The 54680-nt window shown below is 63.7% G+C and carries 54 protein-coding genes, 1 tRNA gene and 2 pseudogenes (2 of these 57 running past the window's edge); 26 read left to right on the top strand and 31 right to left on the bottom strand.

All coding sequences use genetic code 11. From position 1 onward, the window contains the following. Positions 1 to 1926 carry the 3' portion of a heavy metal translocating P-type ATPase gene (locus MUU54_RS11845; protein ID WP_247244216.1) on the top strand. Its footprint begins 258 nt before the window's first position, so the window shows 1926 of its 2184 coding nt (coding positions 259-2184); its start codon lies off the left edge, out of view; it ends in the stop codon at positions 1924 to 1926. A gap of 127 nt (positions 1927 to 2053) precedes the next feature. Here MUU54_RS11845 and MUU54_RS11840 read toward each other — a convergent pair. Beyond that, positions 2054 to 2130 (bottom strand) — tRNA-Arg (locus MUU54_RS11840). A 306-nt stretch (positions 2131 to 2436) separates the two neighbouring features. Here MUU54_RS11840 and MUU54_RS11835 point away from each other — a divergent pair. Beyond that, entirely contained in the window at positions 2437 to 2991 is a 555-nt protein-coding gene (locus tag MUU54_RS11835) for an SDR family NAD(P)-dependent oxidoreductase (protein WP_247244215.1), read from the top strand. Between the two features lie 54 nt (positions 2992 to 3045). Here the strand turns inward: MUU54_RS11835 and MUU54_RS11830 are convergent, their stop codons facing one another. The 3 genes from MUU54_RS11830 to xylF form a co-directional block, all read right to left on the bottom strand. Beyond that, positions 3046 to 3831, bottom strand: a complete 786-nt coding sequence (locus MUU54_RS11830; RefSeq protein WP_247244214.1) for an ATP-binding cassette domain-containing protein — start codon at positions 3829 to 3831, stop codon at positions 3046 to 3048. A gap of 15 nt (positions 3832 to 3846) precedes the next feature. After that, complete coding sequence (locus MUU54_RS11825; RefSeq protein WP_247244213.1) at positions 3847 to 5160, bottom strand: sugar ABC transporter permease; 1314 nt, start codon at positions 5158 to 5160, stop codon at positions 3847 to 3849. Positions 5161 to 5321: 161 nt separating this feature from the next. Beyond that, positions 5322 to 6362, bottom strand: coding sequence for a D-xylose ABC transporter substrate-binding protein (gene xylF, locus MUU54_RS11820; RefSeq protein ID WP_247244212.1), 1041 nt, complete (start codon positions 6360 to 6362; stop codon positions 5322 to 5324). A gap of 201 nt (positions 6363 to 6563) precedes the next feature. Here xylF and MUU54_RS11815 point away from each other — a divergent pair, with 201 nt between their 5' ends. Together MUU54_RS11815 and MUU54_RS11810 are read left to right on the top strand one after the other, a co-directional pair. After that, positions 6564 to 7778 (top strand): ROK family transcriptional regulator, encoded by a 1215-nt coding sequence (locus MUU54_RS11815; protein WP_247244211.1) that lies wholly within the window; start codon positions 6564 to 6566, stop codon positions 7776 to 7778. A gap of 4 nt (positions 7779 to 7782) precedes the next feature. Beyond that, a complete protein-coding gene (locus MUU54_RS11810) occupies positions 7783 to 7998 on the top strand; it encodes a DUF3329 domain-containing protein (RefSeq protein WP_247244210.1) in 216 nt (71 codons plus the stop codon). On the opposite strand, the gene MUU54_RS11805 is transcribed toward MUU54_RS11810, so the two are convergent. Beyond that, entirely contained in the window at positions 7980 to 8456 is a 477-nt protein-coding gene (locus MUU54_RS11805) for a hypothetical protein (protein ID WP_247244209.1), read from the bottom strand. The two genes, MUU54_RS11810 and MUU54_RS11805, sit on opposite strands and share 19 nt — an antisense overlap. A 169-nt stretch (positions 8457 to 8625) precedes the next feature. Here MUU54_RS11805 and MUU54_RS11800 point away from each other — a divergent pair, with 169 nt between their 5' ends. Beyond that, positions 8626 to 8937, top strand: coding sequence for a hypothetical protein (locus MUU54_RS11800; protein WP_247244208.1), 312 nt, complete (start codon positions 8626 to 8628; stop codon positions 8935 to 8937). Positions 8938 to 8961: 24 nt separating this feature from the next. Here MUU54_RS11800 and MUU54_RS11795 read toward each other — a convergent pair whose 3' ends face one another. Genes MUU54_RS11795 through MUU54_RS11785 form a run of 3 tightly spaced genes read right to left on the bottom strand, consistent with a single transcriptional unit; the run spans position 8962 to position 12138 of the window. Further along, a complete protein-coding gene (locus MUU54_RS11795) occupies positions 8962 to 9783 on the bottom strand; it encodes a transglutaminase family protein (protein WP_247244207.1) in 822 nt (273 codons plus the stop codon). 12 nt (positions 9784 to 9795) lie between these two features. Then, positions 9796 to 10740, bottom strand: coding sequence for an alpha-E domain-containing protein (locus MUU54_RS11790; RefSeq protein WP_247244206.1), 945 nt, complete (start codon positions 10738 to 10740; stop codon positions 9796 to 9798). Positions 10741 to 10743: 3 nt separating this feature from the next. Further along, positions 10744 to 12138, bottom strand: coding sequence for a circularly permuted type 2 ATP-grasp protein (locus MUU54_RS11785; RefSeq protein WP_247244254.1), 1395 nt, complete (start codon positions 12136 to 12138; stop codon positions 10744 to 10746). A 308-nt stretch (positions 12139 to 12446) separates the two neighbouring features. Between MUU54_RS11785 and MUU54_RS11780 the strand changes: the two genes are divergently transcribed. Further along, positions 12447 to 13352 (top strand): DMT family transporter, encoded by a 906-nt coding sequence (locus tag MUU54_RS11780; protein WP_247244205.1) that lies wholly within the window; start codon positions 12447 to 12449, stop codon positions 13350 to 13352. 22 nt (positions 13353 to 13374) lie between these two features. Here the strand turns inward: MUU54_RS11780 and MUU54_RS11775 are convergent, their stop codons facing one another. After that, positions 13375 to 14895, bottom strand: a complete 1521-nt coding sequence (locus MUU54_RS11775) for a DEAD/DEAH box helicase (protein ID WP_247244204.1) — start codon at positions 14893 to 14895, stop codon at positions 13375 to 13377. A 342-nt stretch (positions 14896 to 15237) separates the two neighbouring features. Beyond that, positions 15238 to 15567: a hypothetical protein gene (locus tag MUU54_RS11770; RefSeq protein ID WP_376742086.1), complete on the bottom strand. Its 330-nt coding sequence runs from the start codon at positions 15565 to 15567 to the stop codon at positions 15238 to 15240. A gap of 373 nt (positions 15568 to 15940) precedes the next feature. Between MUU54_RS11770 and MUU54_RS11765 the strand changes: the two genes are divergently transcribed. Then, positions 15941 to 19603, top strand: a complete 3663-nt coding sequence (locus MUU54_RS11765; RefSeq protein WP_247244202.1) for a PAS-domain containing protein — start codon at positions 15941 to 15943, stop codon at positions 19601 to 19603. Here the strand turns inward: MUU54_RS11765 and mnmC2 are convergent. Further along, positions 19584 to 20306, bottom strand: a complete 723-nt coding sequence (gene mnmC2, locus MUU54_RS11760) for a tRNA (5-methylaminomethyl-2-thiouridine)(34)-methyltransferase MnmC2 (protein WP_247244201.1) — start codon at positions 20304 to 20306, stop codon at positions 19584 to 19586. The two genes, MUU54_RS11765 and mnmC2, sit on opposite strands and share 20 nt — an antisense overlap. Between mnmC2 and MUU54_RS11755 the strand changes: the two genes are divergently transcribed. From MUU54_RS11755 to MUU54_RS11715, 9 genes are all read left to right on the top strand, one after another. Then, positions 20305 to 21492 carry an NAD(P)/FAD-dependent oxidoreductase gene (locus tag MUU54_RS11755; protein ID WP_247244200.1) on the top strand — a complete coding sequence of 396 codons (1188 nt, stop codon included), beginning with the start codon at positions 20305 to 20307 and terminating at the stop codon, positions 21490 to 21492. The two genes, mnmC2 and MUU54_RS11755, sit on opposite strands and share 2 nt — an antisense overlap. An 82-nt stretch (positions 21493 to 21574) precedes the next feature. After that, a complete protein-coding gene (puuE, locus tag MUU54_RS11750; RefSeq protein WP_247244199.1) occupies positions 21575 to 22501 on the top strand; it encodes an allantoinase PuuE in 927 nt (308 codons plus the stop codon). Beyond that, positions 22498 to 22995, top strand: a complete 498-nt coding sequence (uraD, locus tag MUU54_RS11745) for a 2-oxo-4-hydroxy-4-carboxy-5-ureidoimidazoline decarboxylase (protein WP_247244198.1) — start codon at positions 22498 to 22500, stop codon at positions 22993 to 22995. Before puuE ends, uraD begins: the two co-directional genes overlap by 4 nt. A 64-nt stretch (positions 22996 to 23059) precedes the next feature. Next, complete coding sequence (locus MUU54_RS11740) at positions 23060 to 23350, top strand: nucleotidyltransferase family protein (RefSeq protein WP_247244197.1); 291 nt, start codon at positions 23060 to 23062, stop codon at positions 23348 to 23350. Further along, positions 23347 to 23712, top strand: coding sequence for a HepT-like ribonuclease domain-containing protein (locus tag MUU54_RS11735; RefSeq protein ID WP_247244196.1), 366 nt, complete (start codon positions 23347 to 23349; stop codon positions 23710 to 23712). Before MUU54_RS11740 ends, MUU54_RS11735 begins: the two co-directional genes overlap by 4 nt. 5 nt (positions 23713 to 23717) lie before the next feature. Continuing rightward, a complete protein-coding gene (locus MUU54_RS11730) occupies positions 23718 to 24212 on the top strand; it encodes an ureidoglycolate lyase (protein ID WP_247244195.1) in 495 nt (164 codons plus the stop codon). Further along, positions 24209 to 24565 (top strand): hydroxyisourate hydrolase, encoded by a 357-nt coding sequence (uraH, locus tag MUU54_RS11725; protein ID WP_247244194.1) that lies wholly within the window; start codon positions 24209 to 24211, stop codon positions 24563 to 24565. Before MUU54_RS11730 ends, uraH begins: the two co-directional genes overlap by 4 nt. A gap of 80 nt (positions 24566 to 24645) precedes the next feature. Continuing rightward, on the top strand, positions 24646 to 25452 hold the full coding sequence (locus MUU54_RS11720) for a hypothetical protein (protein ID WP_247244193.1): 807 nt from the start codon (positions 24646 to 24648) through the stop codon (positions 25450 to 25452). Positions 25453 to 25566: 114 nt separating this feature from the next. Continuing rightward, entirely contained in the window at positions 25567 to 25746 is a 180-nt protein-coding gene (locus tag MUU54_RS11715; protein WP_376742085.1) for a DUF3606 domain-containing protein, read from the top strand. A 30-nt stretch (positions 25747 to 25776) separates the two neighbouring features. On the opposite strand, the pseudogene MUU54_RS24990 reads toward MUU54_RS11715, so the two are convergent. From MUU54_RS24990 to puuD, 4 genes and pseudogenes are all read right to left on the bottom strand, one after another. Then, positions 25777 to 26194, bottom strand: a pseudogene (locus MUU54_RS24990) (type II toxin-antitoxin system HicB family antitoxin). A 216-nt stretch (positions 26195 to 26410) separates the two neighbouring features. Continuing rightward, positions 26411 to 27556, bottom strand: coding sequence for an alpha-hydroxy acid oxidase (locus MUU54_RS11705; RefSeq protein WP_247244192.1), 1146 nt, complete (start codon positions 27554 to 27556; stop codon positions 26411 to 26413). Between the two features lie 122 nt (positions 27557 to 27678). Then, positions 27679 to 28992: a guanine deaminase gene (gene guaD / locus MUU54_RS11700; RefSeq protein WP_247244191.1), complete on the bottom strand. Its 1314-nt coding sequence runs from the start codon at positions 28990 to 28992 to the stop codon at positions 27679 to 27681. Next, complete coding sequence (gene puuD / locus MUU54_RS11695) at positions 28989 to 30218, bottom strand: urate hydroxylase PuuD (RefSeq protein WP_247244190.1); 1230 nt, start codon at positions 30216 to 30218, stop codon at positions 28989 to 28991. The genes guaD and puuD overlap by 4 nt, the downstream gene beginning before the upstream one ends. A gap of 299 nt (positions 30219 to 30517) precedes the next feature. Here puuD and MUU54_RS11690 point away from each other — a divergent pair, with 299 nt between their 5' ends. Next, entirely contained in the window at positions 30518 to 30865 is a 348-nt protein-coding gene (locus MUU54_RS11690; RefSeq protein WP_247244189.1) for a hypothetical protein, read from the top strand. Positions 30866 to 30897: 32 nt separating this feature from the next. On the opposite strand, the gene MUU54_RS11685 is transcribed toward MUU54_RS11690, so the two are convergent. Next, positions 30898 to 31794 (bottom strand): LysR substrate-binding domain-containing protein, encoded by an 897-nt coding sequence (locus MUU54_RS11685; RefSeq protein ID WP_247244188.1) that lies wholly within the window; start codon positions 31792 to 31794, stop codon positions 30898 to 30900. A 353-nt stretch (positions 31795 to 32147) separates the two neighbouring features. Then, a complete protein-coding gene (xdhC, locus tag MUU54_RS11680) occupies positions 32148 to 32939 on the bottom strand; it encodes a xanthine dehydrogenase accessory protein XdhC (RefSeq protein WP_247244187.1) in 792 nt (263 codons plus the stop codon). A gap of 160 nt (positions 32940 to 33099) precedes the next feature. Here xdhC and MUU54_RS24590 point away from each other — a divergent pair, with 160 nt between their 5' ends. The 5 genes from MUU54_RS24590 to MUU54_RS11660 all read left to right on the top strand — a co-directional run bounded on the left by MUU54_RS24590 (position 33100) and on the right by MUU54_RS11660 (position 35842). Beyond that, a complete protein-coding gene (locus MUU54_RS24590) occupies positions 33100 to 33225 on the top strand; it encodes a hypothetical protein (protein ID WP_281433300.1) in 126 nt (41 codons plus the stop codon). After that, positions 33197 to 33436: a diguanylate cyclase domain-containing protein gene (locus MUU54_RS11675; RefSeq protein WP_247244186.1), complete on the top strand. Its 240-nt coding sequence runs from the start codon at positions 33197 to 33199 to the stop codon at positions 33434 to 33436. The genes MUU54_RS24590 and MUU54_RS11675 overlap by 29 nt, the downstream gene beginning before the upstream one ends. 180 nt (positions 33437 to 33616) lie before the next feature. After that, entirely contained in the window at positions 33617 to 33859 is a 243-nt protein-coding gene (locus MUU54_RS11670; protein ID WP_247244185.1) for a hypothetical protein, read from the top strand. 24 nt (positions 33860 to 33883) lie between these two features. Further along, a complete protein-coding gene (locus MUU54_RS11665; RefSeq protein ID WP_247244184.1) occupies positions 33884 to 34537 on the top strand; it encodes a hypothetical protein in 654 nt (217 codons plus the stop codon). 135 nt (positions 34538 to 34672) lie between these two features. Next, a complete protein-coding gene (locus MUU54_RS11660) occupies positions 34673 to 35842 on the top strand; it encodes a GAF domain-containing sensor histidine kinase (protein WP_247244252.1) in 1170 nt (389 codons plus the stop codon). A gap of 9 nt (positions 35843 to 35851) precedes the next feature. Here MUU54_RS11660 and MUU54_RS11655 read toward each other — a convergent pair whose 3' ends face one another. The 6 genes from MUU54_RS11655 to MUU54_RS11630 form a co-directional block, all read right to left on the bottom strand. Next, positions 35852 to 36367 carry a GNAT family N-acetyltransferase gene (locus MUU54_RS11655; RefSeq protein WP_247244183.1) on the bottom strand — a complete coding sequence of 172 codons (516 nt, stop codon included), beginning with the start codon at positions 36365 to 36367 and terminating at the stop codon, positions 35852 to 35854. Further along, positions 36367 to 38703 carry a xanthine dehydrogenase molybdopterin binding subunit gene (gene xdhB, locus MUU54_RS11650; protein WP_247244182.1) on the bottom strand — a complete coding sequence of 779 codons (2337 nt, stop codon included), beginning with the start codon at positions 38701 to 38703 and terminating at the stop codon, positions 36367 to 36369. Before xdhB ends, MUU54_RS11655 begins: the two co-directional genes overlap by 1 nt. Positions 38704 to 38705: 2 nt before the next feature. Beyond that, positions 38706 to 40178: a xanthine dehydrogenase small subunit gene (gene xdhA, locus MUU54_RS11645; protein WP_247244181.1), complete on the bottom strand. Its 1473-nt coding sequence runs from the start codon at positions 40176 to 40178 to the stop codon at positions 38706 to 38708. Positions 40179 to 40192: 14 nt separating this feature from the next. Further along, complete coding sequence (locus MUU54_RS11640) at positions 40193 to 40969, bottom strand: 3-hydroxybutyrate dehydrogenase (RefSeq protein WP_247244180.1); 777 nt, start codon at positions 40967 to 40969, stop codon at positions 40193 to 40195. 568 nt (positions 40970 to 41537) lie between these two features. After that, positions 41538 to 42323, bottom strand: a complete 786-nt coding sequence (gene phnF, locus MUU54_RS11635; RefSeq protein WP_247244179.1) for a phosphonate metabolism transcriptional regulator PhnF — start codon at positions 42321 to 42323, stop codon at positions 41538 to 41540. Continuing rightward, positions 42320 to 43483, bottom strand: a complete 1164-nt coding sequence (locus tag MUU54_RS11630; RefSeq protein ID WP_247244178.1) for an alpha-D-ribose 1-methylphosphonate 5-triphosphate diphosphatase — start codon at positions 43481 to 43483, stop codon at positions 42320 to 42322. The genes phnF and MUU54_RS11630 overlap by 4 nt, the downstream gene beginning before the upstream one ends. Before the next feature lie 113 nt (positions 43484 to 43596). On the opposite strand from MUU54_RS11630, the gene MUU54_RS11625 reads away from it, so the two are divergent. The 3 genes from MUU54_RS11625 to phnE all read left to right on the top strand — a co-directional run bounded on the left by MUU54_RS11625 (position 43597) and on the right by phnE (position 46090). Then, positions 43597 to 44457 carry a PhnD/SsuA/transferrin family substrate-binding protein gene (locus tag MUU54_RS11625; RefSeq protein ID WP_247244177.1) on the top strand — a complete coding sequence of 287 codons (861 nt, stop codon included), beginning with the start codon at positions 43597 to 43599 and terminating at the stop codon, positions 44455 to 44457. Positions 44458 to 44547: 90 nt separating this feature from the next. Beyond that, positions 44548 to 45300 (top strand): phosphonate ABC transporter ATP-binding protein, encoded by a 753-nt coding sequence (locus MUU54_RS11620; RefSeq protein ID WP_247244176.1) that lies wholly within the window; start codon positions 44548 to 44550, stop codon positions 45298 to 45300. After that, entirely contained in the window at positions 45293 to 46090 is a 798-nt protein-coding gene (phnE, locus tag MUU54_RS11615; protein ID WP_247244175.1) for a phosphonate ABC transporter, permease protein PhnE, read from the top strand. Before MUU54_RS11620 ends, phnE begins: the two co-directional genes overlap by 8 nt. A gap of 26 nt (positions 46091 to 46116) precedes the next feature. Here phnE and MUU54_RS11610 read toward each other — a convergent pair whose 3' ends face one another. The 5 genes and pseudogenes from MUU54_RS11610 to MUU54_RS11590 all read right to left on the bottom strand — a co-directional run bounded on the left by MUU54_RS11610 (position 46117) and on the right by MUU54_RS11590 (position 51325). Continuing rightward, entirely contained in the window at positions 46117 to 46938 is an 822-nt protein-coding gene (locus MUU54_RS11610; RefSeq protein WP_247244174.1) for a metallophosphoesterase family protein, read from the bottom strand. A 3-nt stretch (positions 46939 to 46941) separates the two neighbouring features. Then, positions 46942 to 47910: a diacylglycerol/lipid kinase family protein gene (locus MUU54_RS11605; RefSeq protein WP_247244251.1), complete on the bottom strand. Its 969-nt coding sequence runs from the start codon at positions 47908 to 47910 to the stop codon at positions 46942 to 46944. A 124-nt stretch (positions 47911 to 48034) separates the two neighbouring features. Beyond that, positions 48035 to 49045: pseudogene (locus MUU54_RS11600) on the bottom strand (2-hydroxyacid dehydrogenase). A 109-nt stretch (positions 49046 to 49154) separates the two neighbouring features. Continuing rightward, complete coding sequence (locus MUU54_RS11595; protein ID WP_247244173.1) at positions 49155 to 50882, bottom strand: PQQ-dependent sugar dehydrogenase; 1728 nt, start codon at positions 50880 to 50882, stop codon at positions 49155 to 49157. Next, on the bottom strand, positions 50879 to 51325 hold the full coding sequence (locus MUU54_RS11590) for a DUF2231 domain-containing protein (RefSeq protein WP_247244172.1): 447 nt from the start codon (positions 51323 to 51325) through the stop codon (positions 50879 to 50881). The genes MUU54_RS11595 and MUU54_RS11590 overlap by 4 nt, the downstream gene beginning before the upstream one ends. A gap of 172 nt (positions 51326 to 51497) precedes the next feature. Here MUU54_RS11590 and glpK point away from each other — a divergent pair, with 172 nt between their 5' ends. Next, a complete protein-coding gene (gene glpK, locus MUU54_RS11585) occupies positions 51498 to 52991 on the top strand; it encodes a glycerol kinase GlpK (protein WP_247244171.1) in 1494 nt (497 codons plus the stop codon). Between the two features lie 25 nt (positions 52992 to 53016). Here glpK and MUU54_RS11580 read toward each other — a convergent pair whose 3' ends face one another. The 3 genes from MUU54_RS11580 to MUU54_RS11570 form a co-directional block, all read right to left on the bottom strand. Beyond that, the gene (locus tag MUU54_RS11580; RefSeq protein ID WP_247244170.1) at positions 53017 to 53565 is read right to left on the bottom strand and encodes an SH3 domain-containing protein; all 549 of its coding nucleotides are present in this window, start codon (positions 53563 to 53565) and stop codon (positions 53017 to 53019) included. Positions 53566 to 53629: 64 nt separating this feature from the next. Beyond that, entirely contained in the window at positions 53630 to 54121 is a 492-nt protein-coding gene (locus tag MUU54_RS11575; protein WP_247244169.1) for an invasion associated locus B family protein, read from the bottom strand. A 229-nt stretch (positions 54122 to 54350) separates the two neighbouring features. After that, positions 54351 to 54680, bottom strand: partial view of a GFA family protein gene (locus tag MUU54_RS11570; protein ID WP_247244168.1) — the 3' portion only. Its footprint extends 123 nt past the window's final position; only the last 330 of its 453 coding nucleotides appear in the window; the start codon falls outside the window, past its right edge; the stop codon is at positions 54351 to 54353.

The following is a 54680-nucleotide window of genomic DNA, read 5'->3' as shown; positions in this document are numbered from 1 at the left end:
CACGGTGTAGGCTCCGGGGTCGAACATCACGCCAACCACCACGACCACGACCACGGCCCGTCCGAAGGACCCTGGTGGAGGAGCGGGAAGGGCCGCCTGACCATCATGGCGGGCGCCGCACTCGTGTTTGCCTACGGCATCGGTCTTCTGTTCCCTGACATTGCGACCTACGCGTTTATCGTCGCAATGCTGGTCGGCCTCGTTCCGATCGCCCGTCGCGCCATCATGGCGGCAATGGCAGGCACTCCGTTCTCGATCGAGATGCTGATGACCATCGCCGCCGTCGGCGCGCTGTTCATCGACGCCACGGAGGAGGCGGCCGCCGTCGTGTTCCTGTTCCTGGTAGGCGAACTGCTCGAGGGCGTGGCTGCGGGCAAGGCGCGCGACAGCATCAGATCGCTGACGGCACTGGTGCCCAAGACGGCGTTGCTGGAGGACGCCGGGAAGATCCGCGAAGTTCCCGCAGAGACGCTTGAAGTGGGTGCGATCATCCTCGTCCGCCCAGGCGACCGGATCTCGGCCGACGGCGTCATCGTCGCGGGCGAGAGTTCGGTCGACGAGGCCCCTGTTACAGGTGAGAGCGTTCCGGTCCGGAAGGCCGTCGAGGACAATGTCTTCGCGGGCACGGTCAATGGCGATGCTGCGCTACGTGTGAGAGTTACGGCCGCCGCCGCCGATAACACCATCGCCCGCGTCGTAAGGCTTGTCGAGGAGGCGCAGGAATCGAAGGCTCCGACCGAACGCTTCATCGATCGCTTCTCCCGCTACTACACGCCGGGGGTCGTCGTCGTGGCCGTGCTGGTCGCCGTCATCCCTCCGCTGCTCGGCGGCGGCGTCTGGAGCGAATGGGTCTACAAGGGGCTCGCAGTTCTTCTGATCGGCTGCCCGTGTGCCCTCGTCATCTCGACGCCGGCCGCCATCGCCGCATCGCTGTCGTCGGGTGCGCGCCGCGGCCTGCTCCTGAAGGGCGGCGCCGTTCTTGAAGGACTTGGCAAGCTTACCGCCATCGCCTTCGACAAGACGGGCACGCTCACGGAAGGTAAGCCCAAGGTGACCGACGTCGTTCCGTTCGGCCGAAAGGTCCACGAGGTCCTGCGCTATGCAGCCGCGCTCGAAATGGGCTCAAGCCATCCGCTCGCTTTGGCGGTGCTCGAAAGGGCCGACGAGGACGGGATCGATGCTCCGGCAGCCACCGACGCCAAGGCGCTCGGCGGAAAGGGCGTGACCGCAGTAATTGACGGGGTCGAGGTGTTCTTCGGCTCGCCAAAGGCCGCCGCCGAACGTGTTTCGATGCCGATGGCGCATTCGAAGACGATTACCTCCCTCAACGACGAAGGGAAGGCCGTCTCCGTTCTCGTCATCGGAAACGTCCTTGCAGGTGCGATCGCCATGAGAGACGAGCCGCGGGCCGACGCAGTAGCCGGGCTGAAGACGCTGACGGATGCGGGCATCAAGATCGTCATGCTGACAGGCGACAACAAGCGGACAGCCACCGCCATCGGAGCTCAGCTCGGCATCGAGGTCCGCGCTGAACTGATGCCCGAAGACAAGCAGCGGATAGTCGGCGAGCTCAAGCGAGAAGGGTTCGTGGTCGGCAAGATCGGCGACGGTATCAACGACGCTCCGGCCCTTGCCGCCGCCGACGTCGGGATCGCCATGGGCGGCGGAACCGACGTAGCGCTGGAGACTGCGGATGCAGCGGTTCTGCATGGGCGGGTGGGCGACGTCGGCCTCATGGTCGATCTCTCGAAGCGCACGATGCGCAACATCTACCAGAACATCACCATCGCGCTCGGCCTCAAGGCGGTCTTTCTGGTCACGACGATCATCGGGATCACCGGGCTGTGGCCGGCCATCCTTGCCGATACCGGAGCAACCGTGCTGGTGACCATGAACGCGCTGCGCCTGCTGCGTCCGATCAGATAGTGATGGCGAGTCCTAGCTTTGATCGATAAGAGAAATAGGCCCGTAGATGAGAAAGTTCGCTCTCACGCCGGGCTGGCTACGCGCTAGTGCCCGGCTGGAACGCGCTCATGGTGAGCGTGAGAGAGAATGGCGCACCCGACAGGATTCGAACCTGTGACCTTTGGAATCGGAATCCAACACTCTATCCAGCTGAGCTACGGGTGCTAACCTTCAGCGAGATGACTCGCCGCTCCGATGGCAGTTCCTTACCTCAGGATGCGCGGCGCTTCAATGCCTCTTGGCGCGGGGCGGGCGGAAAATCGCGGCGAGGGTGAAACCGGCCTGTGGGGGCGCACGTATTGCTGTCCAAGCTGAGGGTAAGGGATCATGCAATCGCTGAAACAGGGGTATCGGGCGCTGGTGGTGGGCGCGAACGGCGGGATCGGGAGTGCCGTGGCAGCGCGGTTGCGGGCAGTTCCCTAATGCGCAACGTTCGAAACACTGTCCCGCAGGGACGATCCCGGTTTCGATATGACAGATGAGCCATCAGTGGCGGAGGCAGCCAGCCGACTGGGTCGGGGAGGGGGCCTCGACCTCATCTTCGATGCATCCGGCGCGCTGACGATTGATGGGATCGGGCCCGAAAAGACCATCAAGGCGCTCGATCCGGCGGCCATGGCGCGGCAGTTTGCCGTCAATGCAATTGGCCCGGCGCTCCTGATGAAGCATTTCCTACCGCTCCTGCCACGCCAGGAGCGGGCGATCTTTGCGACGCTGTCCGCCCGCGTAGGGTCAATTGGTGACAACCGGCTCGGCGGCTGGATGTTCTATCGCGCTTCGAAGGCCGCGCTCAACCAGATCGTCAGGACTGCCACCATCGAAGGGCGTCGCACCCATCCCGGTGCCGTGGTCGCGGCCCTGCATCCGGGAACGGTCGCTACGCGGCTTTCGGACTCTTACGGCGCCCGGTGCAACCAGCTTTCGCCAGATCAGTCGGCAGCCCTACTACTTGATGTTCTCGACCGGCTGGAGCCTGCGCTGAGCGGCGGCTTCTTCGCCTATGACGGCAGCGTCATCGAGTGGTGAGGGGCGAGGGGAAAACCCGGCAGGCGACTTGCATGCCGGTTTTCCTGTCCTCTCTCAGGCGGCCACCATGGCGCCCGGCCCGGGGGTGGCGCCGGGTGGGCACTTGCCGAGGATGATCATGCCGAGCACTTCGTCCTTGGTCACGTCCTGCGTGCGCGCATGGCCCACCACTTGGCCGTTCTTCATCACGAAGACACGGTCGGCCAGGTCGAAGACGTCGTGGATGTCGTGGCTGATCAGGAAGATGCCGATGCCCTCTCGCTTCAGTTGCTTGATGAGGTCGCCCACCTGCGCAGTCTCCTGCGGTCCAAGGGCGGCCGTCGGCTCGTCCATGATCAGGATGCGGGCGTCGAAGAGGATCGCGCGGGCGATCGCCACCGACTGGCGCTGACCACCAGACAGCGCCTTCACCGGTTCCTTGAACCGCTTGAAGTTGGGGTTGAGCCTGCCCATCACCTCGCGGGCATTGGCTTCCATCGCGACGTCGTCCAGCGTGCCCCAGGGGGTCTGCAACTCGCGGCCAAGGTAAAGGTTGGCGGCCGCATCGACATTGTCGGCGACGGCAAGCGTCTGGTAGATCGTCTCGATCCCGTAGTGCTTGGCGTCACGCGGGTTGCGGATTTCGGCCGGCTCGCCGTTGATGAGAATGTCGCCCGCATCGCGGCGATAGGCGCCGGAGAGGATCTTGATCAGGGTCGACTTGCCGGCGCCGTTATGGCCGAGCAGTGCCACGACCTCGCCCGGGAAAAGGTCGATGCTGGCGTTCTCGACAGCGTGGATGCCGCCGAAGGAGATGGAAATGTTCCGCATTTCCACGAGCGGAGTATGCTGGTCCGTCACGATGAAAACTCCTGTTTACTTGGCCCGGGCGCGGTAGACCGTGTCCAGCCAGACGGCCAGAACGAGAACAGCTCCGACGACGATCCGCTGAAGCGGCGTGTCGATGCCGAGCAGCACCATGCCGGACTGCAGCGACTGCATGACGAGCGCACCGAGCATGGCGCCGGCAATCGTGCCGACGCCGCCGGCAAGCGAGGTCCCGCCAATCACCGCCGCAGCGATGGTGTAAAGCTCGTCGAGCTCGCCCTGAGCATTCGTCGCCGCATTGAGGCGGGCTGTGGAGATGGCGGCGGCAATGGCCGCAAGAATGCCCATCAGGGCGAAGATGCGCACCGTCACCCAGCGGGTCTTGATGCCCGCCAGTTCCGCCGCCTCCGGGTTGCCGCCGATGGCAAAGACGTAGCGGCCGAAGCGCAGCCGGGTGGAGATGAAGGTCATCACGATGCCGACGCTGATCGCGATCAGCACCGGGACGGCGATCCCGTGGGAGATCTCCAGGCCGCCTTCCGGCCAGGCAATGCCGTTCGCCTCAGCATAGCGGCGGGCGATCGCGACCGGCCAGTGATAGCTGTTGGCAACTAGAACGACCGCAAGGACGATCACGCAGCCGATGCCGCCGATGACGTATTCGGCCCAGATCGGCTTGCGCGGGAAGGAGAAGCGCTTGCGCTGGCGGCGTGCGTTGACGATCGCCGCGATGATGGCAACGCAGGCGGCGAGGCCCACGATCCAGCTCCAGGTGGCGCCGATCGAGCCTTCCGTGCCGCCGCCCATCAGGCGGAAGGTGGGGTCCATCGGGGCAACCGTCTGGCCGCTCGTCACGAACCAGGTGGCGCCGCGCCAGACCAGAAGGCCGCCGAGGGTAACGATGAAGGAGGGAACGCCGAGGAAGGCGATGATCAGGCCGTGAAGGCCACCGACCATTGCTCCGACTACTAGACCGCAGACAAGTGCCAGGGCCCAGATCGCCGGATGACCGAAGCCAAGGATGTTGGGCAGGATCTGCGCCTGCATCACACCCATGATCATGCCGGTAAAGCCGAGTATCGAGCCGACGGACAGATCGATGTTGCGGGTGACGATCACTAGCACCATTCCAGTCGCCATCACGGCGACGGAGGAGGTCTGGACCGTCAGGTTCCAGAGGTTGCGCGGCGTCAGGAACAGCCCGTCGGTCATGATGTGGAAGCCGATCCAGATGATCAGCAGCGCACCGACCATGCCGAGCAGGCGCGTGTCGATTTCGGTGGCGCGAAAGAAGCGCGTCACCGCATTCGTGTCCGCCTGTCGCGGACCGCTGGTTGTCGTGGTTTGCATCGTATCGGCCATTCCCGCCGTTCCACCTCTCGAGAGCGCAGTGGATCACCAGTTCGTCTGGGATGACCGCCGCGCCGGCTCGGGCCGCCGCTCGCGTTTGTTTCGCGGCTCTGCCCATGAAGACAGAACCCGACGCTGCCGCGCAGCGCCGGGATCCGGTTGCTCAGCCTTGTTTAGTCGCAGGCGGCGACCGAGCCGGGCTGTACCCCCTGGCAGGCTTCTTCCTTGCTGATCCAGCCGGCGTCGATGACGACGTCGAGATTGTCCTTGGTGACCGGCAGCGGTGCGAGGAAGACCGACTTCATTTCGGCACCCTTCGGGCCGCCGGTGAAGGTCTGGACGTTCTCGATTTCGTCCATGGTCTTGCCATCGGCGAGTGCCAGCGCAATCTCGGCAGCGTTCTTGCCGAGTTCACGGCTGTCCTTCCAGACCGATACCGTCTGCGTGCCCTTAGCGACGCGGTTGAGGGCGGCTTTGTCGGCGTCCTGGCCGGACACCGGTACGGAACCGGCTAGACCCTGGGCGTCAAGCGCGGCGATCGCACCACCGGCAGTGCCGTCGTTGGAAGCAACGACCGCGTCGACCTCGTTGTTGTTGGCGGTCAGGAACTGCTCCATGTTGCGCTGGGCGTTTTCCGGCTTCCAGCCGTCGGTATAGGCTTCACCGACGTTCTTGATCTTGCCGGAGTCGATGGCGTCCTGCAGCACTTCCATCTGTCCGGAGAACAGGAAGTCGGCGTTCGGATCGGACGAGGAGCCCTTGATGAAGACGTAGTTGCCTTCCGGTGCCACCTTGAACACTTCGCGCGCCTGCATGCGGCCCACTTCCTTGTTGTCGAAGGTGATGTAGAAGGCAGACGGGTTCTCGATCAGGCGGTCATAGCCGACGACCGGAATGCCTTCCGCGGTTGCCTTTTCGATGGCTGGACCGATCGCGTCGCTGTCCTGCGCCAGAACGATCAGGGCGTCGGCGCCCTGCGAGATCAGCGACTCGACATCGGTGAGCTGCTTGGCGGCGGACGACTGGGCGTCGGCGGAGATGTACTTGGCGCCGGCTTCTTCGAGCGCCTTCTTGATGGCGGCTTCGTCCGTCTTCCAGCGTTCTTCCTGGAAGTTGGACCAGGACACGCCAACAGTCTTTTCCTGGGCCAGGGCCGCAGTGGCCATGGACACAACGATAGCCGTACCGGCCATCAGCTTGATGATGGACTTCATAGGATCCTCCCGATTGACGGCGGATGGCCAAAGCCTCCGTGCTCTCCCCCCGCCAGATAAGCTGCCAGTCAAAGCCGAATGCTTTTTTCTCGACAGTCAAGAAATTAGATGTCAGAGATTTTTTGAGGAGTCAATCGGCGGATTGAGCATCGGCGCCGACTGGTCTATCGACGAGATCGTAACAGGAGGAGCGGGCGTAAGATGCTGGCCAAGTCGAGCACTGAGCTGGTCCGGCAGCAGAACAGCGCCCTGGTTCTTTCGGTCCTGCGACGTCACGGCCGCTTGTCCCATACGGAGCTTTCCGAGACCACTAAACTATCGTCTGGCACGGTCTCCGCAATCACCGCCGACCTCGAGCGGCACGCCATCATCGAGAAGATCGAGCAGCAGGCTGCCGCAGGCCGGGGCCGTCCGCGCGTGCTGTTCGGCCAGCGCCGCGACTGCGGCTTTGTGATCGTGGTGGTCATCTCCTCCGACCTCATCCAATATTCCCTCGTCGACTACGCCGGCACCCTGCTCGACCGCTTCACGGAAGGGCGGCAGGAGAATTCTGCGCAAGCCTTCGCCGCGGCGATCCGTGCGGCGCTCGAGCGGCTCATCTCCCGCAGTAGCATCGACCGCGAGCAAGTCCTGCTGGTTTCCTTCAGCAGCAAGGGGCTGGTCAGTGCAGAAAAGCCGCTCCTCGTCTGGTCGCCGATGTTGGGGGGTGAAGGGATCGACTTCCGCATCGTCCTGGGGCAGGGGTGGAATGCGCGAACCCTCCTCAACAACGAAACCCTGCTTGTCGCTAAGGCCCTGCAGCAGCGGCAGAATCCGGCTCTGCCGGCGCTTGCTGCCGTGTCACTTGGCCACAGCATCGGTCTCGGCATCGCGAAGATGCGGCCAGGAGGGGAAACAGAAATCTCGGCTCCCAATTTCGGTCACATGCTGCACATTCCGAGTGGGGCGCTCTGCCGTTGTGGCGCCCGCGGCTGCATCGAAGCCTATGCCGGATTCTATGCCGTGCTTCGCGCCGCATTCGAGGTGCCGCTCGACACCATCCCGGCCAAGATCGTTCCGCTTGCGGAAGTGGACAAGATCGCCGGGAAGGCACGGCAGGGCAATCGCATGGCGGGTTTTGCTTTCCGCCAAGCGGGGATCGCGCTCGGCAACGGCCTCTCGCGCCTCCTTAGCCTGCACGGCCACATGCCGGTCTTCATTACCGGGCCGGGCATGCGCTACTACGATCTCCTGAGCCAGGGAGTCGAGGAGGGGCTGGCGCAGACGCAGGTGGTGAAGCTGTCGGGCATGCCGCGGCTGGAAGTGGCGGCAGACGAACCGTCGCTGGTGTTCGAAGGGCATCTCGGGCTTGCCTTTTCGTTCATCGACCAGGATATCATTGCTCAGCGTGCGCCACTCCAGGCGGCGGGAGAATGAGCAGATGATCGATATCGACCACCCTATGTACAAGCCGCTCTGGGCGCGCCTCCTCATCGTCGGCGTCTGCGTCGCCTGGGCCGGGTTCGAGTTCTATAGCGGCGAGCCGTTCTGGGGTATGATCGTCGGGGCGATGGGCATCTATGCCGGCTACAAGCTCTTCTACGAGTTCGGCCGAAAGCCCAAGACGGAGCCGGCCGATCAGGACGAGCACCAGTAAAGGTCGCGGATTGCCCGATCGATCAGGATGTTGGCTGTCTTCATCCGCAGGGTCGCATTGTCGCGGAGTGCCTCAGGTACACGATCTGGATGGTTATCCTTGGCAAAGCGCCGCCGCTTTTCCGCCAGCGTTTCGGCGGTTTCATCGGGGGTAAGCGCAAGATCTTCTGCGATTTCGGCGTCGCTGATGCGCAGGAGGTGCTCCGGCACAAATGGCTCTTTTCGTGGTGCTTCGGCTGGTGGATCCGGCTCCGGCGGCGGTTTGTCGGCCAGCATCTCGAGATAGGCATCGCCCGCGCCGGAACTGCCGAACGCAACCGTTTCCTTCGTCGCGGCAACGAAGCCAGACGTCAATCCGGGCACGCGAAAAACCGCCCCCTCGGCAGGCGGTTCGTCTTCCTGCTTCTCTTCGTCCAGCCGCGTCAGCACCGACTGGAACACCGACTGCCCCAACAGCATGGCGCCTCCCATTTGATCAAGGAGAGCACGGGAAGATGGTGCAGGGCTTGTCTTGGAGCGGTGATGTCATTTCTTGCGGATAAGATCTAACATTAGCGGATTTAACCGGTGACAAAGGTTCCCGCTTAGTCTCGTGCTTCTCCGCAGTAAAGCCAATCCCCGTGTTGTCATGAGTGAAATCCAGAACCGCGCCGTGGACCTGATGAAGATGGACCCTGACGCCCATCCGATGACCGTGGAAGATTTGCGAGACAACTTCTTCAAGGCGTCGTTTGCATTGTACTGCAGCCTGGGCGGATCCGAGGCCAAGGCGAAAGCGCTTCTGCAAAGTTCTGGAGGCCACGAGGGCGACGTCGCCACTCTGGTCGGAGAGCTCATGGTGACCACGGCAGGCGTCAGCCACCTGCAGGACATGGACATGATGCAGGCGGCCTATAACACGCTCCGCCGCCGCTACCAGCAGCTCTCCTCAGCCGCCTGAGCCGCGCACAAACCCGGCTCGGGCTCAGCTCTGGCTCTGCTGCTGGCTGACCGTCGGCTCCACCGTCACCGCCACATGAAGGTCTTCATTGGCGGACCCGATGCGTAGGCCGGAGACCGGGGCGGCATCGCGGTAGGAAAGGCCGCTGGCGATGCGAACATAGCGTTCGTCGGGGCAGATGTTGTTGGCAGCGTCGAAGCCTATCCAGCCAAGGCCCGGCAGGTGGACTTCCGCCCAGGCGTGTGTGGCCACCTGTTCCGCCACGCCTTCCATCATCAGGTACCCCGACACATAGCGGGCCGGATTGCCAAGCAGCCGCGCGGCGCTGATCATGATGTGGGCGTGGTCCTGGCAGACGCCGCGACCGGCTTCCAGCGCCTGCTCCGCCGTAGTTTCGCTGTCCGTGGCGCCCGGAACATAGGCCACCTGTTTGTGGATGGCGTTCATCAGGGCGTGCATGCGCGCCAGACCATCGTCTTCGGCAAGGCCGCTGTTAATCTCCCGCACCAGCTTGCCCGCCTTGGTCTGCGGCGTTTCGCGCAGGAACAGCCAGAGTGGGCAAAACCCCTGGTGCTGTCCGAAGACGCCGGAGGTGTCGATCGTTTTCACCTCACCGCTCGCCACGATGCGGATCGTGTAGGCGCTACCTTCCACGGAAGTTAGTTCCACCCGGTTGCCGTACTGGTCTGCATACCCCGTCTCGACCTTCGCGCCCTCCAGCTGGATCGACCAGTTCAAGACGCGCTGCGTCGGCCCGTCGACCGGCGTCAGCCTCAGCCGCTGGAGCACGTAGGAGACGGGTTGGTCGTAGAGATATTGGGTAGAGTGCGTGATGGTCAGCCGCATGGGCGCGTCGTCCTATTGATAGAAGCGGTAGCCCTCGGAGATCTCCCGCCCGAGCTGGTTGTTGCGGCTGATGAACTCTTCGAGGAACTCGTGCAGGCCGTGGTCCATGATGTCGACGATTGAGCCGCGCGTCAGCATCGCGTTGATGGTTTCTGCCGTATCGATGGCCTGTGGCCGTAGGCCGTATTCGCGCTCCAAATAATGAAGGTTGCTGGTGATCTTGCTGTAGCTGTAGGCGAGCGAGCGCGGCATGCGGCCATTGAGGATCAGGAAGTCGGCGATGTTGGCGGGGCGATGCTCGCCGTCATAGACCCAGCCATAGGATCGGTGGGCGGAAACGGATCGCAGGATCGATTCCCACTGCATGTTGTCGAGCGATGAACCGACCTGGCTGACGGCAGGCAGCAGCACGTAATACTTCACGTCGAGAATGCGGCTCGTATTGTCGGCCCGCTCGATGAAGGTGCCGATGCGCGAAAAGTTGTAGATGTCGTTTCTAAGCATCGAGCCGTGAAAGGCGCCGCGGATGAGGCCGCAGCGATGCTTGATCACGTCGATCAGTTCCGGCAGGTCCGCTGCCTTCGGGCGGCGGGCGAGGTGCGCCTTGAGGTCGATCCAGCACTCGTTGGTGGCTTCCCAGGTTTCGCGAGTGAGTGCCGTGCGCACCATACGGGCGTTGTTGCGCCCGGCCTCGATGCAGGACATGACGCTCGAAGGGTTGTGCCGGTCGCGCAGGAGGTAGTCCACCGCATCAGCCGAGGTCGCGGTGCTGTGCACCTCGGCATAAGCTTGGCGCGCGCCCGCACTCTGTAGCACGCCGTCCCAGTCGTCGTCGCCGCTGTCGAAGCGGGTGAGCGAGACGCGAAGGCCGGCGTCCACCAGCCGTGCGATGTTCTCGGCGCGCTCTATGTAGCGGAACATCCAGTAGAGGCCATTGGCGGTTCTGCCGAGAAGCATCGCTCAGTCCTCCAGTACCCAGGTGTCCTTGGTGCCGCCGCCCTGGCTGGAATTGACCACCAGCGACCCCTGCTTCAGCGCCACGCGGGTCAATCCGCCGGGAATGATCTTCACCGTATCGGAGACCAGCACGTAAGGCCGCAGGTCGACGTGCCGGGGCGCAATCCCCTTGTTGACGAAGATCGGCACCGTGGAGAGCGAAAGCGTCGGCTGGGCGATGTAGTTGGCGGGCCGGGCACTCAGCTTCGCCGCGAATTCGCTGCGCTCCTTCTTCGTCGCCGTCGGACCGACGAGCATGCCGTAGCCGCCAGAACCATGGACTTCCTTGACCACCAGCTCTTCCAGGTGCTCCAGCACATAAGCAAGGCTGGATGGTTCAGAGCAGCGCCAGGTAGGCACGTTCTCGAGCATCGGCTTGCGGCCTGTGTAGAATTCGACGATCTCGGGCATGTAGGAATAGATCGCCTTGTCATCGGCAATGCCCGTCCCCGGCGCGTTGGCAATGGTGATGTTGCCGGCGCGGTAGACATCCATAATGCCGGGAATGCCGAGCGCGGAATCAGGCCGGAAGGTGAGGGGATCGAGAAACTCGTCATCGACGCGGCGGTAGAGCACATCAATTTCTTCGTAGCCACGCGTGGTGCGCATCTTGACCCTGCCGTCGATGACCCTCAGGTCCGAACCCTCGACCAGTTCGACGCCCATGCTGTCGGCAAGAAATGCATGTTCATAATATGCAGAATTGTGGATTCCCGGCGTCAGCACGGCGACACAGGGTCTTCCCGTGCAGCCGGACGGGGCAAGCGAGGCGAGCGACTGGCGCAGCTGCTTGGGGTAATCCTCCACGCGCCGCACGCGGTTCAGCGTGAAGAGCTCGGGGAACATCTGCATCATGGTTTCCCGGTTCTCCAGCATGTATGAGACACCGGAGGGCGTGCGGGCGTTGTCCTCAAGCACGTAGAACTGGTCTTCGCCGGTGCGCACGATGTCGGTCCCGACAACATGGGTGTAGACGCCGCCGGGCGGCCGGAAGCCGATCATCTCGGGCAGGAAGGCGTCATTCTTCTCGATCAGTTCGCGAGGGATGCGGCCCGCCCGGATGATCTCCTGCTTGTGGTAGATGTCCTCCAGAAAAGCGTTGAGGGCCAGTACGCGCTGCTCGATGCCCTGGGCGAGCCGCCGCCATTCGCGCGCCGCGATAATGCGCGGGATGATGTCGAAGGGGATCAGCTTTTCGGAGGAGTCGGCATGGCCGTAGACGGCGAAGGTGATGCCCGTCTTGCGGAAGATGTTCTCCGCATCGCGAGCTTTTTGGATCAGATGCGCCGGATGCTGGCCCGCATACCAGGTGTGGTAGTCCCGGTAGGGTGATCGCGGATGGTCGTCCGCAGTCAACATCTCATCGAACGCCAATTCCCCGTTCCTCCCTTTCGCTCCAGTTGAACCCAGTCTATGTGGTAATGCAAGAACCGTGCTAGATGCGGGGCAGCATATGGGAGCTCGCCTACCCCAGCTATCTCGGGCGCCTCGGGTACAGCCTCCCGGCGAGGCTGCCTGGAACTTGAGCAGTCCCCCGTCGCTGCAGGGCAGGGGATGCCCCGTCACCATCAGCCGCATTGAGGCCAAGCGTCAGCGTTTCTGCTTTGACCGCCGGCGCTCCTGTGTCTACCAAGCAAGTTCGATCCTCCTTCCGCCGGAATCCCCGCATGCTCGACAGACTCGCTCCGGTGCTTTTCGTCCTCCTCTGGTCGACGGGTTGGCTCGTTGCGAAGTTTGCGGTGGCGCACGCCGAGCCGCTGACCTTCATGGCTGCGCGGCATGCGCTTGCAGCAATCGCTTTCACCCTGCTGTGTCTGGCCGTCGGCGCACGCTGGCCGCGGGAGCGCTCGGCGATCTTCCATGGGATGATGTCAGGTATCTTCCTCCACGGCCTTTACCTTGCGGGCGTTTGGTGGGCGATTGGGCAGGGGGTGCCGGCGGGGCTTTCCGGCATCATCGCTGGGCTGCAGCCGCTTTTGACGGCGCTTGCGGCCCCTTTCCTCATCGGAGAACGCCTGCGTCCGCTGCAGAAGATCGGCATCGTGCTCGGCTTTGCCGGCATCCTGATCGCCATCTCGCCGCAGCTGCTCGACACGGTCGAGCGCGGCCTGGTCGGGCTCGGCCTACCGGTCCTTGTCAACCTCGCCGCCATGTTCTCGGTCACCTATGGCACGCTCTACCAGAAGCGAAACCTGCAGCAGGGCAACCTCCTGGCGATCGCCGTCCTGCAGTTCATCGGCGCCTTCATCGTGACCCTGCCCCTGGCGCTGATCTTCGAGGATCTGCGCTTCGACTGGACGGGCGAGGCGATGTTTGCCATGGCCTGGTCCGTCTTCGGCATTTCCATGGGGGCGGTCGGACTGCTTCTCTATCTCATCCGCCGCGGACAGGTTTCTCGCGCCGCCTCTCTGATCTACCTCATGCCGCCGGTCGTCGCCGTCGAGGCGCTCTTCCTGTTCGGCGAGCCGCTGACCCCGCCGATGATCGTTGGAACCATCATCGTCGTCGCCGGCGTCTACATGGTGAACCGGAAGGCGCAAACAAAAGCGGCGGGCATAGAGCCCGCCGCTTGATCTTCTCGTATCAGCCTAAAGCTCAGGCCGGACGACGCTTGCGGCCTTCGTTGCCACCGGTGTCGCCGCCGAAGCGGACCGGGCCGGGGTTGCCGCTGCCCTTCTGGGCGGGGCGGCCGTGGCCGTTGCGGCTGCGCTGGTTGGCGCTCTCATGCGCGCCGTGTGCCGCGGGCGCATTGCCCTTGCGGTGTTCCTTGCGCTGATCGTTGCGCGCCGCGCGGTTGCCGTTCGGCTGGGCTTGCCGTTCCGGAGCCTCGCTACGTCCCTCACCGTCCGCTGCGAAGAACGGCTTCCGGGCAGGGCGTTCGCGTCTCGGACGTCCTTCGCCGCCGGCCGGCTGGCCGTTGCCGCCGCGGCCACGGTTACCGCCGCGCTTGTTGTTGTTGCCCCGCGCCGGCCGGTTCAGGCCTTCCGGCCGCTCCCCGGAGGCGGTGGTGATCTCGATGCCCATCAGCTTCTCGATGTCGCGCAGCAGGCCGGTTTCTTCCGGCGTGCAGAAGGCGATGGCGATGCCGTCACGACCGGCGCGTGCGGTACGGCCGATGCGGTGGACATAGGCATCCGGCACTTCCGGCAGGTCGTAATTGAAGACGTGGGTGACGCCCGGAATATCGATGCCGCGTGCAGCGACGTCGGTCGCAATCAGCGTCTGGATCTCGCCTTCGCGGAATCCCTTCAACGCCCGTTCACGCTGGCCTTGGCTCTTGTTGCCGTGGATGGAGGCAACCGAGTAGCCGACCTGGTCGAGATGCTTCATCAGCTTCTCGGCGGTGTGCTTGGTACGCATGAAGACGATCGCGCGGCCGTCGGCATTGGCAGTCAGCGTCTGCTTCAGCAGTTCGGTCTTGTCGTTCTTGCCGCCGAGGAAATGCACATACTGCTCGACTTTGTCGGCAGCCTTGCCAGGAGGCGTCACGGAGACCTGGATCGGATCCGCCAGGTATTCACCGGCCAGTTCGGCAATCGCCTTCGGCATAGTGGCGGAGAAGAGCAGCGTCTGCCGGCGCTTCGGCACCATCTTGGAAATCTTGCGCAGGTCGTGAATGAAGCCGAGGTCCAGCATCTGGTCCGCTTCATCGAGCACGAGGTAGCGGACGGTGGTGAGCCCGATCGCCTTGCGGGCGACGAGGTCGAGCAGGCGGCCGGGGGTCGCGACGAGAATGTCGGTGCCCTTTTCCAGCATCTGCTGCTGCTTGTTGATGGAAGCTCCACCGACAACCGAATTGATCTTCAGCGGCATGCCGCGGACATAGCTCTTCAGGTTGACGGCGATCTGGTTTACCAGCTCGCGGGTCGGAGCCAGGATCAGGGTGCGGGTGGTGCGGTTGTCGGGACGCTTCGGGTCCTTCGACAGCATCTCGATCAGCGGCAGGCCGAATGCGGCCGTCTTGCCGGTGCCCGTCTGGGCAAGGCCGATCAGGTCGCGGCCTTCGAGGAGATGCGGGATAGCCTGCGCCTGGATCGGCGTCGGGTTTTCGTAACCGAGGGTGGAAAGGGTGGCTACGAGGTGCTTGGCGAGGCCAAGCTCATGGAAATTCGTCAAGTCGAATACCTTTTCGGGGCGCCAAAAGCGCACGACCGGGTACGACACCATGCCGTCCGGTTTGCCCTTGGCGTCAAGAACCCCGCGTGAAGTGGGAACTTGTTTGTTGGAAATTGCTTCCCAGCGCGTAAACCCTCGGGGGCGAGGGAGATCTATCTGTGCGCCTTGTTCCTTCTTCGCGATCGGTTGTCGCAGGGCCAGCTCACGCGGCGGCCGGAAGGTGAAAGCTGAGCGTCATGTGGTGGAACGGCGGCGCAAAGTCAAGTGACGATTTTGCGACGCCCGAATGCAAGAAGCCCGTCGTCCTTGCGGAGACGGGCTTCGACGAGAGGTCCTGGCTGCTCAGTAGCAGACGCGCGCGCGGTAGGCTTCGCCCCACTCGTTTTCCACCCATTCGAAGTGGCAACGCGGTGCGGGACGGTAGTAGGTGCGGCGGTAGACCCGGCGCGGCGGCGGCGCATACTCGTACTGCGGCTCCACGTAGATAGGGGCAGGGCGCGGTTGCGACGCAATCGCGCCGCCGATCAGGCCGCCGGCCAGTCCGGCTGCGACGCCGACCCAGACGTCGTCACTATGGTGACGGCCGCCTGCATGGGCTGCCGGTGCGGTTGCCGAAAGCGCGCCGGCCGTCGACAGAACGACCAGGCCCGCGGTGGTGAATTTCTTGAACATGGACATCTCTTGTTCCTTTCCCTCTCCAGGGCACGCAAGCAGCGTCGGCCACGATGCAAGCACTTTGAAGGAATGCGAATGAACGCAGGCTGAACGGACTCGCGGGCTGCCACCGCGCCACGGTTGAAGATGCTGCAGAATTTTGCAGCCTCAGCGGGAACTGTGTCGGCGCGACGGCAATCGCGTGGCGGAACCGTGAGGAGCGGCGGAAAGGAATCAAGAGCGCGAAATCGGCGGGATTGCGGACCTTTGGGCGGCGCCGACCACCGTCTCAAGAAGTTGTTAACGCTCGCTATGGTGTTATTCCCGAATCGGAGCACAACACAAATCGCGCGGCACCGGCCGAATGCGGTTGGAGCGGAAGACGGTGGGGATGCAGGGTCAACTGCTGGAGACGGCCTGCGCGCGGATCGACGATGTGCGTGAGCCCGCCTTCATCAAGGACAGCGCACTCAATTACGTCGCGGTCAACGGCGCCTATGCGGCACTGTTCGATGCCGTGCCCGAAGAGCTTCTCGGTCAGCCCACCCGCACCGTCGAAATTGCCACCGGCGGCGCAGACCGGCGCGACAAGGAGTGTCGCGCACTGATCTTCGGAACGGAAGAGAAGGCGCAGTTCGTCGAGACCGGTGGCGGGCCGGTCTTCGAGATCGCAATCGAGCGCTTCGTCACCGAAGACGACCGGACCTTCGTGTTCGGTCGTTTCAGCCCCGTAGAGGAGACGGGCAAGGTGACGCGGCTGGTTGCGCCACAGGGGAGGGGAGAGGACATGCGCTTGGACGCAGACGGACAATGGCAGGATCTGCAGCTCGAGGACGCGCTCGACCTTCTCGATGTCGGTATCGGGATTTATGACGAGACCAATGCGCTGATCTATTACAACGCGCAGCTTGCTGACTTCTTCGACACGTTTGGCGTCTCGCTTCGGCACGGGTTGAGGTTCGAGAAGATCCTCGAGGAGATTTACGAGAAGCGGGTCAAGAACAGCCCGCGGCTGGCCGGCCGCCAGCCTCCCGAAAAGTCAGCCTGGGTGGATGAGCGCGTCAAGACCTTCGGCCTGCCCTATTCGGAAACGGTGGAGCAGTTGCTCGACGGGCGCTGGCTGAAGAGCATCAACAAAAGGCTGGACAACGGTCTCGTCATCGCACTTCGCTCCGACGTCACCGACTTCAAGGAGCAGGAGCATCTCCTGCGCAAGAATTTCGGCGAAACCGAGCTGCTGCGCGCCGTGCTGGAAGACCTGCCGGTGGCCGTCTTCATGCGCGACAGCAAGCAGCGGCTGGAATTCGTCAACGCCGCCTACGAACAGATGTTCGGCGACAAGCGCGACAACATCCTCGGCAAGACCGATGCCGAGATGTTTCCGTGGAAGGCGGAGCGCAGCCAGACGGAGAACGAGCGAATCTTGGCGGGCTCGGAAGCCGCTGAGAAGGCGGAGGACAAGACTTTTCCGGATGGCCGCGTCGTTCCTGTTCTGACCCGTCAGATGCGGGTGGTCGATGCGGAAGGCGAGCCGCATCTGGTCGGCTCGATCACCGATATCACGCCTTACAAGCAGGCGACGGAGCACGCGGAAAAGCTGCGCCAAGACATGCAGACCATCCTCGGCGGTATCCCCGTCGGGATCGCCATCCTCGACCGTGATCTGAGCTTCGAATACGTTAATCCGGCCTTTTACGGCTTCTGGGATGCAGGAGAGCGGTTCGAACTGATCGGCCGGCCGTATCGCGACTTCCTCCAGGCCAATTTCGACAACGGCATCTACGCCCACACGGGCAAGAGCTTCGAGGAGATCTACGACCAGCGGATTGCCGATCTCACCCATGATGGCGAGCAGCCGCCGATCGAGGTTCGCAGCGCCCAGGGGCGCGTCATCCTGATTTCCGGCACGCGGCTGACCGGTGAAAAACTGCTGCTCAGCTACACGGACATCACCGCGATCCGCAAGCGCGACGAAGAGGTGCGGGCAGCCCAGCAGGCGCTCGACCGCCAGGGCGCGCTGATGCGCGAGGCGACGAGCGCCATGTCGCAGGGGCTATTGATCCTGCACGAGGGCACGATCGTCTTCTCCAACAATGCGCTTCCGACGATGCTCGACATCCCGGAAGAGCTCGGCGATCCCGGGGCCTTGTGGCGCGACCTCTTCCGCCACTGCGTCAAGCGCGGCGATCTCGGTCCCACCGACGAGGCGATGGAGACATTGCGCGCCTGGGAAGAGGATGTCAGCCAGGGCAAATCCGTCGAGGCGACCTTCAAGATCGAAGGCCGCAAGTGGATCCAGGTCGAAGCCAATCTCAGCGGCAGCGACCACTGGCTTGCCGTCTTCACCGACGTCACCGACGTCAAGGAGCGCGAACGGGAACTGACGCGGCTCGTTCAACGGGCCGAGGCTGCCGACAAGGCGAAGTCGGAGTTCCTAGCCAACATGAGCCACGAGATCCGCACGCCGATGAACGGCGTCCTCGGCATGGCCGAACTGCTGGCGAAGTCCAACCTCGATACGCGGCAGAAGACCTTCATCGACATCATCGTCAAGTCCGGCAACGCGCTGCTCACGATCATCAACGACATCCTCGACTTCTCCAAGATCGACGCAGGACAGATGAAGCTGCGCAAGGCGCCCTTCGATCCGGTGGAGGCGATAGAGGACGTCGCGACGCTTCTGTCGTCTTCGGCAGCGGAAAAGGACATCGAGCTGATCGTCCGGGGCGACGCCTCGGTCAAGGAAACGGTGCAGGGCGATGCAGGCCGCTTCCGCCAGATCATCACCAATCTCGTCGGTAATGCAGTCAAGTTTACCGATAAGGGTCACGTCTTCATCGACCTTCACTCGGAGGCACTTGCCGAAGGGGAGATGATGCTGAGCGTGCGGATCGAGGATACCGGACTCGGAATCCCCGACGAGAAGCTGAAGTCGGTCTTCGAGAAGTTCTCTCAGGTCGATACCTCCTCGACCCGCCGTCATGAGGGTACGGGTCTTGGCTTGGCCATCACCGCAGGCCTCGTCGATCTCTTCGGCGGCCATATCGACGTGTCGAGCGAGGTGGGCAAGGGCTCGGTCTTCACCGTCTATCTGCCCTTCCAGGTGGTCAGCGAGCGCAAGAGCAACACGACGCTGCCGGTCAACACGGCGGGCGCGCGCGTGCTCGTGGTCGACGACAATGCCGTCAACCGACGTATCCTGACCGAACAGCTCACCATGTGGGGCTTTGATACGGTGGCGGCCGACGGCGGTGCGGAGGGGCTGGCGGTGATGGGCGAGGCTGCACGTCTGGGCATCACCATTGATGCGGTTGTGCTCGATTATCACATGCCGGAGATGAACGGTCTCGACGTCGCCCGCCGCATCCGCGGCGACCATCGCTTCGATGGCGTCGGGGTCATCTTCCTCACCTCTATGGACATGGCCGGCGACGAGGCGACCTTCGCCGCCCTCAACATCCAGGCGCATCTGATGAAGCCGGCGCGGGCAAACCTTCTGAGGGCAACGGTCATCGAAGTGGTGCGCGCCGTACGCATCAAGCGGAACGCGGCCATGACGCAGCAATCGACGCCCGTCGTTGCTGGGCCCGTTGCAGCCGTGCCTGACGCGGTCAGTCCTATCAGCGCATCGACGCCTGCCGCTCGCGCAGCGCCCGAGCTCGACGTGCTGGTGGCGGAGGACAACGACGTCAACCAGATCGTCTTCACGCAGATCCTGCAGGCGACGGGCTGGCGCTTCGAGATTGCAGAGAACGGCGCCAAGGCTGTCGAGGCCTGGCAGGAGAAGAACCCTTCGCTGATCCTCATGGACGTCTCCATGCCTGTGATGAACGGGCATCAGGCGACTCAGAAGATCCGTGAACTGCAAAAGCAGACCGGCGGCCATGTGCCGATCATCGGCGTGACGGCGCATGCGCTGGAAAGCGACAAGCAACTCTGCCTCGCCGCCGGCATGGACGACTACATGTCGAAGCCCATCAGTCCGGAATTGCTCGAGCAGAAGATTCGCCAGTGGCTGGGAGATGCGGGCGCCTCTAGGTCGTCCCGTTCATAGTCCTGAGCCCGCACAGCATCTCGCGCTTGCCGGCGAAGCCCGGTCGCCGCTCGACCGCAAAGCCTGCCGCCTGGAGGTTGCGCCGCACGAAGCCCGCTGCGGCATAGGTGGCAAAGCTGCCTCCCGGCCGGGTGTGGTCATGGATCGCCTGCATCAGTTCCGGCGACCACATTTCCGGATTGCGGGACGGAGCGAAGCCATCGAGGAACCAGGCGTCGAAGCATGCCGATTCTGCGCTTACACCCTCCAGCGCAGGCCCGATGGAAACCGTCAGCCGCGTCTGCTCGTCGGCAATAATCTCCACCCGTCCCTGCGGCTCCGCCGGCCAGGCCTCGACCAGGGCCCGTCGCTCGTCTTCGATTTCCGACCAGTGGGACAAGGCACGGTCGATCTCTTGAGCCTGCATAGGGTAGAGCTCGAAGGAGGTGAAGTGGAGGCTTGAGCCCGGCCGCCAGTTACGCTTCCACTGACGCCAGGTTTCGCAGAAGTTCAAGCCGGTGCCGAAGCCCAGTTCGCCGATGCGGAAATTGCCGCTGGCCTGCCACCGCTCCGGCAAGCCGTTGCCGGCAAGAAAGACGTGGCCGCATTCGAGCCGCCCGTCGCTGCGGCAATAAAAGTGGTCGCCAAACTGGGTGGAAAAGGGCATATCGCCCTCATGCCATTGAAGGCCTTCGCCACCATCCTTGGAAATCTCGTCGCTCATGACCTCAGCCGATAGTCTCGCCGGCCGGGCCGGTCAATCGCTTCCCTCGCAGAAGGACCTCGTCATCATCGGCGGCGGCATCATGGGCCTCTGGGCCGCCCTCAAGGCCGATCGGCTCGGCATCCCGACGCTTCTGCTAGAAGCTGACTGGATCGCCAGCGGCGCAAGCGGTGGACTGCTTGGCGCGCTTATGGCGCATGTGCCGGACCGCTGGAACGACAAGAAGCAGTTCCAGTTCGATGCGCTCGTTTCGCTGGAAGCGGAGATTGAGCAGCTTGAGCTAGAAACCGGCCGATCCTGCGGCTATCGCCGCTCGGGGCGGCTGATCCCGCTGCCAAAACCGCATCTGCGGGAGATCGCGCTGCGGCACCGGGAGGGGGCAAATGAGAACTGGCGCGCCGACGGCCGCGACTTTGCGTGGAACGTGCTGGATGCGTCGGAGAGCTTCGGTCTCGATCCGGCCTTTACCGAAGCGGGGGTGGTTCACGAGACGCTCGCCGGGCGCGTCTCGCCGCGCATGCTGATGTCGGTCTTGGCGGAGCGCCTGCGCACGGCCAAACATGTGACGGTGATCGAAGGGGCGCCGGTCGCTCGCGTCGCGCCGGAGCAGAAAGGCGTTGTGATGAAGGATGGCGCCGAGATCTCCTTCGGCCACTGCGTGGTCGCGGCAGGACCTGCGTCATTTCCCACGCTGGATAGGGTTGGCGCGCCTTTGCCACGTTCGCTTGGCCGCCCGGTCAAGGGGCAGGCGGCGCTCCTGAAGGCCGTTATGGACCCGGCGCAGCCGGTGATCTTCCTCAACGGGCTTTACGTCGTTCCCCATGACGACGGCATGGTAGCGGTGGGCAGCACCAGCGAGGAAGAGTTCGAAGCGCCCTTCGGAACGGATGAAAAGCTGGACGACCTGATTGAGCGCGCGCGCCAGTTGGTTCCGACCTTGTGTCAGGCGGAGGTTGTCGAACGTTGGGCGGGCCTTCGCCCGAAAGCCATCGGCCGGGAGCCCATGGTCGGGCCGCATACCGATCACCCTGAGCTCATCGCACTGACCGGCGGCTTCAAGGTCAGTTTCGGCATCGCCCACCGGCTGGCGGATGCAGCCCTGTCGGCCATGGCCGGTCGGCCGATGGACGTCCCGGCATCTTTCACCTTCGTCAGTCATCTGGCGCTTGCGAAACAGCCGTCCTGATCGGGTCGCTAGCTGTCGTTTCCGTCTCGACAGCGGCGGACCGGCTGGCTACCGTCATCACCATGTTTCACAAGGTGATTTGATGTCCGTGAACGATTATCCCCGCAATCTCGTCGGCTATGGCCGGAACCCGCCCGATCCGAAGTGGCCGGACGGCGCCCATGTCGCCGTCCAGTTCGTCATCAACTACGAAGAGGGCGGCGAAAGCAGCATCCTCGATGGCGATTCGGCCTCGGAAAACCTTCTGTCGGAGATTGTCGGCGCCGCTCCTTGGCCGGGGCAGCGCAACCTCAACATGGAGTCGATCTACGAATACGGCTCGCGTGCCGGATTCTGGCGCTTATGGCGGATGTTCACCGAACTCAAGGTGCAGACGACCGTTTACGGCGTGACACTTGCCATGGCGCGCAATCGGGAAGCGGTTGCGGCGATGAGAGAGGCAGGCTGGGAAATCGCCAGCCACGGCTACCGCTGGCTGGAATACAAGGATTTCCCGGAGGAGAAAGAGCGCGAGCACATTCGCGAGGCCGTGCGCCTGCACACGGAACTGACGGGCGAGCGCCCCTACGGCATGTACCAGGGCAAGCCGTCCGACAACACACTGCGGCTGGTGATAGAGGAGGGCGGCTTCCTCTACTCGTCCGACTCGTATGCGGATGACTTGCCTTACTGGGTGCCCGGTCTCGGCGGCAAGCCGTTCCTGATCATCCCCTACACGCTGGAAACGAACGACATGCGGTTTGCCACGCCGCAGGGGTTCAACTCTGGCGACCAGTTCTTCACGTACCTGAAGGATGCCTTCGACGTGCTCTACCAGGAGGGCAAGGAAGGCGCGCCCAAGATGATGTCCGTCGGCCTGCACTGCCGCCTCGTCGGGCGTCCCGGCCGCGCCGCCGCGCTTCGTCGCTTCATCGAATACGTCCTGTCCCACGAGAAGGTGTGGATCCCGCAGCGGATCGAGGTCGCCCGCCACTGGCACGAGCATCACAAGCCCGGAGGCGCTGCATGACCGCCCGCGAGGATTTCATCGCCCGCTTCGGCGGTGTCTTCGAACATTCGCCCTTCATCGCGGAGCGTGCCTATGACAGCGGCATGATCTTTGTGCCGCTGACCGCAAAGGGCATTCATGAAGCGATGGTGAGCGTGTTCCGGCAGGCAAGCCGCGAGGAACGGCTTGGCGTGCTGCGGGCCCATCCCGACCTCGCCGGCAAGCTCGCCATCGCGGGAGAACTGACGGAAGACAGCCGCAATGAGCAGGCGGGCGCCGGCCTTGACCGTCTGACCCCGCAGGAGCACGCCCGCTTCACCGATCTCAACACTGCCTATACGGAGAAATTTGGCTTCCCCTTCATCATCGCCGTCAAGGGTCTCGACAAGCACGAGATCCTCGAGGCCTTCGAGAGGCGGATCCACAACAGCCCGGAGCAGGAGTTCGGGACCGCAGCAGCCCAAGTCGAACGCATCGCCAGCCTTCGTCTGGCAGCGCTTCTCCCGGAGGGATGAGCGGCATGTTCTTTCCAGCCTGTCTCCGATCGCCTATATTGACGGCATCAGGAGTGACTTGACCATGAGACCTTCCGAGGTGCTGGAGCAGAACAGAGAAGCGATCCGCGCTGCAACGGCCCGTCGCAGGGCGCCCAATCGGCGTGTTTTTGGTTCTGTTGCGCGGGGTGAGGACGGGTCAGACAGCGATCTCGATATCCTGATCGATGCTCTGCCCGGCATGACCTTGTTCGATCTCGGAGGGCTTCAAGCCGAGATGGAGGATCTACTGCCTTGCCGGGTCGACGTGGTCACAGCCAGTGGCCTGAAGGCGCGGATGCGCGACCGGATACTTACCGAAGCGCGCACCATATGACACCGGAAGAGCGCCTGCTCGATAACGTTATCGATATGGAGGAGGCGGCGCGGGAAGCGATCGAATCCCTTGAGGAGGTGAGCCTTGGGGAACTCGAGCAGGATCTCTTGCATCAGCGTGCCGTAGCGACGACCTTCGTTTTACTCGCGACCGCCGCTGCACGTATCCAGACGTTGTTTCCGGACATTGCGTCCGAGCAACCGGAGACCGCCTGGAGCAAGATCCAGGGGCTGCGCAACCTCGTGGTTCACCAATATGACCGGCTGGATTGGCGTATCATATGGGAGACGGTGCAGTCTTACCTGCCGAAGCTTGTCCGACAGATCGACCAGCTCCGCCACCCGCATATCCAGGGAGAATGATCCCTTTGCCCATCGAACTCCCTATTCGTCCCTTAACGGCCGTGACATTCGCGCCCTTCGGTGAAGTCCTGGAAGCCGATCCTTCTACGGTGCGGCTGATCAACGGCGGCACAACCGAGCGCTTCCACCGTCTCTCGGTTGCCGAGGCCGCAGGCGAGAATGTCATCATCAGCCTGTTCCGCGGCCAGCCGCGGCGCTTTCCTTACGCGATCGCCATGATGGAGCGCCATCCCTTCGGCAGCCAGAGCTTCTCGCCGCTCTCGGGGCGTCCCTTCCTCGTCGCCGTCGCTGAGGATGAGGATGGACGGCCCGGCCCGCCGCAGGTCTTCTTGGCCACCGGCAGCCAAGGGGTGAACTACCGTCGCAACGTCTGGCATCACCCGCTGATGGCGCTCGGGGATGTCAGTGATTTCCTGGTGGTCGACCGCGATCGGCCGGAAACGAACCTGGAAGAATCCGCCTACGAGAGACCCTATTTGATCGAGGAGCCAAGCCTATGACCGGCCTCACCACCCATGTCCTGGATACGGCGCGAGGCGTCCCGGCACAGGGGCTGAAGATCGACCTTTACCGGCTTTCGGGCAACGGGCGTGAAAAAGTGAAGAGCGTCGACACCAATGCCGATGGCCGTGTCGATGGCGGGCCGATTCTTGCCGACGATGCCTTCCAGGCCGGCGAATACGAGCTGGTCTTCCACGCCGGAGACTACCTGCGCATGACGGGGCACAACCTGCCGGAGCCCGCCTTCCTCAATGTCATCCCAATCCGCTTCGGCATCGCCGATACGACGGCGCATTATCACGTCCCGCTGCTTCTTTCGCCCTTCGGCTACTCCACCTACCGGGGCAGTTGAACCCCGGGTAAGGGACCCGCGGAAACCTTTCGGAAACCATCGCGCACCCATACTCTGCCGCGAGTCGATGAGAGGGCGAGATGGCGGGACCGAAACGCAAGACGGCACGCAAGGGCGGCGGGAGCAGGAAGCGCTCCGCAAGCCATGGCGGCAGTTCCACCTGGATGTGGGGCGTGGCGCTCGTGGCAGTGGTCGGCGGCATCGCAGCCTACGATAACTCCATCGCCTTGCGGCGTTTCGCGGCGTCCGTCATGGACGGGAAGCAGGCCCTCACGGCCTCGCGCGAAGCTGCCAAAACGCCGGCGGAGCGGACGGCGCATCGTCCTCAGTCCGCAGCCAGACATGTCCCGGTGCCGCAGCGCCCGGTCGGTCAAGGTGAGCGCGAGAGCAAGAGGATCGCGGTGCACCAGCGCCATGACGGCATGCAGACGGCGGCCATCAGCCCGCCGGCGCCAATCGGCAAGCCTGAAGCCAGCCGCGCGTCTGCCGTGAGGTCTGCAGCGATCAAGCCGCACGCCCCGGAGGCGTCCGGTGGCCGCCATCAGACAAAGTTCTTTCTGTGCGGCACGGCCAAGCAGGATGACTGTGTTATCGCCGCTGATCGTTTCATGCTTAAGGGCGAGACGATCAGGATCGCCGGCATCGAGGTACCAGACATCAAGAAGCCGCGGTGCGAAGCCGAGCGAATCAAGGCGAGCGACGCGAAGCTTCGGATCCGAGCCTTCCTTGACTCCGGGCCCTTCGACATCATCGCTGCCAGTGCCGGCGATGAAGACAGCGGCGGCCACAAGATCCGCGCCATCATGCGCAACGGCGTGTCGCTGTCGGACGTGCTCGTGCGGGAGGGCCTCGCCAAGCGCCCCGGTTCCATCGGCGGCTGGTGCTAGACGGCCCTCAGCTTCTGAACGCTCAGGCGCACTCCTCACTATCCGCCGCTCGTCCGGAACCTTTTGAATCGCCGAGGATTCTACTTGCGTAACAGCATTCAGGAGGATCTGACGATGAGCCACACGAACCGCGGACGGGCGCAAGATCGAGCCCGCGTCGCTGCCGGACAGGACTACGAAGTCCGCTACGAAGCCGACAAGGAAGGTGTGTCCAAGGCAGAGGTCAAGGACGCCGTGCACGACGTCGGCAACAGCCGCAAGAAGGTTGAGGCGAGGCTGGAAGAGGGCGAATAGTCTCAAGCGCCCGGAGTTGTGTCTGCTCGCTTAGAGCGGGCCGCCTTCTCGCTCCATTTCATGTCGCGCCGCTCCTGCAAGGAACCGCGACCGCGTCGTCTTGACGAGAAGCGAACGCATCGACCCTCCTCAGGACGTCCTCGGGCAAGGTGATGTTGATGCGCACTGCCCGAGTCTCTGGCTCTTCACCGAGACGAGGATGGGAGGCCGTCTCAATTGGCGGGGTCGCTCATCACGATTTCGAAGGGTGCAGGCTCCGGTAGCGTATCGCCATCCTCAAGCATCCTTCGACGTGAAAGGACAGTGCCTCTTCGGCAAGATGTCTTGCCTCATCCAGCGTCACGCCAGCTGTGACGACGCCCGGAAAATCAGGAAACGAGACGCCGTAATCGCTGCCTTCTTCCTTGTGAATGAGGCGATGTAGCTGATCTGCTCGCCTTAGTTTCAGACCCACTGTTTCTCGATGCTTTGCAGGGTGCCGACCGGGATGTCGCGTTCGGGTGAGACACAGTGACACGGCATGGCTTGAACGATTGCTTCATCTGCACGTGGCTGCTTTTCGGGCAACTACACGCCAACCGTTCTTCTCAAGCGCGGCGATTCCGTCAGCACTCTTCATCTGTGCAATATGTACACACAGCTACACCCTCAAGGATACTGTTGCTTAAAGCCGCGTCTCCGCAATCACGCTGCGGTCCACGGTCTGGATGTCCCGCTTGCCGCAGAGGGCCATGGTGACGTCCATCTCCTTGCCGATGATCTCCAGCGCCGTCGTCACCCCTGCCTTGCCCATGGCGCCCAGCCCATAAAGATAGGGACGGCCGATATAGGTGCCGCGGGCGCCGAGCGCCACGGCTTTCAGCACGTCCTGGCCGGAGCGGATGCCGCCATCAAGATGGACCTCGATACGGTCACCGACGGCGTCCACGATCCGCGGCAGCATGCTGATCGAGGAGAGGGCACCGTCCAGCTGCCGTCCGCCGTGGTTGGAGACGATGATGGCATCGGCGCCGGTCTCGGCGGCGGCGCGCGCGTCCTCCTCGTCGAGGATCCCCTTAAGGATCAGCTTACCGCCCCAGCGTTCCTTGATCCAGGCGACGTCCTTCCACGAGAGCTGCGGGTCGAACTGCTCCGCGGTCCAGGAGGACAGTGAGGAAAGGTCGGAGACGTTCTTTGCGTGGCCGACGATGTTGCCGAAGCCGCGGCGCTTGGTGCGCAGCATGTCCATGCACCAGAACGGTTTCGTCGCAAGCTGCATTCCGTGGTGAAGCGTCCACTTTGGCGGGGCAGAGAGCCCGTTTCGGAGATCCTTATGGCGCTGGCCGAGGATCTGCAGGTCGAGCGTCAGCATCAGAGCAGAGCACTTCGCCGCCTTGGCCCGGTCGATCAGGTTGTTGATGAAGTCGCGGTCCTTCATCACATAGAGCTGGAACCAGAAGGGCTTCGACGTCACCGATGCCACGTCCTCGATCGAGCAGATCGACATCGTGGAGAGGGTGAAGGGGACGCCGAATTCTTCCGCAGCCTTGGCCGCCAACATCTCGCCGTCGGCGTGCTGCATGCCGCAAAGCCCGGTCGGCGCCAGCGCCACCGGCATCGATGCCTCCTGGCCAACCATCGTGGTGGCGAGCGAGCGGTTCGTCATGTCTACCAGTACGCGCTGGCGTAACTTCACCTTGGCGAAGTCTTCCTCGTTGGCGCGGTAGGTTCCTTCGGTCCAGGAGCCGCTGTCGGCATAGTCAAAGAACATCTTCGGCACCCGGCGCCGCGCGTGCGTCTTCAGGTCGGCGATGGTCAGCGGCTTGGACATGATCGGAATTTCCTCCCCCGGCGCAGTCTCATGGTCAGCTAGCATGAGTCATTTGAAGACGTCAGCAAAAAAGACGCACCATGACGTTCGAAGTATGCAGAAGCCGAAGTGCGCCTGAAGAGTTATGAACCAAGGCTTCGCTTCATCGCCTTGCCCGCCACGTAGGTTTCCGCCACCGCCCGATCATCGCCCATGGTCTGCAGCAGGAAGAGCTCCTCTGGCAGCGTCGTCACCGTTTCCATCCTCAGCGCCATGGCGGGTGTGGCGGCGGCGTTCAGCACCACGAGGTCGGCATCGGTGCCGACCTCTAGGGTCCCGATCCGGTCGACCATCGAGAGCGCCTCGGCATTGCCGCGGGTCATCAGGTGGAAGCTGTCCAGCGGGTTCAGCCGCTCGCCCTGGACCTGCTGGATCTTGTAGGCTTCGTCCATCGTGCGCAGCATGGAATAGCTCGAGCCGCCGCCGATATCCGTCGCCACTCCCACCCGCACGGGCTTTTCGCGCCGGCGAATGGCGTTCAGCGGAAACAGGCCGGAGCCGATAAAGAGGTTGGAGGTCGGGCAATGGACGGCGACCGAGCCGGTTTCGCTCAGAACGTCCGCTTCGCGGTCGGAAAGGTGGATCGCGTGGCCAAGAAGCGTCTTGTCCCCCAGTAGACCGTAATGGGCGTAGATGTCGGTGTAGTCCTTCGCCTCCGGATAGAGTTCGCAGGTGTAGCGGATCTCGTCGAGGTTTTCCGACAGATGCGTCTGGATGTGGAGGTCCGGGAACTCCTTCGCCAGTGCCTGCGCCACCTCCATCTGCTCCGGCGTCGAGGTGATGGCGAAGCGCGGCGTGATGGCGACATAGTTGCGGCCCTTGCCGTGCCAGTCGGCGATCACCGCACGGGTCTCGTCATAGGCCATCTGCCGCGTGTCGAGCAGGCCCTGCGGCGCATTGCGGTCCATCATCACCTTGCCGCCGACCATGCACATGCCACGCTTCATCGCCTCGGCGAAATAGGCGTCGGCGGAGGTCTTGTGAACGGAGCAATAGGCCACTGCCGTGGTCGTGCCATGGCGCAGCAGTTCGTCGTAGAAACGGCCGGCGATCCGTGTTGCATGATCCGTATCGACGAAGCGCAGTTCCTCGTGGAAGGTGTAGGTGTTCAGCCACTCCAGAAGGCTGCCGGCGTAGGACGCGATAACCTGCATCTGCGGGAAGTGCAGATGCGTGTCGATCAGGCCCGGCAGGATGAGATGCGGCCGATGGTCGGTCTCCTCGACATCCGCCGGGGCCGTAGCCTTCACCTGCGCATACTCCCCGATCGCGGCAATCTTGCCGTCGTCCATCAACAGGCCGCCGTCGTGCTCGTAGGCGTAGCTCTCGGTATCGGTCAGGCTCATCGGCGCCCGCTTGAAGGTCAGCAGGCGGCCGCGGATCAGGGTCTTCGTCATTGCGAAACTGTGCTTTCATACCAGGCGGTGAGCAATTGACGCTCCTCCGCCGAAATCTCTGTGATGTTGCCGGGCGGCATGGCGTGGCTGCGGCCGGCCTGGATGTATATCTCGCGAGCGTGCCCCGCAATCTCGCCGTCGGTCTCCAGCTTCACGGATTTCGGCGGGAAGTTGACGCCCTCCCAGACAGGTTCGGCCGCATGGCACATGGAGCAGCGCGACAGCACCACGTCACGCGCAGCCTCGAAGTGGGCATTCGATTCGAAACGCTGCTGGATCGGTGAAAGTGCTGCGGCATCCTCTTCGCCCGTCAGCACCTTCGGCACGGTCGAAAGCCACATGATCAGGATGAAGAGGATGACGGTGGCAAGCCAGGTCCAGGTCGGTTTCTCCTTGCGGGCATGGGTGGTGTTGAACCAGTGCCGGATCGTCACCCCCATCAGGAAGACGAGTGCCGCAATGATCCAATTGAACTGGGTCGCAAACGCCAGCGGATAATGGTTCGACAGCATGAAGAAGATGACGGGCAGCGTCAGGTAGTTGTTGTGCAACGAACGCTGCTTGGCGATGACGCCGTATTTCGGATCCGGCGTGCGGCCGGCGATGAGGTCTGCCACCACGACCTTCTGGTTGGGAATGATGATGAAGAAGACGTTGGCCGACATGATGGTGGCGGTGAAGGCGCCGAGATGCAGGAAGGCGGCGCGGCCGGTGAAGACCTGCGTGTAACCCCAGGCCATCGCCACCAGCACGACGTAGAGAAGCACCATCAGGCCCCAGGTGTTGCGGCCGATCGGCGACTTGCAGAGCTGGTCGTAGACGATCCAGCCGACCGCGAGCGAGGCGAGCGAGATGGCGACCGCCTGCCATTGGGACAGCTCCATCACATGCGGGTCGATGAGGAAGAGGTCCGCGCCGGCATAATAGACGATCGCCAGCATCAGGAAGCCGGAAAGCCAGGTCATGTAGCTTTCCCATTTGAACCAGGTCAGGTGCTCGGGCATCTGTGCCGGCGCCACCAGGTATTTCTGGATGTGGTAGAAGCCGCCGCCGTGTACCTGCCATTCCTCGCCATAGGCGCCGGCTGGCAGATGCGGCCGCTTCACCAGCCCGAGATCAAGCGCGATGAAGTAGAAGGACGAGCCGATCCAGGCGATGGCGGTGATCACATGCAGCCAGCGTGCCGCAAGCGACAGCCATTCCCAGGTCACGGCATATTCATACATTTGCAAATCCCTCAGGAGACCTTCCCCCGACTCGGCACATTGCGAAAAATTGGCGGGAGAGGGAAGGGGCTGCGGCGTCAGATTCACGCCGGAGATAAATGACCGGCCGGAGGGAATTCGTGTCTGTGCCCCGGTTGCCGCAGCGTACCACAGGAGCCAGGGCTCTTGGGAGAAAGTGGCAAAGCGTATGCGCGAATATTCGCGTTTCCTGCATCCGCAGCGCATGCCATCAGCCGGTGTCTGCATGGGGGGTGCTGCGCTTTCGCCGATGCTGATCGTCCGTCAACGGAGAATGACCCATGCGAAGCATACCGATGACCTTCATCCTGGCGCAAAGCCTCTTATTTGCCGCCTTGCCTGCAGGATCGCACGACGCGCCGGCCGGCTGGCAATACGACAAGTTCTGCTGCAACGGCGATGGCCACAATGGCGACTGCCAGATGATATCGACGAAGAACGTCAAGATCACCGAACGAGGCTACGAGATCTCTCTTGGTCCCGGCGACCACCGACTGGTCACCCGGCCACATCACTTCACCCTGCCGCAGAGCAAGGCGCGCCGTTCAAGGGACGCCGAGCACCATCTCTGCCTCTATCCCACGGAAGAGACGTTGCGCTGCTTCTACGCGCCGCCGATGGCGTTCTAGATGCGGACCCCGCCTCCGGACACGAGCGGCGCTCAGTCTTGGAAGGTCGGCATCGTCTTGCGCATGAAATCGCGAAAGGCACGAACCTTCGGTGCGTTGCGGCGGTTCTTCCGATAGGCCAACCAATAGTCGGTCCCATCATAGGCGAGCAGATCGAAGGGCTGGATGATACGTCCGAGCGCGACGTCGTCAGAATAGAAGTCCGGCATCAGGATCGCCACTCCGTGGCCGGCGACGGCCGCTGCCGCCTCGAAAGCCTGTGCGCCGAAGCGGCTGGCGGGCCGGCCGGACAGGTCGACGTCGGGAAGACCCGCGGCGGCAAACCAGAGCCGCCACCAGGGATCGTCGGGGTCGATCAGTCTCAGCTTCAGCAGGTCCTCGGGTTTCTCGACGCCGCCAACTGTGGCGGCAAGCGTGGGGCTCAGCATCGGCGTAAACTGGCTCTTCATCAGGAAATGCGCCTTCAGTCCGGGCCAGACGCCGGTGCCGGAGCGGATGGCAATGTCCGCTGCGGTTTTGGAGAAGTCGATGATTTCCTGAGAGGTTTCCAGCCGGACTGCGATACCCGGGTTCTCCAGCTGGAAGGTACCAAGATAGCGTGCCAGCCAGCGCGCGGCGAAGGTCGCGGTCGTGTGGATCGTCAGGGTGCCTTGCGACGCATCTTTCATGCCTGCCAGTGCGTCTGAAATGATGGAGAAGGCTTCCGTGATCTTCGGCGCCAGCCGGATGCCGGCTTCCGTCAGGCTCACCTGGCGAGGCCGGCGCAAAAACAGCTGTTCCCCCAGCATGTCCTCGAGCAGCTTGATCTGGTAGCTTACGGCCGTCTGGGTCAGCCCGAGCTCATCGCCCGCCTTGGTGAAGCTCATGTGGCGGGCAGCTGATTCGAAGACGCGGAGTGCATTGAGCGGATATTGCCGTGACATCTTCATGCATAAGCTCTCTTGATCCAAGATGCTTATTATTCAATTGGTGCGCAGCCGCGTGACGGCGCATCATACGCTCACATTTCTCCAGCGAAAGTGGGCTCAGATGTCTATTCTCGATAGTTTATCCTATGATCTGCGGAAGGTGCGCTTTTATCCGCCCCGACCGGCAGGGCTGCTGTTCATGCTTGCACCGCCGCGCCGACCCAGAAAGAGAATTGATCTGGAGGATTTGTCGGAGGATGTCCTGCGCGATATCGGTCTTCGCGACGGAAGGTCGATCCAGAAAGATGCCGGCCGGAGACGCGCCTGGCGCGAGGCACTGTTCACGTTCCCGCCGCGCAGCCTCTGAGCGGCTGCTACGACAGGAGTGTCAGCAGTTCAGCGGCCACCAGTGCGGCAATCACGGCCGGCCGCTTGTCGCGCACGCTGCTGCCGCCGATCGGAAGTACGAGGCGGTCGATGAGGCTTTTGTCCAAGCCCTCGCGCTTCAGCCAGCCGGCGAAGGTGGCGCGCTTGGTCTGCGAGCCGATCATCCCGACATAGGCGAGGTCAGTCCGCGATAGCGCTTCGCGCGCGATCAGGAAGTCCAGCGCGTGGTCGTGGGTTAGCATGACGACCGCGCCACCCGGCGGGATCTCCGCCACCACCGCTTCTGGCATGGCGACGCAGCGCCTCGCCACGTCCGGCGGCAGGTCTTGCAGCGCTTCCTGCCGCGTCTCCACTACCGTCACCGAGAGGGGCAGCGGACGAAGCGCTTGAGCAAGCGCCAGCCCCACATGGCCTGCACCGAACAGGAAGACGGATGGATGCTGTCGCTCCTCCTTCAGCAGCCGCTCCTTCAGCCTCTCGGCAATAGCCGGCGTCAGCGGCGAAAACGCCAGCCGCGTGCGACCGCCGCAGCACTGGCCGATTTCCGGACCGAGCGGGACTTCCATCACAGCCTGGCCGCTCCCTGAGAGCATGGCGCGCGCGTTGTCGATCGCCAGAAACTCCAGCCGTCCGCCACCGATAGTCCCCCAGATGTCGGCCTGGCTCACCAGCATGACGGTGCCCGCATCGCGCGGCGTGGACCCGCGAGCGTCAGCGATCTCGACGAGGACGGTGTTGGGATGAGCGGCCAGAAAGGTGGGGAGGGATTTCTCGGGCATGGTCGCACGCTATAGCACAGACAGATATTGGCGTGCATCGCCCTCCGCGCCTCCCGGTCTGGCGGCGGGGGCGTAGTTAAAATCTTCTTAGCCTTTGGTCCCTGATTCTTGGGGCGGTTCAATCCGTCGCATAATTCTGCGCGGCGCGCTGTCGGGCACCATGACAAACAACTTCTCGATTGCTTCTCTCATTCCTGCATCGCAGGACCTCTATAGAAAGATCGTCTCTGAGATTGCCGACGGCATCATCGGCATCGATGAGGCGGGCGTCATCCGGCTCTGCTGAGATCCTTCCGGCCAATTCACGACCGCAGGACCTTGCCGGACGATGGGGTGGCGAGGAATTTGTTCTCTTTCTGCCGGACGTAGCGGACCAAGCGGCGCTGAATATCACGGAGGACGTCCCCTTTGGCCTTCGCTCAATCCCGCTTCGCCTGGGGCCATTCAGGCGCGGAAAGACTGACGGCAAGCGCAGGCCTTGCGTCCGGAGAGGTTGACGCTTCGGCGCTGGATGTTCTCGTCACCTGTGCCGACGATGCGCCTTAACGGGCGGAGGGATCGGGCCGCGACAAGGTGATCACTCTCCGCCTCCCGGCAGAGGCTTCCGGATCCTGAGGATGCCCGTGTGGCTTCGACCATGATGTGCTAGGTTTGCCCGGACCAACCGGGAAGCCATCATGAACAAACGTCTCCATGCTGTTGCATGGCTGCTGATCGGCGGCCTCGCCACCGCGATGTTCTTCGTCAATCCGCTCGCCGATGTCGCTGCCCGGTTCAGCCGCGAGGTGACAGTTGCAACCGGCGCGCTCTACGGTACGCTGCGCGTCGCCAATTCGCTGATGAGCGTGGCGAAGGATGCGGACGTCACCGGCGGCGTCGGTGTTGCCTCAGTCACCGCAAGCCCTGGCCAGCTGCTGTAGCCGGTCACCAACACGATCGACCGGATGGCGGATCTGCTCTTCTACCTGGCCGTGGCGTCCGGCATCCTGTCGCTGGTCCTGGTGCCGGTGGCGAAGACGGCCTCGACCGTGCTTGCCGTGGTCGCCGCTCTCTCGGCGCTCCTGCTTCTATCAACGCGCTCCGTTCCGCCGGCGCTGGAAAGGCTGTCGCGTTCGGTGGTGGTGATCGGGGCGCTCGGCGCCATTCTTCTGCCGGCTTCCTATTCGCTTGCCTTCTATGCCGGCAACGCCATCACCGAGGAGGCCTGGCAGGGAGCGACGCAGGTGTTTCGCCGCATGGATGCAGAATACGAGCCTGCGGCGGTCGAGCAGCAGGTGGAGGTTCTCAAAGATGCCAAACCGCTCGCCGCCACCCCGCCCGTCACCGAAGAGGACGGCATCCTCGACCGCCTCGGCTCCGCCGTCGATGCCTCGCGCTCGGCCATCAGCGGCACCTTGGGCGCCGCCTCGGGCCTCGCGCAGTCCGTCACCAGCGGCGTCAGCGAGAATGCCCGCATCATCACCGATGGCGTGGCGATCTCCGCCGACCTCTTCTCTGCTTCCATCGCGATAGCGGTTGCTTATCTCGTCAAGCTCCTCGTCCTGCCGCTCATGATCTTCGGCGCTCTGGTCTATGTGTTGCGGACAGCGCTCCGATGAGGCTCGTCGCCGTCTTGGAATCTAGATCGACTGCTCTATAGTCTTCGGAAGGGGAAGGCGCCTCGGGTGGCGGCTTCGGGTTTAGCGTTTTCTTCTCGGTCGATGGCGAACGATATTCAGCAGGACGTAGAGGTGATGCAGGGGATCGCAGCGATCCCGGGCATCCTCGAAGTGATGTGCCGCTCCACGGGCATGGGCTTCGCAGCCGTGGCACGTGTCACCGAAGATCGCTGGATCGCCTGTCAGGTCCTCGACAACATCGGCTTCGGATTGCCCGCCGGGGGCGAGCTTGATGTCGAGACGACGCTCTGCCACGAAGTCCGCCAGTTTCGCGACGTGATCGTCATCGACAATTTTGCGGAGGATCCGTTCTACTGCAACCACCACACGCCGCACCTCTATCGATTGCAGAGCTACATCTCCGTTCCCATCACTCTGCCGGACGGGCGCTTCTTCGGAACCTTGTGCGCTATCGATGCAAAGCCTGCCAAGCTCAGCGATCCCCAGACACTGGCGACTTTCAAGTTGTTTGCCCAACTCGTCGGCTTCCAGTTCGACGCCGCAGAGAAGCTCAGTTCGGCGCGCGCCAGCCTGATCGGCGAAAAGGCGGCCTCGGAATTGCGAGAACAGTTCATCGCGGTGCTCGGCCATGACCTTCGCAATCCCGTCGCCTCGCTGACCGGCGGGATCAGCATTCTTCAGCGCGAACCGCAGACGGAGAAGTCGACGCGGGTGCTAAACATCATGCGCAGCAGCCTGCTTCGCATGTCCGGCATGATCGACAACGTCATGGATTTTGCCCGCGGGCGGCTCGGCGGCGGCATTGCGCTGCAACGGGATCACGACAATCCGCTCGGTCCGACGTTGGAGCAGGTCGTGTCTGAAATCCGCTCGGGCCATCCGGAGCGGAGCATTGAGTTCGATCATCGCCTGTCGGATGTCGTCCCGGTGGATCATCAGCGGATCGCGCAGATGTTCTCCAACCTCCTCGGCAATGCGATTACCCACGGATCGGCCGACCACCCGATCCGGGTCAACGCGACGATTGCCGAGGGTGAGCTGCACCTGTCCGTCGCCAATGCGGGGGACCCGATCCCGCAGGAGGCGCTGGAGAAACTCTTCCAGCCGTTCAAGCGCGGCGAAAAGGGTTCCAGCCTGCGGGGACTTGGCCTCGGGCTCTACATCGCGTCACAGATCGCCGAAGCGCATGGCGGACGACTCGAAGTCAACTCCGATGAGCGCGAGACCCGCTTCACCTTCCGCATGCCGGCCTCCGCTGCCCAGCAGGAGCAGGCGGCGCAGTAGCGGATTTGCTCACTCGGCTTTGACGTCGAATGCAGGTGCGAAGGTGAGTTCGCCCTCAGGAGCGTCGCCGTGAAAGACGACCCATTGGACGTATTTCGGGTCGACTCCCGCGTAACGCAGCGAACCGTCGCTGGTGAAGCTCGAGCTGCGATAAACTTCCGGTGCGCCAACCAAAGCGCATCCCTTGGCACCTCTCTGCTTCAGCCGCTCGAGCCCCTCTTGAATCATGCGCTTGCCGATCCCCTGCCGCTGAAGCTCGGGAAGGACCGAGATGGGGCCTAAACCGAACCAATGGTCCCAGGTGTCGTCGATTGTGATCGACGAGAAGGCGACGTGGCCGACGATAGCCCCGTCCTGCTCGGCGACCAGCGACAGAACAAGATCGCCTGAGGTCCGCAGTGCACGGATGATGGCGGGCTCCGTGCCGCTGCTGAATGGCATCGTCTCGAACGCCCGTGCCGTGAGGTCGTGAATGGCGTCCTCGTCGCCCGGTCGCTCCGGCCGTATTCGCGGGCCGTCAGCCATCAAAGCGCCTTCAGCCGCTCCACCGCCATCAGCACCCGTTCCGGCGTTGCCGGCGCATCAAGCCGCGGGCAGACCTGGTAACCCGCGACGCTCGCGACCGCCATGGAGATCGCCTCCAGCACCGAGATCGCCAGCATGAAGGGCGGCTCCCCGACGGCCTTGGAACGGCCGATCGTCGGCTCGGCGTTCTGCGACCACTCCGCCAGCTTAACGTTGAAAACCTTCGGCCGGTCGGAGGCAAGCGGGATCTTGTAGGTCGACGGCGCGTGGGTCCTCAACCGCCCCCTGTCGTCCCACCACAACTCCTCGGTCGTCAGCCAGCCCATGCCCTGCACGAAGCCGCCCTCGATCTGGCCGATGTCGATGGCCGGATTGAGCGACTTGCCGACGTCGTGGAGGATGTCGGTCCGCTCCACCATGTATTCCCCTGTCAGCGTGTCAATCACAACTTCCGAGCAGGCGGCGCCATAGGCGTAGTAGTAGAACGGCCGCCCTTGGCCCGCCTCGCGGTCCCAGTGAATGTCCGGCGTCTTGTAGAAGCCGGCCGCGGAGAGATGGACGCGGTCGTAATATGCAGCGCGCACCAGCGTGTCGAACGGCACTACTTGGGTGCCCACCCGCACCCGGTTCGGCAGGAACTCGACCTCTTCGCGCGCCACCTCGAACTGGCGCATGGCAAAGTCGATCAGCCGCTCCTTGATTTGCCGCGCAGCATCATAGGCCGCCATGCCGTTCAAATCGGAGCCGGAGGAGGCGGCGGTGGCCGAGGTGTTCGGCACCTTGGCGGTCGTCGTCGCGGTGATCTTAACCCGCTCGATGTCGACGTTGAAAGTGTCGGCCACCACCTGCGCCACCTTGACGTAAAGGCCCTGGCCCATCTCCGTCCCGCCATGATTCAGGTGGATCGAGCCGTCCTGGTAGATGTGGACAAGTGCGCCCGCCTGGTTGTAGGCGGTCATGGTGAAGGAGATGCCGAACTTCACCGGCGTCAGCGCGATGCCCTTGCGGATGACGGGACTGTTCTCGTTGAACTCGATGATGGCCCGGCGACGCGCCTGGTAGTCGGACGACTTTTCCAGTTGCTCCACCACGCGGGCGATCACGTTGTCCTCCACCTCCTGGTGATAGGGCGTGGTGGTGCGTCCGGAGCCTGGCTGGCCGTAGAAGTTCAGCTTGCGGATCTCCAGCGGATCCTTGCCGAGCGCATAGGCGATCTCCTCGATCACCCGCTCAGCGCCGAGCATGCCCTGCGGGCCGCCAAAGCCGCGAAACGCGGTATTGGAGACGGTATGCGTCTTCAGCGGCTTCGAGGTCAGGTGCACATGCGGATAGAAATAGCTTGAGTCCGCATGAAAGAGGGCGCGATCGGTCACCGGGCCGGATAGGTCGGCGCACCAGCCGCAGCGGGCGGCATAGGTGGCATCCACCGCATGGATGCGGCCCTCGTCGTCGAAGGCGACGTCGTAGTCGACGCGGAAGTCGTGTCGTTTGCCGGTGACCGCCATGTCCTCGTCGCGGTCGGGGCGGAACTTCACTGCACGGCCGAGCTTCTTGGCGGCGACCGCCGCAAGGCAGGCGAAGTGATTACCCTGGGTTTCCTTGCCGCCGAACCCGCCGCCCATGCGGCGGATGTTGACGGTGACCGCGTTGTTGGCGACGCCGAGCACATGCGCCACCATGTGCTGCACCTCGCTCGGATGCTGCGTCGACGACCAGACCGTCACATCGTCGTCCTCGCCGGGGATCGCCATGGCGATCTGGCCTTCGAGGTAGAAATGCTCCTGGCCGCCGATCGCCATGCGGCCCTGCAGGCGGCGCGGCGCCTTGTCGAACTCAGTATGCGGTTCCCCGCGGGTCAGCGTCATCGGCTGCACCACCAGCGGCTCGCCATTGGCAAGCGCGCCCTCGATGTCGGCCCAGTGCGGCAGGTCGCGGTAGGTGATCTTCGCCAGGCGCGCTGCTCGGCGGGCCTGGTCGCGCGTCTCCGCAATCACCGCGAAGATCGGCTGGCCGTGGAAGTGCACCTCCTTTTCCGCCAGCAGCGGCTCGTCGTGGCGGCCGGTCGAGCCGACGTCGTTGAAGCCGGGAATGTCGTCGGCCGTCATCACCCAGACGACGCCCGGTGCCGCCTTCACGGCTTCCAGATCTACGGAGACGATCTCCGCATGCGCCCGGTCCCCCATGCCAAGCGCCGCATGCAGCGTGTCTGCCGGCTCGCGCACGTCGTCAATATATTCAGCCGTGCCGGTCACATGCTTGTGGGCGGAATCATGCCGCAGCGGAGCATGCATCTGCCCGTTGATGGTGCTTTTCGGGTCAAAGGCCGAAGTGTCCATGGTCAAGCCTCCTCCATCTCGAACCGGTGCAGCTCGGTCGGAGCACCGGCGGTTTGCAGGAAGAAGCGGGTGAGCAGGTTCTTGGCCGTCAGCGAGCGGTACTCTGCCGTCGCCCGCCAGTCGGTCAGCGGCTGGTAGTCCTGGTCGAACAGGTCGCGGACGGCCGACACGGTCGCCCAATTCCAGTCTGCGCCCGCCAGCGCCTCTTCCACATGGCGCGCCCGCTTCGGCGTCGCCGCCATCCCGCCGAAGGCGATGCGGGCCTGTTCCACGCGGCCTTCCATGTCCAGCTCGATGTTGAAGGCGCCGCAAAGCGCGGAGATGTCCTCGTCACGCCGCTTGGAGATCTTGTAGACGGAAAAATACGCGTCCTCCCGCGGGCGGGGCACGAAGACCTTCTCAACGAATTCGCCGGCCATGCGGTCCTGCCTGCCATAGGCGAGGAAGTAGTCCTCCAGCGGCATGGTGCGCTTGCCGCTGTGGGAGCGCAGGGTCAGCTCAGCGCCGAGCGCGATGAGGGGCGGGGGCGTGTCGCCGATCGGCGACCCGTTGGCGATGTTGCCGCCGATCGTGCCCATATTACGCACTTGGCCACCGCCGATGCGGTCGATTAGCCGGGCGATCTGCGGGATCTCCGCGGCCATCACCTCAAAGGCCTGGGTATAGGTCACGCCGGCGCCGATGGTGATGCCCTTTTCGTCCGCCGCGATCGTCTGCAGTTCCGTCAGGTGATTGATGAAGACGACGGGGTCAAGCAGGCGCATCTGCTTTGTCACCCAAAGTCCGACATCGGTGGAGCCCGCGACGAGCGTAGCCTTGGGCTCCTCAGCGATGAAATCGCCAAAGGCCTGCAGGTTTGCCGGAATGATCGAGCGGGCGCCGTCCTTCTCCACGACGATGGTATCGGGATGGGCGCGAATGTCCCAGAGCCTGGCTGCGATCTCGGTGCGGTCGCGCTCCAGCGGGTCGAAGAGGGAGCTCGGCCGCGCCGCCGCCACCTGTTCGGCGGCCTTGACAATCGGCTCGTAGCCCGTGCAGCGACAGAGGTTGCCCTGTAGTGCGCTCTCGATCTCGGCTCGAGACGGCGCGTCGTTCGAGAGCCAAAGCCCGTAGAGTGACATGACGAAGCCCGGCGTGCAGAAGCCGCACTGCGACCCGTGCTGGTCGACCATCGCCTGCTGCACCGGATGCAGCGTTCCGTCCTTGGCGGCGAGGTGCTCCACGGTCACCACGTGGGTGCCATGGAGCGAGCCGAGGAAGCGGATGCAGGCATTCACCGTCTCATAGCGCAGGAAGCCTTCGACCAGTCGTCCGACCAGTACGGTGCAGGCGCCGCAATCGCCCTCGGCGCAGCCTTCCTTTGTGCCGGTCATCCTGCGCTTCAGCCGCAGGTAGTCGAGGAGTGTCTCCGTCGGGCCGAACTGGCCGAGCGTCACGTCCTCGCCATTGAGGATGAAGCGGATTGCATCTGTCATTTCCGTTGTTCTCTTTATTGGGCGGTCCAGCCGCCATCGACCGAAATATGGGTGCCGGTGATCTGCCGCGCCGCATCGCTTGCCAGGAAGACGGCGGTCGCCGCCACTTCCTCGATCGAGACGAAATCCTTCGTCGCCTGCAGCCTCAGCATCACGTCCGTCTTCACCTGCTCTTCCGATATGCCGCGCTCGCGCGCCGTATCTGGGATCTGTTTCTCGACCAGCGGCGTCAGCACATAGCCGGGGCAGATCGCGTTGACGGTAATTCCGAATTCGGCAAGTTCCAAGGCTGCTGTTTTCGTCAGTCCTAAAATACCATGCTTGGCGGCGACGTAGGCGGACTTGAAGGGGGAGGCGGTCAGCGCGTGGGCCGAGGCGACATTGATGATCCGGCCTGCTTTCTTCGTCTTCATCAGCGGGATCGCGTACCGCATGGTGTGGAAGGAGCTCGTCAGGTTGATGGCGATGATCTGATCCCACTTTTCCGGCGGGAACTCCTCGATCTTGGCAACATGCTGGATGCCGGCATTGTTGACGAGGACGTCGACCGAGCCGAGGGTCTCCTTCGCCGTGCCGATCAGTTCGGCGATCTCCTCCGGCTTCGTCATGTCGGCGCCATGATAGATTACACGCCCGCCGCCCAAGACCTCCAGCTCGCGCCGCGCCGCCTCGACCTCGTCCAACTTGCCGAAACCGTTGATGACGACATGGCAGCCTTCGACCGCAAACGCTTTGGCAATCCCGAGACCGATCCCGCTGGTGGAGCCGGTAACGACGACGGTTCTGGACATTGTCAGACCTCCCAATCCGCAGTGTTCTTGTGCACCGCGCTGATTTGCGAGGTTATGCGGAAATGGCAGGCGCTGGCAATCGGGCAGCGCGGTGGCGATCCCCCTCTGGTCGTGCGAGAAAAAGCGTCGGCCGGTGAAACTGTGACAGTTGCGCTCCCATTGGAGGGCAAACCGGCAAACATGGAGAACCGATAATCCGCACCATCCCTCTTGCCGGCTTCGTGCTCTTGCTCGGAACGGCAATCCCAGCTACGCGCAGCAGAGCAACACCACTCAGCAGACCGACGACACGGTCACCGTTTCCTGCGAGGACATTTGGTCCGAGGTCCACAGTGACGGTGACGGCAGCGTTTCCCAGCAGGAAGCTTCGGCCAAGCTGGAGGCCGCCTCCTCCGCCATCGACGAAAGCGGCGACGGCAACATCTCGCAGACGGAGTATAAGGAGTGCCTGGTGCAGTCGACCGATAGCTCCGGCGACTGGGACCAAAACGGCAAATTAAGCCACGATCAAGCGTGTTGATGCCGCAACCTTTGCCTGCGGCCTTAACCCCCAATCGCGAATTCTCCCTTAGAAAACAAACTCGACCGAGGTCAGCGGCCAGCAGCCCAGCGTCCATTCGATCGGCCGCTTGCCGGCGTCGTGGTTGATCGCGTTGATGCGAAAGACCGGTGTTCCGGGGGTCAGCTTCAGGAGTCCGGCCTCGTCGGAAGAGGCGAAGCCACCGCTGACGCGGGTCTCCGCCCGGTGATACTTGCCGATCCCGTGCGCGTTGAAGACGTCGGTCACCGACTGGCGCTGCCGGTAGGCCGTCTCGAAGTCGGGGAAGGGGCGCGCCGGGAAGATCTTGGTGTTCACGTAGAGCGGCTGGCTGTCCGCGATGCGGGTGCGGCACAGCCGGATGATCTCGTCGCCTTCGGCAAGATCCAGCTTCTTGGCGATCGTCGTCGTCGCTATCTCGCGGCAAAGCACCAGGGTCTGGGTGACGATCTCGCGTCCGCGGGCGTTGAAGTTTTCCAGGAAGGGCCGGTCGTCGCGAACGGTAAACACTGAAGGTAGGCTGCGGACGAAGATGCCGACGCCCTTGCGCGCCGTCAGATGCCCTTCGCGTTGCAGCTGCTGCAAGGCACGCCGCAACGTGATGCGGGTGACGCCGAGTTTTTCGGCCATATGAGTTTCGCCCGGCAGCTGGCTACCCGGCGCCAGGAAGCCGGTTTCGATCAGGCCCAGAATGTGGTCGTAGATCTGCTGCCAGATCGCAACATCGCTGCGCGGGCGGAAGACGACATCTTGGAAGCCGGCGAGAATGTCGCCGCCTTTCTCTGCGGCCTGCGCCGGATGCGTGTTCGTCTTCATGCGGAGGCTCCGATCCGCATCGGAAGTTCGTGGATTCCGGCCGAATAGCTCATGCGTCCAGCCACCATCGTGGCCATCACCTGCGGATGGGACGGATCGGCTGCGTCGACGAGAATGAGGTCCGCCCGCTTGCCCGGCTGCAGTTCGCCGCGGTCGGCAAGTCCGGCCGCCTTTGCGGCATTGGCCGAAACTAGCGGCCAGCTGCTGCCAAGTCGGGCAAGATCCGCGCCCGCCAGCTTGAAGGCGGCATGCAGCGGCGAGGGGTAATGGTAATCGCTGGTCAACACGGTGCAGAGGCCGTCGCGCACGGCCTGCGTTGCATCAAGTGCGCCGTTGTGGCTGCCGCCGCGCACGACATTAGGAGCGCCGAGCACAATCTCCTCCCCGGCGGCGCGGGCAGCCTCGGCTGTTTCGCGCGTCAGCGGGAATTCGGAGGTGACAGCGCCGAGCTTGCGGAACGCCTCCCGCTCCTCCGGAGAAGCCTCGTCGTGAGCGAGCAGCACGTTGCCGGAAAGTTTTGCCGCCGCCGCCAGTTCCTCGATGGCTGCCGGAACCTCGCCGCGCCGCGCCCACACGCTGTCGAGAAGGTCGCGGTATTCGTCGTGGCTCAGGCCCGATCGTGATGCCATCTGGCCGATCTTGCGCGCGATCGTGCCCTTGAGGATGGTGCCCGTCGTGTGGTCGTTCAGCGCGACGATCGGTTTCGGATTAAGCGACAGCCACTGCATCACCGTCGGCAACTGGTCCAGAGCAAAGGTTTCCCAGCGCAGATGCAGCCGCGTGTCGCAGCGCAGGCTCGGTCGGATCTCCATCAGCGTTTCGACGAGGTCGATCGCCGCCTCCACCGATCGCAGGCCCGGTTCCCATGAGATGGTGACGCCGTGAAAGGCGGTGGTGATCCCGTTGGCGACGAGCTGCCGGTCGGTGTCGCGCAGCGCCAGCGCCGTGTCGAAGCGCACCCCCGGGCGCGGCATCAGCTGGCGCTCGAAGCCATCGCCATGAATGTCGACGATGCCGGGCAGGACGAGAAGACCATTAGCCGCGATCAACCTTGCCTCGTCGGCCGGTGCCGCCACCAATCGGCCGTCCGAGATTTGGATGTCGCTCTTGGTCAGTTGTCCCGCCACAAGCGCGCGGCCGCCCCTGATGGTCCAGTTCATGTGCATTCCTTGAGGGTGGTTGATGGAGGGGTGAGTGTCATGTGGACGTCATCTGCTGTCTATACAGGTAGCCCGTCGCAGCCATCCTGTCTACACAGCAGAGGGAGAAAATCATGATCCGTAAACTCGCCGCCGCACTAGCCATCACGCTTGCCACGGCCATGCCTGGCCTTGCCGCCGAGCCCGTCAAGTTCGCCGTCACTGACATCGAGGGCCTGGAGGCCCTGCAGCAGGAATTCGGCGCTTTCGAAACGGCGCTTGAAGAGGCGACCGGTCTTGAGATCGAGCTTTATCCGGTCGCGTCGCGCACCACCGCCGTCGAGGCGCTGAATGCCAAGCAGGTCGACCTGGTGCTCACCGGGCCTGCCGAATACGTCGTGATGAAGGAGCTCAGCCAGCCGAAGATCGTCGTGGCCTGGCAGCGTCCGGACTATTTCGCTCAGGTCGCCGTACTGGCCGATGGTCCGATCCGCACTCTGGAAGACCTGAAGGGCAAGAAGATCGCCTTCGGTTCGGTCGGCTCGACCTCGCAGCATCTTGGCCCGGCCCAGGCGCTGGCCGATTTCGGCCTCAGCTACGGCAGCGACTACGAGCCGGTGATCATCTCGCGCAACGTGGCCGCCGAAGCCCTGATCCGCGGCGACATTGCCGCGATTGGCCTCAATTTCGGCCATCTTGCCTCCGTACGCGAAGCCTTCCCGGACAAGGCCTTCTCCGTGATTGCCCGCGGCCGTGACCTGCCGAACGACATTCTCGTCGCGCGTCAGGACATTTCCGACGAAGTCTTCACCGCCGTCCGCGACGCCTTTGCTGAAAAGGGTAGCGAGCTGATGCAGGCCGTGCTGAGGGGCGATGATAACCAGAAGTTCAAGGGGGGCTTCTTCCTCACCGACGTGAAGGACAGCGACTACGATTACGTGCGTTCGATGTACCGCACGATCGGCGTCGACACCTTCACCGACTTCGTCAACTGACGCCACTTTCTCCACGAACGACCCGAGGCAGCCGGACGCACTCCGGCTGCCTTTGCCACGCACGATAGCAGAGACGGTAGCTGGACTGACATGACGAGCGAGATCATCCGCGCACGCGGCCTGACGAAGAGATATGCGGACGGAAAGACGGTGTTCTCCGGTATCGGCCTTCACGTTTCGCCGGGCCAGCGGGTGGCACTGATCGGCTCGAACGGCGCAGGCAAGTCGACCTTGCTCAAATGCCTGATCGGCCTCCTGCCGCTGAACGACGGCGAGGTCAGCACGCTCGGCGAAAACATTGGTGCGTCGGCTTCGCCACGCCAGTTGCAGCGGCTGCGGCGGCGCATCGGCGTCGTCTTTCAGCATCACGGGTTGGTGGCGCGGCAATCGGTTCTCACCAATGTCGTGCATGGAAAGCTCGGCCTCTCGGGCGGCTGGCATGCCTGGCATCAGTGCATCGCGCGCCAGGAATGGCGCCGGGATGCGCAGGCGGCGCTCGCCCAGGTCGGCCTCGATCACAAGGCCGGCGCCCGGGCGGACGCGCTTTCCGGCGGGCAGGCGCAGCGGGTCGCGATCGCGAGGGCGCTCGTCCGCAAGCCGCAATTGCTGATTGCCGATGAACCGGCGGCGAGCCTTGATCCTGCGTCGGGTCGAGACGTCATGGCACTCTTTTCGCAGCTGGCGAAGGACAGCGGCATCACGCTGATCTGCACCACCCACGACATGGACCATGCCCTGGAATTTTCGGACCGTATCATCGCGCTGAAATCCGGCTCCATCTTCTTCGACCAGCCGACACGCGACGTGACCCGCCGTCACCTGCAGGAGGTCTTCCATGCGTGAGGCGTCCTTCCTCCCGTCGCGCATCACGCGCCTTTCTCCGGTCACCTTCGCGCTCCTCGTCGGTGCTGCCGCACTGCTGATCGTTTCCTTCCAGCAGGTGGCGCCGTCGCCGGCGCAGCTGGCCCAGGGTGGTCCCCGCATGGCGGAACTGGTGGGGCGCATGCTGCCGCCCAACCTCGAGCATGGCTTCCTACAGCGCGTCTTCTGGCGGATGATCGAGACCTTCCAGATCGCGCTGGTTGGCACCGCCATCGGCGTCGTCGTCAGCCTGCCGATCGCCTGGCTTTCCGCCAAGGGGATATCGCCGGCCGGGATTTCGCGACATGTCTTCAAGATGATGGTGTCGCTGTTCCGAACCGTGCCGGATCTCGTCTGGGCGCTGATCTTCGTCGCCTCGGTCGGCCTCGGCGCCGTTGCCGGAACAATGACCATCATGGTCGACACGGTCGGCTTCTGCGGCCGCTTCTTCGCTGAAGCGATGGAGGATGCCGACAAGAAGCCGCAGGAAGCGCTCTTTGCCATTGGCGCCAGCCGCTTCCAGGTGCTCTGCGGCGCCGTGTTGCCGGACGCCATGCCCTCGCTCATCAACACCACGCTGTTTGCGTTGGAGAAATCCGTCCGCTCCTCTGTTGTGCTGGGGCTCGTCGGCGCCGGCGGGATCGGCCAGGAACTGAAGGTCGCGTTCGACCTCTTCCAGTACAAGAACGCGTCCACCATCATCCTGGTGATCTTCGCCATCGTGCTGGTGATGGAGTTCATCACCGACCGGCTGCGGGCGCGGGTACAGTAGGCGTCGTCCTGCGAGGCAGGCCTCGGCTAATCCGGCAACGGGCGCGCCTCGTGCAGCCGGCTTCGCCAGCTGCCCGCCTGCCATTCCCGCACGGTCATCGCAATCTCGTCGCCGGCGATGTCGATCACATTGTAGGCGTTGGCATGGTCGCGCACGCGCGTGGAAATGGCGGAGGCCGCCTGCAGCACCATGATGGGTGCCGCCGCTGACCGGAGCGGACCTTCCGTCTCCCCTGTCGCCACGTGGTGATGGCGCAGGTAGGACATGTGGAAGTGGCCGGAAAGCACCAGCCGGACGCCGAGCCTTGCAAAGCAGGCCAGCGCCTCGTCGGCGCGGCGCACCAGCCGCATCGGGCGCGCCATCGGCTCCTCCGGCTGCAGCAGCGGATGGTGCGCAACCACGATCCGTACGCTCTCCGGCGCCGCCTGCGAAAACCTCTCCTCGAGCAGGTCGAGTTGGTCGGCGGCAATCGAGCCATGCGCCCAGTTGAGCCCCAGCCGGAAACGCCTCGACGTCTTCAGTCCCGCAATCGCAACGCCGCCTGTGGTGAGGAAGGGCTCCAGTTCGGAGGCGATATGCCGGCGATAATGGCGATAGGGGTCGGCGAAGCGCAGGAGGAGGTTGCGGGCCGGCACGTCGTGATTGCCAGGCACGGCGAAGACGGGTGCCGGAAAACTATCGAGGAAGGTCCGAGCCTGGGCGAACTCGCTTTCCGATCCGACTTGGGTGAAATCGCCGCTGACGACGATCAGGTCCGGCACATTCAGCCGGATGTCGGACAGCAGGCTGTTTGCAAGGTCGGCGTCGTGACGACCGAAATGCAGGTCGGAAAGATGGATCAGCCGCATGCCTCAGCCCTGCTGAACGGCATCCGCCGCTTTACCGTCTGCCGCTTTGGTCTCCGCCGCCTTGCACGATGCCGATCCAGCTTCTGTCGGCTCACCGATTGCCGGCGCGATGACGCAGAGCGCCCGCGGGCGGATCGAGAAGGAGAGCGGCATCGCCATACGCTCCACCTCGCCGTCGATCATCACGTCGGCCTCAGGGCGCCAGGTGCGGATCACCGCCGCCGTAACGTCCTCGATCACAAGTGCATAGTCGCGGCGCCAGCGACCGAGCAGCATCTCCACCGCCAGACGCGTCAGGTCGACTATGCTCAGCCGTTTCAGGAGGTAGAGCGTCAGCGTGCCGCGATCCAGCCTTTGGCGGGAGAAGAAGCGTCCGAGGCCTTCGTCATAGGCATTGTTGGCGATGGCGACGGAATGGACGCAGGCGATGCGCCTGCCCGACTGCGGCAGGTCGATCTCGACGGCCATGCGCCGGGCGCGGCCGATGCGCCGGATCGACCGGCGGGCGAAACGAACCTTTCCGAGAAGTGTCCGGTCGCCGCGCATCTCTTCGCGGGCGGCGGCGATGCCCGGAAAGGTTCCGATCACCGCCTTGTGCAGGAAGACCCGGCCGTTCACTTCGCCCACATCGATCCGCTGCGGCTTCATCTCGGTGAGCGTCGCGATCGCCTCGTCGACGTCGAGCGGGATGCCGAGGTCGCGGGCCAGAAGATTGGCGGTGCCGAAGGGCAGGAGAGCGAGGCTGGTATCGGTTTCCACGAGCGCGCTGGCGATCGCCGTCGCCGTGCCGTCGCCACCGGCCGCGACGATCACGCCCGCGCCGCTTTGAAGGCCCTTGCCGATCCGTTCGTCCAGCGGCCGGCCGTCATTGGCATCGAGCGCGAAATTCAGTCCGGCGGCACGGAACTTCTCGGCAAGAATGTCAGCCGTGATGCCGAGCGTCGCAGCCGTGCCGGCGCGCGAATTGAAGATGATGTAGAACCTCAGGAGCGCATTCCATCTGCCGGTGGGAAGCTCGGTTTCCGCAGCGGTATGCTATTTGCGGCCTCTTCTTCTAGGCCGCCTGTGTGAAGCGGCTAAGACAGGATATCGCGCCTCACCCCCGGCCTTCCAAAAACGCCACCGTCACGGCGTGCAGGGGCTGTCCGGTATCGCGGAAGGCTTCGATGTTGGCGATCGTCGTGTCGGCGATGGCGTCGAGCGCTTCCTGCGTGAAGAAGGCTTGGTGACCCGTGATCAGCACGTTGGGAAAGGTCAGGAGCCGGGCGAAGACGTCGTCGCGCAGCACCGTGTTCGACAGGTCCTCGAAGAAGAGATCGGCTTCCTCCTCGTAAACGTCGAGGCCGAGGCTGCCGATCGTGCCGTCCTTCAAGCCGGCGATCGCCGCATATGCGTCAATGACAGCGCCGCGGCTGGTGTTGATCAGCATGACGCCGGGCTTGAGCAGCGGGAGGGTGTCCTTGCGGATCAGGTGGTGCGTGTCCGGCGTCAGCGGGCAGTTCAGGCTGAGGATGTCCGACTGTCGGAAGATTTCCTCGCGATAGACATAGGTCATGCCAAGCGCCTCGCAGTCCGGGTTGGGCTTGAGATCGTGGCCGAGGAGCCGGCAGCAGAAGCCGGCGGCGATGCGGGCAAGCATGGCGCCGATCTTGCCGGTGCCGATGATGCCCATGGTCTTGCCGTTGAGGTCGAAGCCAAGCAGGCCGTCGAGAGCGAAATTGCCTTCGCGGACGCGGTTGTAGGCGCGGTGGATCTTGCGGTTGAGCGACAGGATGATTGCCATCGTGTGCTCTGCCACCGCATGCGGGGAATGGCAGGGACACGGGCGACGGTGAGGCCGAGGCGTTCGGCGGCAATAAGATTCACATGGTTGAAGCCGGCGCTGCGCAGCGCGATCAGCTTAATGCCGTCATCCGCCAGACGCTCCAGCACGGGTTCCGACAGGTTGTCGTTGACGAAGGGGCAGATCGGCTTGCGAGCCTTCAGCGAGCGCCACGGTCTCCAGCGAGAGCCGCGCCTCGCAATATTGCAGGTCGAGCCCGCGGCCTGTGCCGCGGTCGAGAAACAGCCTGTCATAGGGTTTGGTGCTGAAGACGGTTACCCGCATGATGGCCCCTCTATCGCTCTCGTCCCTCTTCGTTCGGAGGGGACGATGCCATGCAGGCCATGTCAGGTCCAGACCAGCCGGCGTCTGGTGCGCCGGCTGGTCCTATGGCTCAATTCTGCCCGCTGGACGGATTGTCCTGCACCGTGCCTTCCGGCTGGACGGCCGGAGCAATCTGCTGCTGGGCTGGTCGCGTTAGCGCCTCGCCGTCGGTGGCCTCGGCACCACTCTCCGCACCATCGTTCTGCTGCGGCGCCGCAGCAGGCGGCGTCTGGCCATCAGCCGGAGCGGGCGCCGGGGCAACGGCGCCCGGCACGTCGCCGGCATCTGCCGGCAGGCGGTCGGTGGTCGCTGCAGCACCGGATGGCGTGGTGGCGCCGCCCGCATCCGGTGCCGTCCCGGCCTCGGCTGCGGGTGCAACAACGCCAGCCGGCAATGTTGTCGAGCTTCCCGCTGCGGTGCTCGACGGCGACTGATCCGTGGCAATGGGCTCAGGAATGGTCGTTCCGTCGGCCGGTGCGACGCGCCAGACGGTATTGCCGGCATCATCGGCCACCAGGAGGGCTCCGGTGCCGTCGATACCGACGCCGACCGGGCGGCCGCGGGCTCTGTCGCCATCGAGGAAGCCGGTTACCACGTCAACCGGCATCCCGGAGGGTCGGCCGTTCTCGAAGGGGATGTAGATCACCTTGTAGCCGTTGAAGTTGGTTCGGTTCCAGCTGCCGTGCTCGCCGACGAAGGCGCCGTTGGCAAAGGGTTCGGGCATGGCGGACCCCATGGAGAAGGTCATGCCGAGGGCCGCGACATGGCTCGACAAGGCATAGTCGGGCGCGATCGCCATTTCCACCATGTCGGGGCGTGGCGGGTGGACGCGCTCGTCCACATGGTCCCCGTAATAGCTCCACGGCCAGCCGTAGAAGGCGCCTTCCTGTACCGACGTCATGTAGTCCGGCACAAGGTTAGGTCCAAGCTCGTCGCGCTCGTTGACGACGGTCCAGAGGACGCCGGTATCGGGATGGAAGGTGAGACCGTTCGGGTTGCGCAGGCCGGAGGCGAAAACGCGGGCGGCACCCGTCTGGCGGTCCACCTGCCAGATGGCGGCGCGGCCTTTCTCCGCCTCCATGCCGCGTTCGCCGGCGTTGGAGTTGGAGCCGACGGAGGCATAGAGGAACTGTCTGTCGGGGCTGAGCGCCAGGTCCTTGGTCCAGTGGTGGTCGATCGGACCGCCCGGCAGCGGCGTCAGCACGCGCGGCTGTGCCGTGATCTCGTTCTGGCCGAGTTCGTAGGGGTAGGCGAGGATGGCATCAGTCGCGGCGACATAGAGGGTATTATCAGCGTAGGCGACGCCGAAGGGCGAATTGAGGTCGGTCAGGAGGTCGTGGCGCTCGTCGACGGTTCCGTTACGGTCGCTGTCGCGCAGCAGGGTGATGAGGTTGCTTTCCTTCTGTGGGCCGCCACCGCCACCATGGGCGATCGACATGATCCAGCCGCGGATATAGTCCTTCGGCCGTTCCAGCGGCTTGCCACCCGGCGCCTTGCCCTGAACCACCAGAACGTCACCATTTGGCAGGGTGTGGACGGTGCGGGGATTGGCGAGGTCCGCTGCATAGGCGCTGACGGTGAAGCCTTCCGGAACGGTCGGCGTCTCGCCATCCTGCCAGCCGACTACTTCGGCGACCTTCAGGTCTGGCAGGAGGTCGGTGGTGGGTTCGGGAAGGACCGGATCCGGACCGATCTGCTGCGAGATGTCGAAACCGGAGCCTTCGTCGCTGCAGCCGGCAAGCGCCAGGAAGACGACCGCCGTGGAGGCGAGGGCGGAGGTGCGGAAAAGGCGGTTCATCGTTCAACACTCCAGATGATGCGGGACCGTCTGCGGGCTGCAAGCAGGATCGTCACCAGGATCATGGCAACCGTCAGGGCGGAGACGATGAGGCCGTTCGGCACGACTGCGGTCCAGCCATCGCCGGCATGGATCAGGCTGTTGAGGAAGGCGAGCAGAAGCACGACGATGTAGGCGATCGCGGCGGCCCAGCCGGGCCCGACGATCCGGGTCGAGCGGCGGGCCATATCGATGGCGCCGGCAATGACGCCAAAGCCGCCCATGACAAGGCCTGCAAAGAGCAACCAGGCGGAGAAGTTCTGCCACATCAGATAGGACGTCTGCCAGTAGGTGATGTCGGTCAGAAGTGCGAGCGTGAAGCAGACAAAGGGGAAGGGGACGAAGAGGGAGCGAAGGGGAAAACCTGCCCTCCCGGTCGTCGTCGTGGCGTAGGTGGTTGTCATGGCAGCCTCGGTGTCTGGAGAGCGTCGGTCACTCCATGTACGGATGAAGGGGGATTTTGTTCCCGGTTGTTGTTCCTCTGGTCCTGCACGTGCTGCGACATCCGTTGACATGGCTTCCTTCCATCTGCTCAAACCGCTGACCGAGGACATGACAGCGGGAGGAGCGTTGGAAATGGCAGGTTATGTGTTGGCGATCGACCAGGGGACGACCTCCAGCCGGGCGATCGTCTTCGACGAGAACATGAAGATCGCCGGCGTCGGACAGAAGGAGTTCACGCAGATCTTCCCGAAATCCGGCTGGGTGGAGCATGATCCGGAGGAGATCTGGGGCTCTGTCGTGCTGACCATCCGCCAGGCGATCCGCAAGGCCGGCATCCGCGCCGCCGATATCGCCGCGATCGGCATCACCAACCAGCGCGAGACGGTTGTGATGTGGGAGCGCGAGACGGGACAGGCCGTCCACAACGCCATCGTCTGGCAGGACCGGCGTACGGCCGGCGACTGCGAGAGGATGAAGGGAGAGGGGCTGGAGCCGCTCTTCACCGGAAAGACCGGCCTGCTGCTCGATCCCTATTTCTCCGGCACCAAGCTCACCTGGCTGTTGAAGAACGTCGACGGTGCTCGCCGGCGGGCAGAAAACGGCGACCTCTGCTTCGGCACGATCGATTCCTATCTGATCTGGCGGCTGACGAGCGGCAAGAGCTCCGTCACCGATGCCACCAATGCCAGCCGCACACTGCTCTACAACATCGCCGAGAACCGGTGGGACGAAGACCTGTTGAAGGTGCTGGAGGTGCCCGCGGCGATGCTGCCGGAGGTGAAGGATTGCGCCGACGAATTTGGGGTCACCGACGAGCGGTTGTTCGGTGCCGCCATCCCCGTCTTTGGCGTTGCCGGCGATCAGCAGGCGGCGACCATCGGGCAGGCCTGCTTCGAGCCCGGCATGATCAAGTCGACCTATGGCACCGGCTGCTTTGCCGTCCTCAATACGGGAGCCGAGATCGTGCCGTCGAAGAACCGGTTGCTGACCACCATCGCCTACCGGCTGAACGGTCGGACCACCTATGCACTGGAAGGCTCGATCTTCATCGCTGGCGCGGCCATCCAGTGGCTGCGCGACGGGCTCGGGATCATTCGAAAGGCCGAGCAGACCGGTGCGCTCGCCGACAGCGCAGATCCGGAACAGAACGTCTATCTTGTGCCGGCCTTCACCGGGCTCGGCGCACCGCATTGGGATGCGGAGGCGCGCGGGGCAATCTTCGGGCTCACCCGCAACACCGGTCCTGCCGAGCTGTCTCGGGCCGCACTGGAGGCTGTCTGCTACCAGACGCGCGACCTCTTAGAATCCATGCACAAGGACTGGCAGAACGGGAAAAGCGATACGGTTCTGCGCGTCGACGGCGGCATGGTGGCGTCCGACTGGACGATGCAGCGGCTCTCCGACCTTCTCGACGCGCCGGTAGACCGGCCGACCATCCTCGAGACTACCGCACTGGGTGCGGCATGGCTTGCCGGTTCGAAAGCTGGGGTATGGCCCGACCAGGCCGAGTTCGCGCGCAAGTGGGAACGGCAGCGGCGCTTCGAGCCGCAGATGGAGGAGGCCGTGCGGGCGGCCAAGATCGATGGCTGGCGCAATGCCGTGCGGCGGACGCTGGGCGGCTTCTAAGCCGCCGCCCGGCTCGTTCGATGCGCTATTCGATGTGCTCGCCGGGGTAGACGCCCCAGAGAGACGCCTGCTCCACATAACCTTCCATGCCCGCCTTCTTCAGCACCACGTTGCACCAGGTGCCGTCGCAGGTAGTAACGCTCATCATCACCTTCGGCGAGAGCTTGGCAACCACGTCGGTTGCTGAGGACGGCCCTTTACGCAGCACGACCGGCTCCTTCAGCCAAGGGCCGATCATGGCGGTGCGGTCGCCGGAGAGAAGCGAGCCGTACATCCAGCCGCTGACGCCATCGTAATCGCGCACGCGCCGCCAGTTGCCGTATTCCTCGGTGATCTCCAGCGGCATGCCGCGATGGGTGTAGATCCACTTCGTGGCATAGTCCGTGGACGGGCCTATGCGCATGCGCGCCCGGCTTGCCTTCAGCGAGACGTAGCGCGGCACGGCAAAGCCGGTTTCGCGGCCCTTGGTGAAGCCGCTCGCCGCACCGGCCTGGGCCGCCGCGTCATGGGGGGAGACTACCGCCAGAGCCAGAGCAAGCAGCGTGCCCGCGGCAAGCGCGTGGTCTTTGAGCATTCGCCGCGGCCGGATCATGCGCCGGCCCCGTCCACCACGCTGCAGGCGCATACGAGCCTGCGCCTCAATTGCACTTCTCGACTTCCTTAAGCGCTGCGGTCACGCCACTCAGCGAGAAGGTGTAGCTCGTATCCGTGCCGCGCTCGGAGGTCGCCTGCAGCACCAGTTGGCGCCCTGCCTTCATGGCATTGACCATATCCGGCTCGGCGGCCTGGTTGCTGACCCAGGCGGCGTTTTCCTTCGGCCGCATGCTGAACGCCTTGTCGTCAACGCGGGCGCGGAGGTCGGCATCCGACTTCAGATTATAGCCCATGATCGCTTGCGGTGCGTAAGCCGAGCCCGAGGGCGCGATGAGAATGAAGTTGTCGCCGTGGTTGACATTGGTCGGCTGCGCCGAAAGCGGCACGGAAAGCGCATAGCAGTTCTTCTGCCCGCCGGCGCTGTAGGAGTAGACGCCCCAGGCGTCGAACTGCTTGATGCGCGTCGGTTGCGCGCTGGCCGCCGCGGCCGAACCAAGGATGAGCGAAAGAGCAAAGCAGCACGTCCGGGTGAACATCTTGCCTCCATCTGTTTCTGTGCGGTGGGTTTTGGCCCGGAATTCGCCTCCCGCGGCCGTCTCTAATGAGGGTCTAATACAGACCCGCAGGGTTACCGGAAAGTTAACTTATGGGTTCGAATGATGGTGACGCCGGTCACAAAGGGGTGAGGCTGCCCGATTTCGGGACGAGAATTGCCCGTAAAATGCCCCCCGCCCCAGTTGGCCAGATGGCCCGACGAAGGGCCGCCTACTGCTCGGCGAAGGCTTTGGTGAGCTCTTCATAGGCATCCATGGGTGGGAACTCGGGGAAGCTTCGAACCGCGCCCGTCTCTGCCCAAGGGAGTTTCACACTTGTGTAGGTTTCGACAAAGGGGGCGAACCAGGAAGCGTCGTCTAGCATGGTCGGCCGGATGTTGACGAAGGCATCGATGAAGGTCGCCTTGGTGAACATCCAGCTCTTGCAGTGCGGGCAGTGATAATGATGCAGATCGTCGCCGTGGATGCCGCCGATCACCGGATTGCCTTCAAGCACCTCGAAGCCTTGCGAGGGAATGGCCGCGCTGCAGGAAAAGGCGCT

The organism is Pseudorhizobium tarimense, assembly GCF_022968135.1.
Lineage (GTDB): Bacteria > Pseudomonadota > Alphaproteobacteria > Rhizobiales > Rhizobiaceae > Neorhizobium > Neorhizobium tarimense.
The sequence above is the reverse complement of the archived record's forward strand: the minus strand, read 5'-3'. Positions and strand labels throughout refer to the sequence as shown.

Coding starts and splice junctions, on each gene's coding strand:
- MUU54_RS11835 (WP_247244215.1), top strand. CDS start 2,437: ATGACAGATGAGCCATCAGTGGCGGAGGCAGCCAGCCGACTGGGTCGG.
- MUU54_RS11825 (WP_247244213.1), bottom strand. CDS start 5,160: ATGGCCGATACGATGCAAACCACGACAACCAGCGGTCCGCGACAGGCG.
- xylF (WP_247244212.1), bottom strand. CDS start 6,362: ATGAAGTCCATCATCAAGCTGATGGCCGGTACGGCTATCGTTGTGTCC.
- MUU54_RS11815 (WP_247244211.1), top strand. CDS start 6,564: ATGCTGGCCAAGTCGAGCACTGAGCTGGTCCGGCAGCAGAACAGCGCC.
- MUU54_RS11810 (WP_247244210.1), top strand. CDS start 7,783: ATGATCGATATCGACCACCCTATGTACAAGCCGCTCTGGGCGCGCCTC.
- MUU54_RS11805 (WP_247244209.1), bottom strand. CDS start 8,456: ATGCTGTTGGGGCAGTCGGTGTTCCAGTCGGTGCTGACGCGGCTGGAC.
- MUU54_RS11800 (WP_247244208.1), top strand. CDS start 8,626: ATGAGTGAAATCCAGAACCGCGCCGTGGACCTGATGAAGATGGACCCT.
- MUU54_RS11795 (WP_247244207.1), bottom strand. CDS start 9,783: ATGCGGCTGACCATCACGCACTCTACCCAATATCTCTACGACCAACCC.
- MUU54_RS11790 (WP_247244206.1), bottom strand. CDS start 10,740: ATGCTTCTCGGCAGAACCGCCAATGGCCTCTACTGGATGTTCCGCTAC.
- MUU54_RS11785 (WP_247244254.1), bottom strand. CDS start 12,138: ATGTTGACTGCGGACGACCATCCGCGATCACCCTACCGGGACTACCAC.
- MUU54_RS11780 (WP_247244205.1), top strand. CDS start 12,447: ATGCTCGACAGACTCGCTCCGGTGCTTTTCGTCCTCCTCTGGTCGACG.
- MUU54_RS11770 (WP_376742086.1), bottom strand. CDS start 15,567: ATGTTCAAGAAATTCACCACCGCGGGCCTGGTCGTTCTGTCGACGGCC.
- MUU54_RS11765 (WP_247244202.1), top strand. CDS start 15,941: ATGCAGGGTCAACTGCTGGAGACGGCCTGCGCGCGGATCGACGATGTG.
- MUU54_RS11755 (WP_247244200.1), top strand. CDS start 20,305: ATGACCTCAGCCGATAGTCTCGCCGGCCGGGCCGGTCAATCGCTTCCC.
- mnmC2 (WP_247244201.1), bottom strand. CDS start 20,306: ATGAGCGACGAGATTTCCAAGGATGGTGGCGAAGGCCTTCAATGGCAT.
- puuE (WP_247244199.1), top strand. CDS start 21,575: ATGTCCGTGAACGATTATCCCCGCAATCTCGTCGGCTATGGCCGGAAC.
- uraD (WP_247244198.1), top strand. CDS start 22,498: ATGACCGCCCGCGAGGATTTCATCGCCCGCTTCGGCGGTGTCTTCGAA.
- MUU54_RS11740 (WP_247244197.1), top strand. CDS start 23,060: ATGAGACCTTCCGAGGTGCTGGAGCAGAACAGAGAAGCGATCCGCGCT.
- MUU54_RS11735 (WP_247244196.1), top strand. CDS start 23,347: ATGACACCGGAAGAGCGCCTGCTCGATAACGTTATCGATATGGAGGAG.
- uraH (WP_247244194.1), top strand. CDS start 24,209: ATGACCGGCCTCACCACCCATGTCCTGGATACGGCGCGAGGCGTCCCG.
- MUU54_RS11720 (WP_247244193.1), top strand. CDS start 24,646: ATGGCGGGACCGAAACGCAAGACGGCACGCAAGGGCGGCGGGAGCAGG.
- MUU54_RS11715 (WP_376742085.1), top strand. CDS start 25,567: ATGAGCCACACGAACCGCGGACGGGCGCAAGATCGAGCCCGCGTCGCT.
- MUU54_RS11705 (WP_247244192.1), bottom strand. CDS start 27,556: ATGTCCAAGCCGCTGACCATCGCCGACCTGAAGACGCACGCGCGGCGC.
- guaD (WP_247244191.1), bottom strand. CDS start 28,992: ATGACGAAGACCCTGATCCGCGGCCGCCTGCTGACCTTCAAGCGGGCG.
- puuD (WP_247244190.1), bottom strand. CDS start 30,218: ATGTATGAATATGCCGTGACCTGGGAATGGCTGTCGCTTGCGGCACGC.
- MUU54_RS11690 (WP_247244189.1), top strand. CDS start 30,518: ATGCGAAGCATACCGATGACCTTCATCCTGGCGCAAAGCCTCTTATTT.
- MUU54_RS11685 (WP_247244188.1), bottom strand. CDS start 31,794: ATGAAGATGTCACGGCAATATCCGCTCAATGCACTCCGCGTCTTCGAA.
- xdhC (WP_247244187.1), bottom strand. CDS start 32,939: ATGCCCGAGAAATCCCTCCCCACCTTTCTGGCCGCTCATCCCAACACC.
- MUU54_RS24590 (WP_281433300.1), top strand. CDS start 33,100: ATGACAAACAACTTCTCGATTGCTTCTCTCATTCCTGCATCGCAGGAC.
- MUU54_RS11675 (WP_247244186.1), top strand. CDS start 33,197: ATGAGGCGGGCGTCATCCGGCTCTGCTGAGATCCTTCCGGCCAATTCA.
- MUU54_RS11670 (WP_247244185.1), top strand. CDS start 33,617: ATGAACAAACGTCTCCATGCTGTTGCATGGCTGCTGATCGGCGGCCTC.
- MUU54_RS11665 (WP_247244184.1), top strand. CDS start 33,884: ATGGCGGATCTGCTCTTCTACCTGGCCGTGGCGTCCGGCATCCTGTCG.
- MUU54_RS11660 (WP_247244252.1), top strand. CDS start 34,673: ATGCAGGGGATCGCAGCGATCCCGGGCATCCTCGAAGTGATGTGCCGC.
- MUU54_RS11655 (WP_247244183.1), bottom strand. CDS start 36,367: ATGGCTGACGGCCCGCGAATACGGCCGGAGCGACCGGGCGACGAGGAC.
- xdhB (WP_247244182.1), bottom strand. CDS start 38,703: ATGGACACTTCGGCCTTTGACCCGAAAAGCACCATCAACGGGCAGATG.
- xdhA (WP_247244181.1), bottom strand. CDS start 40,178: ATGACAGATGCAATCCGCTTCATCCTCAATGGCGAGGACGTGACGCTC.
- MUU54_RS11640 (WP_247244180.1), bottom strand. CDS start 40,969: ATGTCCAGAACCGTCGTCGTTACCGGCTCCACCAGCGGGATCGGTCTC.
- phnF (WP_247244179.1), bottom strand. CDS start 42,323: ATGAAGACGAACACGCATCCGGCGCAGGCCGCAGAGAAAGGCGGCGAC.
- MUU54_RS11630 (WP_247244178.1), bottom strand. CDS start 43,483: ATGAACTGGACCATCAGGGGCGGCCGCGCGCTTGTGGCGGGACAACTG.
- MUU54_RS11625 (WP_247244177.1), top strand. CDS start 43,597: ATGATCCGTAAACTCGCCGCCGCACTAGCCATCACGCTTGCCACGGCC.
- MUU54_RS11620 (WP_247244176.1), top strand. CDS start 44,548: ATGACGAGCGAGATCATCCGCGCACGCGGCCTGACGAAGAGATATGCG.
- phnE (WP_247244175.1), top strand. CDS start 45,293: ATGCGTGAGGCGTCCTTCCTCCCGTCGCGCATCACGCGCCTTTCTCCG.
- MUU54_RS11610 (WP_247244174.1), bottom strand. CDS start 46,938: ATGCGGCTGATCCATCTTTCCGACCTGCATTTCGGTCGTCACGACGCC.
- MUU54_RS11595 (WP_247244173.1), bottom strand. CDS start 50,882: ATGAACCGCCTTTTCCGCACCTCCGCCCTCGCCTCCACGGCGGTCGTC.
- MUU54_RS11590 (WP_247244172.1), bottom strand. CDS start 51,325: ATGACAACCACCTACGCCACGACGACGACCGGGAGGGCAGGTTTTCCC.
- glpK (WP_247244171.1), top strand. CDS start 51,498: ATGGCAGGTTATGTGTTGGCGATCGACCAGGGGACGACCTCCAGCCGG.
- MUU54_RS11580 (WP_247244170.1), bottom strand. CDS start 53,565: ATGCTCAAAGACCACGCGCTTGCCGCGGGCACGCTGCTTGCTCTGGCT.
- MUU54_RS11575 (WP_247244169.1), bottom strand. CDS start 54,121: ATGTTCACCCGGACGTGCTGCTTTGCTCTTTCGCTCATCCTTGGTTCG.